This window comes from Microbacterium sp. ER1 (assembly GCF_023383675.1).
In the GTDB taxonomy this organism is placed as follows: Bacteria; Actinomycetota; Actinomycetes; order Actinomycetales; family Microbacteriaceae; genus Microbacterium.
Window position 1 is genome coordinate 54080 of record NZ_QCXO01000133.1, and the last position, 57671, is coordinate 111750.

Below are 57671 nucleotides of genomic sequence, written 5' to 3' on the forward strand. Positions count from 1 at the left end.
CCGGGAGATGCGCGCGGTGCCGGTGTCGATGACGTACTTGATGCCGGGCACCGTGAGGCTCGTCTCGGCCACGTTCGTCGCGAGCACGACCCGGCGACGGACGCCGGCCACGGTGCTGCGCTCGAACACCCGGTGCTGCTCCGCGGCGGAGAGCCGGCCGAACAGGGGGAGGACCTCGGTGGGCGAACGGTCCTTGGCGTAGGCCGCGCGCACGGCGTCGGCCGCGTCCCGGATCTCCGCCTCGCCCGGCAGGAACACGAGCACATCGCCGGGCGCCTCCCGGTCGAGCTCGCGGAGCGCCGCGACGATCGCGCTCACCTCGTCCTCCGGCTCGCCGGCGGCGTCCTGCTCCGCGTCCTCGTCGACGAGCGGGCGATAGCGGATCTCGACGGGATACGTGCGCCCCGACACCTCGATGACCGGCGCGGGGGTGCCGTCGGCGGCGGCGAAGTGCCGCGCGAAGCTCTCCGGGTCGATGGTGGCGGAGGTGATGATCACCTTCAGGTCCGGGCGCTCCGGGAGGATGCGGGCGAGGTAGCCCAGCAGGAAGTCGACGTTGAGGGAGCGCTCGTGCGCCTCGTCGATGATGATCGTGTCGTAGCGCGTCAACAGCCGGTCGCGGTGGATCTCGTTGAGGAGGATCCCGTCGGTCATCAGCGCGATCCGGGTCTCGTCGGAGACCTTGTCGGTGAAGCGCACCTTGTAGCCGACGAGCGTGCCGAGCTCGACCCGCAGCTCCTCGGCCACGCGCTCCGCGATCGTGCGGGCGGCCAGCCGTCGGGGCTGGGTGTGGGCGATGCGCTCGCGGCCCAGCTCCAGCGCGATCTTGGGGAGCTGCGTGGTCTTCCCCGATCCGGTCGCGCCGGCGACGATGACGACCTGGTGGTCGCGGACGGCGTCGGCGATCTCGTCCCTGGCCGCGCTGACGGGCAGCTCCGGAGGGTAGGAGATCACGGGGGAGGACATAGCCCTCCATCGTATGCCGGGATGCACACCGGGGTCGCCGCGATCGCCGCATACGATCATCGGGTGATGACTGCTCTTCGCCCCGTGCGCTGGTTCCGTGATTTCGGGCGGCCGCCGCGCATCCTCGGTCTCGACGTCGCGCGGGGTCTGGCGATCCTCGGCATGGCCGGTGCCCACGTCGGCGTGACGGAGGCGTTCGAGTGGGGCGACCCGACCACGTGGACCGACCTCGTGCACGGCCGCTCGTCGATCCTCTTCGCGCTGCTCGCCGGCGTCTCCATCGCCCTCATGACCGGGCGCGACGTGCTGCCGGAGCGGGAGCGCCTCCCGGGCATCCGCCTCAACCTCGTGGGCCGCGGCGCGGTGATCTTCGTGATCGGCCTCGCCCTGGAGCTCCTCAACACGCCGATCGCCGTGATCCTCACCCTCTACGGCCTGCTCTACGTCGCGGTCATCCCCGTGCTGCGGTGGCGGCCCCGGCAGCTGCTCCTCGGCGCCGCCGTCCTCGCCCTCGCCGGTCCGGCGCTGCTCGCTCTGCTCAGCGCGGTGGCGCTGCAGCCGTTCGGTGCGGGCATCGGGTTCGTGCTCTACGGCACCTATCCGATCACCGTGTGGCTGGCTCTCGTGCTGGGCGGCATGGCTCTGGGCCGGCTCCGGGTGCAGGAGCTGCGCACGGCCGTCGTCGCCCTCGTCGTCGGCGTGGTCCTCGCCGCGATCGGCTACGGTCTGGGTGCCCTCGGAGCGGGCGCGGGGCTGGGCGGGACGGAATCGATCGTCTCCTCGACGAGCGCGTCCTCCGGGAGCGAGAGCATCGAGATCCTTCCCGGCGAGAGCCTGTCGTCGTCTTTCATCCCCGACGATGTGATGCCGCCGTCCGGCTGGGAGAGCTACCCCGAGGCGCTCGCCGCGACGGATCCGCTCGGCTCCATGGTCCGCGCGGTCTTCGCCGTCGACCCGCACAGCGGCGGCACCGCCGAGATCCTGGGCTCCGGTGGGTTCGCCCTCGCGGTGATCGCCCTGTGCCTGCTCCTGAGCCGTCCGCTGCGCTGGCCGCTGCTGCCCCTCGGCGCGCTGGGGTCCATGCCGCTCACGGCATACAGCGTGCACGTCGTCTCCGTCGTCCTCGTCGCCGGCCCCGGAGGCTTCATCGCGGACAACGCCTTCTGGGCGCTCACCGCCGTAGGGCTCCTGCTGGTCACGACGCTGTGGGCGATGTTCGTCGGACGTGGTCCCCTGGAACGCCTCGTCGGAAAGGGCGCCGCCGCGATGGCCGCCGTCCCTCGCCGCTGACGCTTTTCGTCATCCGCACGGGCGCACCTGTCATCACAGGTCTTAGGCTGGGGGGATGACCATTCCTGCACTCGAACTGAACGACGGCAACTCCATCCCCCAGCTGGGCTACGGCGTCTTCAAGGTGCCGCCGGCAGAGACCGAGAAGGCGGTGAGCGAGGCTCTCGAGATCGGGTACCGCCACATCGACACCGCCGCGATCTACGGCAACGAGGAGGGCGTCGGCGCGGCCATCGCGTCCTCCGGCATCCCCCGTGAGGAGCTCTTCGTCACCACGAAGCTGTGGAACGACCGCCACCACGACGACGAGCCCCGCGCCGCCATCGGCGAGAGCCTCGAGAAGCTCGGCCTGGAGCAGGTCGACCTCTACCTCGTGCACTGGCCCACCCCGGCGAAGGACGACTACGTCCACGCGTTCGCGAAGCTCATCGAGCTGCGCAACGCGGGCCTGACCCGCAGCATCGGCGTCTCGAACTTCCTCGTGCCGCACCTGGAGCGCACGGTGAAGGAGACCGGCGTCGTCCCGGCGGTGAACCAGATCGAGCTGCACCCGGCGTACCAGCGCCGCGAGGAGGTCGCCTGGGCCGAGGCCAACGGCGTCCGCATCGAGGCCTGGGGTCCGCTCGGCCAGGGCAAGTACGACCTCTTCGGCACCCCGGCGATCGCGGAGGCGGCCGCCGCCCACGGCGTGACCCCCGCACAGGCCGTCCTGCGCTGGCACCTGCAGAAGGGCATCATCGTCTTCCCGAAGTCGGTGCGTCCGGAGCGCCTGCGCGAGAACCTCGACGTGTTCGGCTTCGAGCTGACCGACGCCGAGATCGCCGCGATCGACGCGCTCGACCCGCTCGACGGCTCCGGCCGCGTGGGCTCGCACCCGGACGAGGTCAACTGATCCCGCCCTCATACCGGCCGCGGGCTCGGCACTGACGCCGTCACCGGGCCAGCACTGACCGGAGCCTTGCTCCCGAGCCCGCGGCCCGCGGCTCGTCTCCGTTCCATGACGCCCCGTGTCGCTTCGCGCGACACGGGGCGTCCGCGTGGGTACCGTCGAGCCCATGACAGCTCCGCTCCGCGTCGTCGCCGTCTCGGGCTCCCTCCACGAGCCGAGCAAGACCACCGCCCTCCTCCGTGCGATCACCGCCGCGGTCGCCGAGCGCGCCCCGGTCGAGGCGCAGCTGATCGAGCTCACGCAGGTCGGGCCCTCGCTCGCGGGTGCTCTCACCCGTGACCAGCTCCCGCCGGAGGTGGAGGCACAGCTGCAGGCGATCGAGACCGCCGACCTGCTCATCGTGGGCAGCCCGGTGTACCGCGCCTCGTTCACGGGGCTGTTCAAGCACCTGTTCGACTTCGTGGACCAGTACGCCCTCGTCGGCACGCCGGTGCTCCTCGCGGCGACCGGTGGCGGCGAGCGACACGCGCTCATGATCGAGCACCAGCTGCGCCCGCTGTTCGCGTTCTTCCAGGCGCTCACCCTCCCGCTTGGCGTGTACGCGAGCACGACCGACTTCGACGGCTACGAGGTGGCGACGGACGTGCTGCGTGCGCGGATCGCGCTCGCGGCCGAGCGGGCCCTCCCGCTCGTCGGCTACACCCTGTCCCGTCCCGTGGAGCTGCTCGTCGGCTGATCCTGGTCCGGAGCCGGTGAGCCCGGCGTAGCGTGGGAGCATGACGAACCGTCTCGCCGACACCCTCAGCCCCTATCTGCGGGCCCACGCCGACAACCCCGTCGACTGGTACCCCTGGGGAGAGGAGGCCTTCGCCGAGGCGCGCCGCCGGGACGTGCCGATGCTGATCTCGATCGGCTACTCCACCTGCCACTGGTGCCATGTGATGGCGCGCGAGTCGTTCGCCGACCCGGAGACCGCCGCCCGCATCAACGAGGGGTTCGTCGCGGTGAAGGTCGACCGCGAGGAGCATCCGCACGTCGACGGGGCGTACATGGCCGCCGCGTCGGCGTTCACGCAGAACCTCGGCTGGCCGCTCACGGTGTTCACCACGCCTGCCGGACGCGCCTTCTACGCGGGGACGTACTGGCCGCCGGAGGCGCGACCGCCGATGCCCGCGTTCCGCGATGTGCTGGCCGCGGTGCGCGAGGCGTGGACGACGCGACGGGCGCAGGCCGAGGAGTCCGCCGACGCGGTGACCGCGGCGCTCGCCGAGGCGGCGGAGACCACGGCATCGAGCCTCCCGGACGCCACGGCCCTCGCGGAGGCCGCCCGCGGTCTCGTCGCCAGGGAGGACGCGGAGTTCGGCGGCTTCGGCGGAGCTCCGAAGTTCCCGGTGGCCACGACTCTGCGGTTCCTCCAGGAGCCCCTCATCCGCGCGGCCGCACCGGAGGCGGCGGCTGCGGCCGAGCGCGCCCTCGCGGCGATGGCGGCCTCAGATCTGCGTGACGCCGACGGCGGGTTCTTCCGCTACGCGACCCGGCGTGACTGGACGGTGCCGCACTACGAGCGCATGCTGACCGACAACGCCCAGCTGCTCGAGGTCGCGCTCGACGCCGGCGACGAGGAGACCGCCCGCGGGATCGCCCGCTTCCTGCTCGGCACGCTGCGGCAGGAGGGCGGCGGCTTCGGCGCTGCGCAGGATTCCGAATCGTGGATCGACGGGGCCCGCAGCGAGGGGGGCTACTACCTCCGTCCCGTCGCGGAGCGCGCGGCGCTGGAGCCGCCCGCCGTGGACGGCAAGGTCATCACGGGATGGAACGGGCTCGCGATCGCGGCACTCGCCCGGGCGGGGGCGGCGCTCGGCGACGACGCGTGGATCGCCGCCGCTGCGGAGGCCGCCGCTGCCGTGCTCGACACCAACAGCGGGGCCGACGGCGCGCTCGTGCGGGCATCGCTGGACGGCCGCGCTTCCGCCGCGGTCGCCACGGCCGCCGACCTCGCGCTGCTCGCCGAGGGCCTGTTCGCCCTCGCGGCGGCCACGGGCGACGTCGCTCCGGCCGCCACGGCCCTGAGCCTCCTCGACGGAGCGCTGGACGGCGCCGCGGGGGACGACCCGATGCTCCGCGCGCAGGGCATCGCCGCCTCGCCCGACCACACCGACGGCGACCTCCCCTCCGACACGGCGGCGGTCGCGCAGGCCGCGCTCACCGCCTGGCGGCTGGGAGCGGGGGACCGTTATCGCGCGGCAGCGGCGGAGCGGGTGGAGGCCCTCGCCTCCCGGGCGCTCGCCCAGCCCTTCGCCCACGGCAGTCTGCTCCGGGTCGCCGCCGGACTCGCCACCGCGCCGCGGCAGCTCGTCGTGGTGACGGAGGATCCGGGTGGGGCGCTCGCCGCCGCGGCCCGCGGAGCCGATGCCGATGTCGTCGCCGTCGTCACGCCGGCGCAGGCCGCGGCGTTCGGCGCCGCGGGGTTCGAGCTGTTCGAGGGCAAGGAGGCGACCGCCGAGCGCGCCTACGACTGCCGCGCCTTCGTGTGCCGCCTGCCGGTGAGCGATCCGGCCGCGGTCTCGCGCGCACGGTGAGCGCCCCTCCCCGGCGCAGCGCTGTGCATTCTGCCTACCGCGCGGCGTCCGTCTGCCCGTCGAGTGCGCGCGATGCGCAGCTTCGAGTGCACGGTTTGCCCAGCGCCCGCGATCCGTTCTAGGGTGACGCGACCCCTCTCGGATCACAGCAAGGATGCTCTGACGATGACTCTCTCCGCCCGCGCCGGTCTCGACGCCGTGCCCGCCTACCGACAGGGGCGCTCCGCCCCGGCCGGTGCCTCCAAGCTCTCCTCGAACGAGTCCCCGCATCCGCCGCTGCCCTCCGTCGTGCGCGCCGTGCAGGACCGGGTGGCCGGCATCCACCGCTACCCGGACATGAGCGCCTCCGCGGTCCGGGAGGCGCTCGCCGCCCGGTACGCCGTTGACCCGGCGCAGGTGACCGTCGGCGCGGGCTCGGTGGAGATCGCCGCCCAGCTCATCCACGCGGTCGCCGGCGAGGGGGACGAGGTCGTCTTCGCATGGCGGTCCTTCGAGGCCTACCCCTCGCTCGTCCGGATCGCGGGCGCGACGCCCGTCGCCGTGCCGCTGGATGCCGATCACGGACACGATCTCGACGCGATGCGCGCCGCGATCACCCCGCGCACACGTCTCGTGTTCGTGTGCAACCCCAACAACCCGACCGGCACGGTCGTCGACGCCGAGGCTCTGGAGCGCTTCGTCGCCGCGGTGCCGCACGACGTCCTCGTCGTCATCGACGAGGCTTACGTGCACTTCGACCGCACGGACAGCCGCGGCGCCGGGATCGAGCTGTTCCGCCGTCACCCGCACGTCGCGGTGTTGCACACGTTCTCCAAGGCGTACGGCCTGGCCGGGCTCCGCATCGGCTACGCGATCGCCCCCACCGCGATCGCCGAGGCGCAGCGCAAGGTGGCCGTGCCGTTCGGGGTCACCGACCTCGCCCAGGCCGCGGCCCTCGCCTCGCTCGCCGCGGAGGACGAGCTCGCCGTCCGCATCGACGAGGTCGTGGCGCAGCGCGATCGGCTGTACACCGTGCTCACCGCCGCCGGCTGGCCCGCCGTCCGCTCGCAGGCCAACTTCGTCTGGGTCCCCGCGGGGGAGCGCACCGCCGAACTCGACGCCCTCCTGCATGCCGGCGGCGTGGTCGCCCGCGCCTTCCCCGGCGAGGGCATCCGCATCTCGTCCGGCTCCGCCGCCGACATCGCCAGGGTGGAAGCCGCCCTCGCGGTCTCCGGCGACGCCGCGCACGAGTCCGACCACGATTCCGACCTGATGGAGGTGGGCGCGTGACCACCGAGGTCCCCGTCACCACGACGACCACGAAGGGCCTGCACCCGGGCCTCACCCGCCGCCAGATCTCCATGATGGGGCTCGGCGGCGCGATCGGCGCGGGGCTGTTCGTCGGCTCCGGGCAGGCGATCAGCATCGCCGGACCCGCCGTGCTCATCTCCTACCTCGTCGCGGGCGGCATCGTCGTGCTCGTGATGGCGATGCTCGCCGAGATGGTGGCGGCCCGCCCCAGCTCCGGCGCCTTCAGCTCCTACGCCCAGAAGGCCATGGGGCGCAGCGCCGGCAGCGCGGTGGGCTGGCTGTACTGGATCCAGCTCGTCGTCGTGATCGCCGCCGAGGCGACCGGCGCGGCCGGGATCGTGGCGAACTGGGTACCCGGGATCCCCGCGTGGGTGTGGGTGCTCGTGTTCGTCGTGGCGCTCACCGCGGTGAACCTCTTCGGCGTGCGCAACTACGGCCGTTTCGAGTTCTGGTTCGCGGCGATCAAGGTCGCCGCGATCATCGCCTTCCTCGTCGTCGGCGTGTGCGCCATCGTCGGACTCATCCCCGGTGTGCCGGCGACCGGCATCTCGAACCTGGTGGATGAGGGCGGCTTCGCCCCGCACGGCATCACGGGCATCGCCGCGGCGCTCCTCATCGTCGTCTTCGCGTTCGGCGGCACCGAGGTCGTCGCGATCGCGGCCGCCGAGTCGGACGACCCCTCCCGCAACATCCGCCGGATCGTGCGCGAGGTGCTGGTGCGCATCCTGGTCTTCTACGTCGGCTCGATCTTCGTCATCGTCGCGGTGCTCCCGTGGGACGACCCCGCCGTGCAGGCCGGTCCGTTCTCGGCGGTCCTGGACACCCTGAACGTGCCGGGCGTCGGCCTCGTGATGGACCTCATCGTGGTGATCGCGCTGCTCTCGGCCATGAACGCCAACATCTACGGCGCCTCCCGGATGGCGTACTCGCTGGGGGAACGCGGGCTGGCGCCGCTGTCCGTCACCCGGACGAGCCTCAAGGGCGTGCCGTTCGTCGCCGTCCTCGCCTCGGTGGCCTTCGGCTTCGTGACCGTGGGACTCAACTGGGCCTTCCCGGACGTGGTGCTCCCGGCGCTGCTGAACGTCGTGGGGTCGACCCTGCTGGTGATCTGGACGGCGACGGCGATCTCCCAGATCGTGCTGCGCCGGCGGGCCGACCGTGCCGGCGAGGCGATGCCCATGCGGCTCTGGGGCTTCCCCTGGGTGTCGTGGCTGTGCCTCGTGCTGCTCGCCGCCGTGATCGCGCTCGCGATGATCGACCCGGCTGCGCGCATCCAGCTGCTGCTCACGCTCGGGCTCACCGCGGTGCTGCTCGTCGTCGCCCGCCTGACGCGGGGTGTCTCCCGCCCCGGCATCGTCAAGGAGTGACGTGCGGATCGATCGCCTGGACGCCGCGCTGATCCGGCTGCTGACGGAGTCGCCGCAGCTGCCCCTCCTGGAGTGCGCGCGCCGGCTGGGCATCGCGCGGGGGACGGCCACGAGCCGCCTCGCGCGCCTGCACGAGGGTGGCGTGATCGAGGCGATCGTGCCGCGCATCGACCCCGCCGGCTTCGGGTACGGCGTCGTGGCGTTCTGTCTCGTCGAGATCGATCAGAAGGTGGGGCATGATGACGTCGCGACCGCCCTCGCGGACGCGGTGCCGGAGATCGTCGACATGCACACGGTGACCGGCGCGAGCGACATGCAGCTTCGGCTCGTCGCCCGCGATGCGACCCGCCTCCAGGAGGTGCTGGACCGGGTCGCCCTCGTGCCGGGGGTCGCGCGGACCGCGTCCTCCATCGCCATGCGCACGCATCTCTCGGGTCGCGTGCTCCCGCTCGTGGAGCACGTGGCCGACGAGGTCTCCTGACCCGGGCTCCGCTGTGGCCGGCCAGCCCGGCGGTCAGACCCAGCCGGGCAGCCAGTTGTGCAGGCGCCAGAAGTCGTACGGCACGCTCATCCCCGTCCACAGCGGCAGGAAGAACGCCGAGACGAGGACGACGACGCCGAGGAAGATCAGGACGGTCCGCTGTCCCGACTGGCGGCGCGGGAGCGGGTCCTCCCGGCGCCCGGCGATGATCCGCAGTGTGGCGGTGAGTGCGAGCACGAGGAACGGCATCATCACGACCGTGTAGAACTGGAAGATCGTCCGGTCGGGGAACATCAGCCAGGGCAGATAGGTCACCGCGAGCCCCACGAGCGGGAGGCTGAGCGCCGGGCCGACCGGCTGCCGCGTGATCCACCCGCGGATGAGGCGGTAGAGCAGGTACACGCTGGCCGCGACGCCGCCGTACCAGATGAGCGGGTTGGGGATCGCCGAGATCACGCCGATGCAGTGGTCGACGCCGCAGCCGGTGGGGTCGCTGTCGACCCACACCGCGGTGGGGCGGAGCAGGAAGGGCCACTCCCACGCCGGGCTCGCGTACGGGTGCCCGCGGGTGAGGCCCACGTGGAACCCGAGCATGGCCTCGTGGTAGTTCCATAGGGCGATGAGCGGGTTCGGGTCGCTGCCGCGGTCGTAGCCGTTCGCCGTCACCAGCCATCCGGTCCAGCTCGCGAGGTAGACCGCGAGGGCGGGCACGACGAGGAGGACGAACGACACCGGCCCCTGCCGGAAGACCGCGGACGCCGGCCACACGACGACCCCGCCGCGGCGCCGGGCGAGGGCGTCGGTGATGACGACGAAGAGTCCGAAGCCCGCGAGCACGTACAGCCCCGACCACTTCACCGCCGAGGCGGCGCCGAGTGCGAGCCCCGCGGCGACGAGCCAGGGACGGCGCCAGAGGATCGGTCCCCACAGCGGGTGCTCGTCGTCGGGGTCCCGGCGTTCGAGCAGGGGGATCGTGCGCTGGCGGTCGATGAGCACGAACAGCACGCCCAGCAGCACGAAGAAGGTGAGGATGCCGTCGAGGAGCGCGATGCGGCTCATCACGATGCTGAGGCCGTCGATCGCGAGGAGCGTCCCCGCCACCGTCGCCGCCACGACGGAGCCGGTCAGGCGTCGCGCGATGAGGAAGACCAGCAGCACCGATCCCGCACCGAGGACGGCGGTCGCCAGACGCCAGCCGGCGCTGTTGTCCGGGCCGCCGATGGCCATGCCCAGCGCGATGAGCCACTTCCCGAGCGGGGGGTGCACGATGAAGGCGCCCTTGTTCGTCAGCGGGAGCTCCTGCAGGGTGATGAAGGCGTCGTTCGCGTTCTCGCCCCACACCCCCTCGTACCCGAGGCTCCACAGCGACCAGGCGTCCTTGACGTAGTAGGTCTCGTCGAAGGCGAGCTGGTGCGGATGGCCGACGTTCGCCAGGCGCAGCACCGCCGCGAGGGCCGTGACCAGCAGCGGGGCCAGCCAGCCGATCGCCCGGCCCCAGTCCGGAGCCTGCAGCACGCGGTCGCGGAGTCGCTCGTAGCGCGTGAGCCGTTCCTCGGGGAGGGGCAGGAGGGGCTCGGGCGCGGTCACCGGTCCAGCCTAGACACACTCCACCCTGTGCTCCCGGTATGCCGGCTCCGGTCCCGCTGCGGGTCCACGCCTAAGCTGGGCGGGTGATCATCCTCGCCGCGACCCCGATCGGAAACCTGGGCGATGCGTCGCGGCGACTCGTGGAGGTGCTGGAGAACGCGGAGATCGTCGTGGCGGAGGACACCCGCACGACGCAGCGCCTCCTGCAGGCCCTCGCGATCGACAACCGGCCCCGCTTGATCGCGCTGCACGACCACAACGAGAAGCAGAAGGCCGCGGAATTGGCCGCGCTCGCCGCGGAGACCGACCTCGTGGTGCTGAGCGATGCGGGCATGCCGACCGTGAGTGACCCGGGATACGGCCTCGTCGCCGAGGCGGTGGCGCAGGGGGTCACGGTGACCGCGATCCCGGGGCCCAGCGCGGTGCTCATGGCCCTGGCGATCTCGGGGCTGCCGACGGACCGCTTCACCTTCGAGGGGTTCCTGCCGCGGAAGCCGGGGGAGCGCCGGGCGACCCTTTCCGCCCTCGCCGCCGAGCCGCGCACGATGGTGTTCTTCGAGTCGCCCTCGCGCCTGGCGACGACCCTGACCGACATGGGGGCCGCTTTCGGCGCGGACCGCCGGATCGCCGTGTGCCGGGAGCTGACCAAGCTGTACGAGGAGGTCCGTCGTGGCACCGCGTCCGAGCTCGCCGCCTGGGCCGCCGACGGGGTGAAGGGAGAGATCGTGGTGGTCGTCGAGGGGGCGCCGCGGCGGGAGGCCTCCCCGGAGGACGCCCTCGCCCAGGTGCAGGCCCTGGTCGCGGACGGCACCCGCCTGAAGGATGCGGCCTCCGAGGTCGCGGCCCTGACGGGCTTGTCCTCCCGGGATCTGTATCAGGCGGCCCTGGCGGCGCGGTCGCGGTGACCCCCGTCGCAGATTCGCACCCCGGTTGCGGGGATGCGGGGGGCGGCTGCGGCATGAGCCCGGATCTGCGGCCTCCCGCGGGACAGGACCCGGTCGCGCGCGCCTACGACGCGAGGGCCGCGGAGTACCGGGAGGTCGCGGGAGACCTGGGACTGATGGATCCGCGCGACCGCGAGCTCATCCGGCGGTGGCGTGACGAGACCCCGGGGCGGCTGCTCGACGCGGGCTGCGGCCCCGGGCACTGGACGGCCTTCCTGCACGGGGGCGAGGGGCAGGACGTCGAGGGGATCGACCTCTCCTCGGCTTTCATCCACGGGGCGCGGGCGCAGTATCCGCACCTCTCGTTCCATCACGGGTCGTTCCGGACGCTGCCGCAGGCATCGGGCACCGTCGGCGGCGTCCTCGCGTGGTACTCCGTGATCCACACGCCTCCGGCCGAGCTCCCGGACGTGTTCGCGGAGTTCGCCCGGGTGCTCGCCCCTGGCGGGAGCCTGCTCCTCGGGTACTTCGTCGGCGAACCCCGGGTGATCTTCCCTCATGCCGTCGCCCCCGCCTTCTTCTGGACCGCGGAGGTCCTGTCCCCGCTGCTCGCCGCGGCCGGTCTCGAGGTGCAGTGGTCCGAGACCCGCGAGCGCGAACCCGGCGAGATCAGCTCCCGCCCGCACGGAGCCCTCCGCGCCCTCCGCTCCTGACCCGCCCGTCCAGGCACGCCCTCGCAGGTCTGCACCGTGTCGGACATATGCACCGTGTCGCAGAGCCTGACTCCATCCCTGCGACACCGACGCGAATCTGCGCCCGCGCGCGGGAGCGGGAGGGGGGCACCGGGGGAGACTGTCCTACGCTGACAGGACCAGGACCAGGACCAGAAACCAGAACCAGAACCCGCGAGCGAGAGGAGTCCGCGTGAGCAAGGCCGCGACGGTGTACGACGTCGCCGACCGCGCCGGAGTGTCGATCGCGACCGTGTCGCGGGTGCTGCGCTCCCCGGAGGCCGTCCGTCCGGCGACCCGGGAGCGGGTGCTCGACGCGGTCTCCGCGCTGGGGTACGTCCCCAGTGGGAGCGCGCGGGGTCTCGCCGAACGCCGGACCGGGGTGCTGGGGCTGTACTTCCCGGGATTCGACGCCGCCGAGGACGCTCCGCCCCTCGACGTGCTGTCCGCCGCCGCCCGACCGCCGTTCACGGTCGTGTCGGACGAGCAGGACGCGCCGCACTCCTCCATGCTGTTCCTCGACGAAGTCCTCCGCGGCGCCGAGCTGGAGGCGTGGAAGCAGGGGTTCGTGCTCATGGTGGGCGTCGGCCGCGACGATCCCGACCGCTCCACCGTCCGCGACATGGCCGGCCGCGTGGACGGGCTCATGGTGCTCGCCCGCAGCGTGCCGGACGCCGTGCTCGCCCGGCTGGCCCGCCGTATCCCGGTGGTGGTGCTGTCCGGACCGCCACGGGGCGATGCCTACGACCACGTCACGGTGAGCAACGTCGAGGCGATGGGGGAGCTGACCCGTCACGTGCTGTCCCAGGTCGGGGAGGGGGAGATCGCGTTCCTCGCCGGCCCGGCCGACTCGCCCGACGCCGAGCAGCGGTGGGAGGGCGTGTCGACCGCGCTCGCCGCCGCGGGGCGCGACCCGGCAGCGGTACGCTTCCTCCGGGGCGACTTCACCCGCGCCTCCGGACGTCGGGCGGGGGAGCGGCTCGCGCACGAGGGCGTGCCCGCCGCGCTCATCGCCGCCAACGACCAGATGGCCCTCGGGGCGATGGACGTGTTCCGCGGGGCGGGCGTGCGGGTGCCGGACGACGTCCTCGTCACGGGGTTCGACGGCATCGAGGCGGCGACCCTGGTGTCGCCGCCGCTGACCACGATCCGGCAGCCGATGATCGAGCTCGGACGCGCGGCGGTGCAGGTGCTCGCGCGACGGCTGGAGCAGCCGGACGCCCCGCCGCTCACCACGCGTCTGCCCCTCCAGATCCTCCTCCGCGAGAGCTCCACGCGCCCCTCCTGAACCGACGCGACCGCGCCACCCCGGAGGGTCTCCTGGCTCGCCACAGGGTTGCCGATTCAAAATGTATGCGCTTACAATCTCGTGTACGGCTTCGGCCGGCAGGACTCCCCACCCCCCGGGGCGCCCTTCATGACAGAGACGACATGAGGTCATCCAGTGGCAGAGACGCACACCTTCCGACGCTGGCGCCGCGCCGCCGTCGTGGGGCTCGCGGCCGCAGCGGTCGCGCTCAGCGGCTGCAGCATCCAGATCAGCTCGCAGCCCGACCCCTCGATCGGCGACGACACGATGCTCATCAACGCCGACAAGGGCAACCCGTTCTTCACGCAGAACTTCAACCCCTACCTCACGAACACCCGGACGGCCTCGCGGTGGATCTACGAGCCGCTCATCCTGGTGAACCCGCTCGACGGTGAGCTCACCCCGTGGCTCGCGTCCGAGTGGACCCAGCCCGACGCCCGCACGATCGTGATGACGGTCCGCGACGGCGTGGAGTGGAGCGACGGCGAGCCTTTCACCCCGGAGGACGTGGCCTTCACGTTCCAGCTCATCAAGGACGAGCCTTCGCTCGACATCAAGGGCGCGTGGCAGCACATCGACCGCATCGAGGTCGACGGCGACGACGTGGTGTTCCACCTCCAGGGCGAGGACGCGCCGTCGCTCTCGATCCTCGGGCAGACCATGATCGTCCCCGAGCACCTGTGGGCCGACGTGGAGGACCCGGCCACCTGGCGCAACGAGGAGCCGGTCGGCACCGGCCCGTTCGTGCTCGGGAACTACAACGACCAGCAGTACTCGATGGACCGCAACCCCGACTACTGGCAGGCGGACAAGATCGAGATCGAGCACATCATCCTGCCGGCCACGAACACCCAGCTCGACACCGTGACCCGCGGTTACGACTGGGCCTACTCCTTCATCTCCGACGTCGAGGGGACCTGGGGGGCGGCGAGTCCCGACAACACCTGGTGGTTCCCGCCGGGCGGCGTCATCTCGCTCGTGCCCAACCTCGAGGTCGCCCCGTTCGACGACGTGAACGTCCGTCGCGGCATCGCGCTCGCGCTCGACCGGGAGGAGATCGCCGAGACCGCCTCCGAGGGCTACATGCAGCCCGCCGGGCAGACCGGCCTCATCCTGCCCAACCAGGAGAAGTACCTCGACCCGGAGATCCCGGACCAGGGCATGCTCGCGCAGGACCGCGACGCCGCGCTCGCGGCGTTCGCCGAGTCCGGGTACACCCTGCAGGGTGACCAGCTCGTCGGCGAGGACGGCGAGCAGCTCGCGTTCTCGCTGACCACCGCCAACGGATACTCCGACTGGACGCGCGCCGCCCAGACCGTGCAGCGCCAGCTCGCGGACGTCGGCGTCAAGGTGTCGCTCAAGCTCCCGCAGCCCGCCGGCTACCAGAGCGCGATCGGCACCGGCGACTTCGAGATGGCGATCGGCGGCATGGGCAACGGCGACGTGTACCAGGCCTACAACAGCCTGCTCTCCAGCGACTTCTACGTGCCGGCCGGCGAGGTCACGACCAACAACTTCGAGCGCTACCGCTCCCCGGAGGCCGACGCCCTGCTGGAGGAGTACCGCGCCACGATCGACCCCGACCGCCAGACTGAGATCGTGCACGAGCTGCAGAGCATCGTGTACGAGCAGGTCCCCGTGATCGGCCTGTACTACGGCGGGATCTGGGGCCTGTTCAACGACGCGAAGTTCACCGGCTGGCCCTCCGCGGACGATCCGTACATGATCCCGCAGAACTACGATTCGGCGCCGCTGGGCATCTTCACCCACCTGAAGCGCACGGACGGGGGAGACCAGTGAAGTACGTCCTCCAGAAGATCGGCCTGTTCCTGCTCACCCTGTGGGCCGCGATCACCCTGAACTTCTTCCTCCCGCGACTCATGCCCGGCTCTCCCGCCGACGCCGCGATCGCGAAGCTCTCCCAGAACGGTCCGGTCTCGGACGCCACGCGCGCCGCGATCGAGGCGCAGCTCGGAGTGCCGACCGGATCGATGTGGGACCAGTACGTGGCCTACCTCGGCCAGGTCGTCCGGCTCGACTTCGGCGTCTCGTACACGTTCTACCCGCAGACCGTGTCGAGCATGGTCTCCACCGCGCTGCCGTACACACTCGGCCTCGTCGGCATCGTCACGATCCTCGCCTTCGTGATCGGCACCCTCATCGGCGTGATGGCCGCCTGGCGGCGCGGCACGTGGCTGGACTCCCTGCCGACGCTGACCGGGTCGTTCCTCAGCACGTTCCCGTACTTCTGGACGGCGCTGCTGCTGCTGTTCTTCCTCGGCTACGTGCTGCACTGGTTCCCGACGACCGGCGCCTACTCGGCGACGACCACCCCGGGCTTCACCTGGGACTTCATCGTCGACCTCGTCCGGCACGCGTTCCTGCCGGCGCTGACGATCCTGCTCACCTCCCTCGGCGGCTGGATCATCGGCATGCGTAACGCGATGATCAACACGCTCGGCGAGGACTACATCACCTTCGGCGAGGCGAACGGCCTCCGCGGCCGCACGATCGCCCTCCGCTACGCGGCCCGCAACGCGATCCTGCCGAACCTCACCGGCTTCGGGCTCACGCTCGGCGGCGTGGTGGGCGGCTCGATCCTCGTCGAGCAGGTGTTCGGTTATCCGGGCATCGGCTACCTGCTGTTCAACGCCGTGATCGGGCAGGACTACCCGCTCATGCAGGCGCTCTTCCTGATGATCACCGTGAGCGTGCTCATCGCCAACTTCCTCGTGGACATCCTCTACGGGGTTCTCGACCCGAGGACTCGCCGATGACGACCCCGAACCCCACCCCCAGCACCGTGACCGTCAAGGTCCCCACCGCCCGCATCGCGGCGCCCAGCCCGTGGCGCGCCTTCGGCCGCATGGTCGGCACCCTGTGGTCCAACGGCAAGGCCCGCATCGGCCTCTGCCTCCTCGCGTTCTTCGTGCTCGTCGCCGTGTTCGCCCCGCTCCTGGCTCCGTACGGCCCGAAGGAGAACGGGTTCCCGCGCAACGCCGACGCCTCGTGGGAGCACTGGCTCGGCACGACCGCGGCCGGGGAGGACGTGCTCAGCCAGCTCATCTACGGTGCCCAGGTCAGCCTCCTCGTGGGCTTCGCGGCCGGGCTCCTCTCCACGATCGTGGCCGTGCTGATCGGTCTGAGCTGGGGCTACATGCGCGGCTTCGCGGGCGAGGTCGTCGGGTTCATCGTGAACCTCTTCCTCGTGATCCCGGGCCTGCCGCTGATGATCGTGATCGCGGCCTACCTGCAGAACGGCGGCATCCTCATGATCATCGCCGTGATCGTCGTGACCGGCTGGGCCTGGGGCGCCCGCGTGCTGCGCAGCCAGACCCAGTCCCTCCGCGGCAACGACTTCGTCACCTCGGCGCAGTTCTCCGGCGACAGCAGGGCGCGGATCGTCTTCCGCGAGATCCTGCCGAACATGACGTCGATCATCGCCGGCACCCTCTTCGGAGCGGCGACGGCGGCGATCCTCGCCGAGGCGGGGCTGGAGTTCCTCGGCCTCGGCGACTCCAGCATCGTCAGCTGGGGCACGATGCTCTACTGGGCGCAGAACTCGAACTCCCTGCTCACCGGCCAGTGGCTGCTGCTGTTCGCGCCCGGTCTGTGCATCGCGCTGCTCGCCCTCAGCCTCACACTCATCAACTTCGGCGTGGACGGCATCTCCAATCCGCGCCTGCGCGAAGGGAAGGGCCGATGAGCGCCATGGAGCACGACGACATCCTCCTCGACGTCCAGTCGCTGTCCGTGGAGTACGCCTCCCCGGGGCAGGAGCCGGTGCCGGCCGTGCGCGACGTGTCGTTCGCGCTCCGGCGCGGCGAGTTCGTCGGGCTCGTCGGCGAGTCCGGGTCGGGCAAGTCCACGCTCGGCTTCGCGCTCACGCGGCTGCAGAAGCCGCCGGCGCGCATCAGCGGCGGACGCATCCTGTTCGACGGCCGCGACATCCGCGAGCTCGACGCCGAAGAACTGCGGCGTCAGCGGCAGGGCGGCTTCGCGATGGTGCTGCAGTCCGGCATGAACGCGCTGAACCCCGTGCGGACCGTGGGCAACCACTTCCGCGACATCTTCGCCGCGCACGGTCATGTGCCCGCCGAGCAGCGCCAGGCCAGGGCGCGGGAGCTCGTCGGCAAGGTGGGGCTCAAGCCGGAGGTGCTCGACCGATACCCCGGTGAGCTCTCCGGCGGCATGCGGCAGCGCGCCTCGATCGCCCTCGCCCTCTCGCTCGAACCCCAGCTGATGGTGTTCGACGAGCCCACCACCGCGCTCGACGTGCTCGTCCAGCACGCGGTCATGGACACGATCCAGGAGCTGCAGCGGTCCGAGCGCTTCACGGCGATCCTCATCAGCCACGACCTCGGGATCGTCCTCGAGGCGACCGACCGGGTGATGGTCATGCACGAGGGCCGCATCGTGGAGGACGCCCGCAGCCAGGACATCCTGCACCGCCCGCAGGACGAGTACACCCGGATGCTGCTGAGCCACTACGCCGACCCGCGCGCCGAGAAGATCGAGATCCCCGGGTTCGTCGATCTCGGCACCCGCCGCCGGGAGGGACGCAGCCGTACGGACGTCACCGAGACCCTGCCGACCGTGTCGCCGCGGGACGCCCGGCGCGCGGATGCCGCGATCGTCGTGGAGGGCGTGACCAAGCGCTATCCGGCACCGCGCCGCGGCCAGGATCCGGTCGTCGCGGTCGACGACGTGTCCTTCCGCCTGGAGCCGGGGGAGGCGCTGGCGCTGGTCGGTGCCTCCGGCTCGGGCAAGTCGACGATCGCGAAGATGCTCACCGGGGTCGAGAAGCCGACCTCGGGCCGCATCCGCTTCGGCGAAGTCGATGTCGCGGCCCTGAAGCGCCGAGGACTCCGCGACCTCCGCAAGGACGTGCAGATGGTGTTCCAGGATCCGTACGCGGCCCTGAACCCGCTGCACACCGTCGAGTACGCCCTGACCCGTCCCGTCGTGAACTACACGAGGCTGCGCGGGGCGGAGGCCAGGGCCCGTGTGCTCGAACTGCTGGAGACGGTGGGCCTGACGCCCGTCGAGCAGTTCGCCGCCAAGCTGCCGCACCAGCTCTCCGGCGGGCAGCGGCAGCGCGTGGTGATCGCCAGGGCGCTCGCGAGCGACCCGCAGGTGCTCATCGCGGACGAGCCGGTGTCGATGCTCGACGTGTCGCTCCGCGCCGGCGTGCTCGCGCTGCTGGAGGACCTCCGCGAACGGTGGGGCATCAGCATGCTCTACATCACCCACGATCTGCTGAGCGCGCGGCTCGTCACCGAGAACATCCTCGTGCTCAACAGCGGCCGCGTCGTCGAGCGGGGCGAGACCTCGCAGGTGCTGCAGCATCCGGAGGACCCGTACACGGTCGAACTGCTCGACGCCGTGCCGAACCCCGCCCGCGCCCGCTGACGCGCGACGAACGACTGCAAGAAAGAGAGAGGAGCGCATCCGTGCTCGCATTCCCCGACGGCTTCCTCTGGGGCGCCGCGACCGCCGCCCACCAGGTGGAGGGCAACAACACCACGAGCAACTGGTGGGCGATGGAACACGCCCCCGACTCGCCCATGGTCGAGCCCTCCGGTGACGCCGCCGACCACTTCCACCGCTACCCGGAGGACATGCGGCTGCTCGCCGAGGCCGGGCTGAACTCCTACCGGTTCTCAGTCGAGTGGGCGCGGATCGAGCCGGAGCGCGGGTTCGTCTCGCGGGCGATGCTCGACCACTACCGCCGCATGATCGACACCGCCAGGGAGAACGGGCTGGACCCGACGGTCACCCTCATGCACTTCACGGTGCCGCAGTGGTTCCAGAAGGACGGCTTCTGGCGTGCCGACGACGCGGTGGACCTGTTCTCCCGCTATGTGGAGACCGTGCTGCCGATCCTCGACGGCGTGCGCTACGTGTGCACGATCAACGAGCCGAACATCGCCGCGATGCTGGCCGGGGGCGAGGACGCGGCGAACCTCGTCGCCTACGGCCTGCCGAATCCGGACCTCGGCGTCGCGGACACCCTGCTGACGGCCCACCGGCGCGCGTCCGAGATCCTGCACACGGTGCCCGGGGTGCAGGCGGGCTGGACGATCGCCACCCAGGCCTTCCACTCCACCGGCGAGCCCGGCGCCGACGAGATGCTCGCGACGTACGGCGACCCGCGCGACCACTGGTACCTGGAGCAGTCCGCCGGAGACGACTTCGTGGGCGTGCAGGCCTACACCCGCACGTTCATCGGTCCGGAGGGGCCACTGCCGGTGTCGCCGGACGTGGAGACGACGCTCACGGGCTGGGAGTTCTTCCCCGAGGCCCTCGAGCTGGGCGTGCGGAGCGCGTGGGAGCGCAGCGGCCGCGTCCCCGTGCTCGTCACGGAGAACGGCATCGCCACGGCCGACGACACCCGGCGCATCGCCTACACGCAGGGCGCGCTGGAGGGGCTGCACCGCGCCATCAGCGACGGCGTCGAGGTCCGCGCCTACCAGCACTGGAGCGCGCTGGACAACTACGAGTGGGCGAGTGGATTCCGGCCGACGTTCGGTCTCATCGGCTTCGACCACGAGACCTTCGAGCGGTTCCCGAAGCCCTCGCTGGCCTGGCTCGGCGAGGTCGCCCGCCGCAATGGGCTCTGACCAGCCGCACGGCGTAACCACGGGCATGGGGGCACCTAGAATTGTCCCCATGCCCGCTGGCGACTCCTTCTACATCACCACGCCCATCTACTACCCCTCCGATGTGCCGCACATCGGTCACGGGTACACGACGGTGGCCGTCGACACGCTCGCACGGTGGCACCGCCAGGCGGGCGACGACACCTGGATGCTGACGGGCACCGACGAGCACGGTCAGAAGATGCTGCGGGCCGCGGCCGCCAACGGCGTCACCCCGCAGGAGTGGGTCGACAAGCTCGTCAGCGAGAGCTGGTTCCCGCTGCTGAAGACCCTTGACGTCGCGAACGACGACTTCATCCGCACCACGCAGGAGCGGCACGAGACCAACGTGCAGACGTTCTTCCAGCGGCTCTACGACCGCGGGTACATCTACGCGGGCGAGTACGAGGCGCTCTACTGTGTGGGCTGCGAGGAGTTCAAGCCGGAGTCCGAGATCGTCGACGGCACCGGTCCCTTCGAGGGGCTGAAGGTCTGCGCCATCCACTCCAAGCCGCTCGAGCTGCTGCAGGAGAAGAACTACTTCTTCAAGCTCAGCGAGTTCCAGGACCGCCTGCTCGAGCTCTACAAGACCGAGCCCGACTTCGTGCGGCCCGATTCGGCGCGCAACGAGGTCGTCTCCTTCGTGAGCCAGGGCCTCAAGGACCTGTCGATCTCCCGCTCGACCTTCGACTGGGGCATCCCGCTGCCGTGGGACGAGTCGCACGTCATCTACGTGTGGGTCGACGCGCTGCTCAACTACGCCACGGCCGTCGGCTACGGCTCCGACGAGGAGACCTTCGCGCGCCGCTGGCCCGCGTACCACGTGGTCGGCAAGGACATCCTGCGCTTCCACGCCGTGATCTGGCCGGCGCTGCTGATGGCGGCCGGGCTCGATGTGCCGAAGGGCGTCTTCGCGCACGGCTGGCTGCTCGTGGGCGGTGAGAAGATGTCGAAGTCGAAGCTCACCGGCATCGCGCCGACCGAGATCACCGACGTCTTCGGCTCCGACGCGTACCGCTTCTACTTCCTGTCGGCGATCGCGTTCGGCCAGGACGGCTCGTTCTCCTGGGAGGACCTGTCCGCGCGGTACCAGGCCGAGCTCGCGAACGGCTTCGGCAACCTCGCCTCGCGCACGACCGCGATGATCGAGAAGTACTTCGAGGGCATCGTGCCGCCGGCGGCCGAGTACACCGAGGCCGACCTCGCGATCCAGCGGATCGTCGCGGACGCCGCGACGAAGGCGGACGCCGCGATCGGCCAGTTCCGCATCGACGAGGCGATCTCCGCGATCTGGACCATCGTCGACGCGCTCAACGGGTACATCACCGAGAACGAGCCGTGGGCGCTCGCCCGCGACGAGGACCAGCGCGAGCGTCTGGGCACCGTGCTCTACACGTGCGCCGAGGGGCTGCGGGCGCTGGCCGTGCTGCTGTCGCCGGTGATGCCGCAGTCGACCGAAAAGCTGTGGATCGCGCTCGGCGCCGCGGAGACCCTGGGGCGGCTGCAGGACCAGCCGATCCGCGAGGCGGGGGCCTGGGGCGTGCTGAAGCCGGGCACGAGCGTCAACGGCCTCGCGCCGCTGTTCCCGCGCGTGGAGTCCACGGCCTGACATCCGGGCAGGACACCATGGCGGAGACCTACGTGCGCGAGCGCTCGGGCGACGGGCGCAAGGACCGGACCTATCCGGCGGCCCCGGAGCCCCTCGCGGTGCCCGTGTACGACAACCACGCGCACCTCGAGATCGCCGATGGTGACCAGCCCATGTCTCTCAAGACCCAGCTCGACCGGGCGGAGGCCGTCGGTGTCATCGGCGTCGTGCAGGCGTCCGGAGACATCGAGTCGTCCCGCTGGGCGGTCGAGGCCGCCGCGTCCGACCCCCGGGTCCTCGCCGCGGTCGCCATCCACCCGAACGATGCCCCGACGTACGCGGAGGAGGGGCGCCTCGACGAGGCGCTCGCGGTCATCGACGAGCTCGCCGCCCATCCGCGCACGCGCGCGATCGGCGAGACCGGGCTCGACTTCTTCCGCACCGAACCGGAGCGCCGTGCGCCGCAGTTCGCCTCCTTCGAGGCGCACATCGCGCTCGCGAAGAAGCACGGCATCGCGATGCAGATCCACGACCGGGATGCGCACGAGGCCGTGCTGGAGACGCTGACGCGGGTCGGGGCCCCCGAGCGCACCGTGTTCCACTGCTTCTCCGGCGACGAGGCGATGGCTCGGGTGTGCGCCGACGCGGGCTACTACCTGTCGTTCGCCGGGAACGTGACGTTCAAGAACGCGCAGAACCTGCGCGACGCGCTGAAGGTCACCCCGCTCGATCGCCTCCTCGTCGAGACGGACGCTCCGTTCCTCACGCCGGTCCCGCTGCGGGGCCGCCCGAACGCGCCGTACCTCGTGCCTCTCACGGTGCGCTTCCTGGCCGCGGAGCTCGACCTGGACGTGGAAGAGCTCTCCGCGCAGCTCGCCGAGAACACGCTGCGGGTCTACGGCTCGTTCGCCGGCTGACCCTCCCGATCGACGTCCTCGGGCCCGGTCTCGGCGACGGGCTTGGCACTGACGATGTGCGAGATGGGCTTCCACACCAGCACCAGGGTGATCGCCGCCCCGCCGAAGGCGAACCACCACGGTGCCGTCAGGCCCCAGGTCTGCGCGATGACGCCGCCGAGGGCCTGACCGACGATCATGCCGCCGAAGACGCCGACCATGTTGACCGAGGCCACGCGCCCCTGGAGGGAAGCGGGGACGAGGCGCTGCCGGACGGTCGTGGAGATCGTGCCCCACACGAAGGCGTACGCCCCGAAGAAGAACATGATGACGAGGGCCACCGTGCCCGTGGTGGTCAGCGCGAACGCGAGATGCATGAGCACCTCGAGCGAGAGGACGATGCGCATCAGGCTCGCGAACGACACGTGCCGTTCCAGCCAGCCGAAGCTCAGAGTCGCGAGGATGCCGCCCGCCGCGGACGCCGTGGTGAGCGCGCCGTAACCCACGGGCCCCATCTGCAGGTGCTCGGTGGCGTAGAGCACGAGCACGCCCCACGGCGCGGCCCAGGTCACGTTGAAGACGAGGATGATGAGCACGAGCATGCGCACCGGCGGATTGCGCCACAGCCAGCGCAGACCCTCCGCGATGTCGGTGTGCACCGGCGGGTGGCTCTCGGTCTCCCGCGGCGGGACGGGCGTGCGGGCCATGCGGGAGATGAGGACGATCGCGAGCGTCACGCACAGCACCTCGACGAGGAACGGCCATGCGCTCCCGGCGGCGAAGAGGAACGCGCCCAGCGGCGGCCCGGCGAACTGGTTGGCGACGAGATACCCGGCCTGCAGGCGCGCGTTCCCGATACCGAGGTCTGCCGGCTTCACGAGCATCGGCAGCAATGTGCTCCCCGCGGTGTCGACGAAGACCTCGGCGGTGCCGTAGAGGAACGCGACGGCGAGGACGATCCCGATGTTCGCGGTTCCCGTCACGAGGAACACGCAGAGGGCCGCGAGCACGACGGCGCGCACGGCGTTGGCGGTCATCACCAGGCGCCGCCGATCGAAGCGGTCGGCGATGGCCCCTGCGTGCAGTCCGAAGAGCAGCCACGGTAGGAACTGCAGGATGGCGCCGGAGGCCACGAGGATCGGCGACGACGTCATCGACGCGATGAGCAGGGGAGCGGCGGCCAGCGCCACACCGTCTCCGATGTTGCTCGTCCACGACGACGCGAGCAGCCAGCGGAAATCCCTGCCCAGGCGCCGCGGAGCGATCAGTTCACCGAGGGAGGGCACCTCCGAAGGATAGCGATGATCACGGACATCACCCAGGAACCGGGCACGGCCCGTCATCCGGGAGAATGGGACCATGACCGTCACCTTGCTCGGGGCCACCGAGATCCGCCGTCTGGCCGCCGAGCTCGATGTCACCCCCACCAAGAAGCTCGGACAGAACTTCGTCGTCGACGCGAACACCGTCCGCAAGATCGTCCAGGCCGCCCGTGTACAGCCGGGGGAGCGGGTGGTCGAGGTCGGACCGGGACTCGGGTCGCTGACCCTCGCGATCCTCGAGGCGGGGGCCGCCGTCACCGCCGTGGAGATCGACCACCGCCTGGCCGCCCGCCTGCCGCAGACCGCGGCCGAGCACGGCGTCCCGGAGGGGATGCTCACGGTGGTCGACGCGGACGCCCTCCGCGTGACGGAGCTGCCCGGCGAGCCGACCGTCCTCGTCGCGAATCTGCCGTACAACGTGTCGGTGCCGGTCCTGCTGCACTTCCTGGAGACGTTCCCGTACCTGCAGCGGGGCGTCGTGATGGTGCAGGCGGAGGTGGCCGAGCGGCTCGCCGCGAAGCCGGGGTCGAAGATCTACGGCTCGCCGAGCGTCAAGGCCGCCTGGTACGGCGAGTGGAAGCTCACCGGGAACGTCTCCCGCCAGGTGTTCTGGCCGGTGCCGAACGTCGACAGCCTCCTCGTCGGCTTCGACCGCTCCGAGGGCGAGCGCGGCCCGGTGGAGGAGCGCCGGCGCACCTTCGCCATCGTCGACGCGGCCTTCAACCAGCGGCGCAAGATGCTCCGGCAGGCCCTCTCCGGCCTCTTCGGCAGCTCCGCCGCGGCAACCGAGGTGCTCACCGCCGCCGGCGTCGCGCCGACCGCCCGCGGGGAGGACCTCACGGTCGACGACTACCAGCGGATCGCCCAGCACGCAACGGCGATCGAGGGTTCCGGCGTCAGCGGCTAATCTGGCACGGTGACCGACTCCCCCCGCTTCCGCCCCGACGTCCCCGAACTGCACCGTCCGTACGCCGCCGACGAGGGCCGCTACGGACGGTTCGCCTACCGTCAGGTGGGCGCCTCCGGCCTCTACCTGCCCCCGATCTCGCTCGGGCTCTGGTGGAACTTCGGCGACAACATCCCGCTCGACAACCAGCGGGCTCTCCTGCGTCACGCGTTCGACAACGGGATCACGCACTTCGACCTGGCGAACAACTACGGCCCGCCGTACGGCTCGGCCGAGAAGAACTTCGGCCGCATCTTCGCGGAGGACCTGCGTCCGTACCGCGATGAGCTGATCATCTCGTCGAAGGCCGGCTGGGACATGTGGCCCGGACCGTACGGCGACTATGCGAGCCGGAAGTACATCCTCGCGAGCGCCGAGCAGTCGCTCACCCGCATGGGGCTGGACTACGTCGACATCTTCTACTCGCACCGCGTCGACCCGGTCACCCCGATCGCCGAGACGGTCGGCGCGCTCGACACCCTGGTGCGCCAGGGCAAGGCGCTGTACGTCGGCATCTCCTCGTACAGCGCGGAGCGCACGGCCGAGGCCGTCGCCGTGGCGAAGGAGCTGGGGACGCCCCTGGTCATCCACCAGCCCGCGTACTCGATCCTCAACCGCTGGATCGAGGACGGCCTCACGCAGACCCTGGAGGAGTCGGGCCTCGGCGCCATCGCCTTCACCCCGCTCGCCCAGGGGCTGCTCACCGACAAGTACCTCGGCGACGGCACGGCCGAGCGCGCACAGCAGCGCGGTTCGCTGCCGAACGGCAAGCTGTCCGAGGACGCGGTCCAGACCCTCCGGGCGCTGAACGAGGTCGCGCAGGGCCGGGGGCAGTCGCTCGCGCAGCTCGCGCTGCAGTGGACGCTGCGCACCCCGGTCGTCGCCTCGGCGCTCATCGGCGCCTCCCGGACGGAGCAGCTCGACGAGAACCTCGCCGCGCTCGACGGTCCCGCGTTCACCGACGAGGAGCTCCGCCGCATCGACGAGCTCGCGGGCGCCATCGACGTGAACCTGTGGGCGACCTCCTCGGACCTGTGACCCGCTCATGAGCCTCGCCGCATCCTCCGGGTCCGTGCACGTGCGCGCGCCGGGGAAGATCAACGTCTACCTCGGTGTCGGCGGGCGCCATGACGACGGCTATCACGCACTCGCGACGGTCTTCCAGGCGGTGTCGCTGTACGAGGACGTGATCGCCAGGAACGCCGACGACTTCTCGATCACGGTGACCGGGGTGGAGGACGACGGCTCGGTGCCGCTCGACGACCGGAACCTCGCGATGCGGGCCGCCAAGCTGCTGGCGACGGCGACGGATCACCCCGGAGGGGTCGCGCTGCAGATCCGGAAGAGCGTCCCGGTCGCCGGCGGTATGGGCGGGGGCTCCGCGGACGCCGCGGCCGCCCTGATCGCCTGCGACGCGCTGTGGGGCACGGGACTCTCCGCGGCCCGCTTGCACGATCTCGCGGCCCGGCTCGGTGCGGATGTCCCCTTCGCGCTGCACGGCGGCACCGCCGTGGGCACCGGCCGCGGCGATCAGCTGAACCCGGCGCTCGCCCGCGGGCGCTTCGACTGGCTGCTGGTGACCAGCGACGAGGGGCTGTCCACGCCAGCCGTGTACACCCGGCTCGACGAGCTGCGCGAGCAGGAGGGGGCGCTCGCCGACGATCCGCCGCTCTCGCTCGACGTGCCGATCCCGGTGCTGCAGGCGCTGCGGACCGGAGACGCCTGGCAGCTCGCCGACGCGCTCCACAACGACCTCCAGGCGGCCGCGCTCGACCTGCGACCGGATCTGGCGCAGACCATCGAACGCGGGGTCGCGGCCGGTGCGCTGCACGGTCTCGTGTCCGGCTCGGGGCCGACCGTGGCCCTCCTCTGCGCGGATCCCGAGTCCGCGCAGGCGGTGCAGACGGCCCTCCGCGAGGACGGTCTCGATCCGCTGCACGTGCACGGCGCCGTCCCCGGGGCCCGCATCATCGGCTGAGCCTGCCCGATTCCCTCGCGTCCGAGCGGCGAGGAGCGTACGCACGGTCGAGGTGCACCCGGCGGGTCATCGCAGACATAATGAAGTAGTCATGTGACCGTGCACACGCGAGGAGGCTGGATGTCCACCTCCTCCGAGCGTGCCCGTATGCCGAGCATCCGCGACGTCGCCCGTCTCGCCGGCGTCTCGCATCAGACCGTCTCCCGGGTGCTCAACGATCACCCCAGCATCCGCCCGGAGACCAAGGCGAAGGTGCTCGACGCGATCGCCGTGCTCGACTACCGTCCCAATCTGGCGGCGCGCGCGCTCGTGACGAGCAAGTCGAACATGCTCGGCATCCTGTCCGCGACGATCGGCGAGTTCGGACCGACGTCGTCCATCGCCGGCATCGAGGACGCGGCGCGCGAGGAGGGGTACTCCGTCTCCACGCTCAACCTCCCCGCGACCACGCCGGAGGCGATCGGCAACGCCGTGCGCCAGCTCGAGCGCGAGCAGGTGGACGGCATCGTCGTGCTCGCCCCGCAGGTGCGGGTCTTCCATGTCCTGCGCGGCATGAACGTCACCATGCCCTTCGTGACCCTGCAGACCGCCTCGGGATCGGACGGCGTCAGCCTCTCCGCCGACCAGGTGGCGGGGGCGAAGGCGGCGACCGAGCACCTGATCGCGCTGGGGCACAGCGACATCCTCCACCTCGCCGGGCCGCAGGACTGGATCGAGGCGGAGTCCCGGATGCGCGGGTATCTGGATGCGCTCCGCGACGCCGACCTGCCGACGTTCCCGCCGATCCGCGGGGACTGGACGGCCGACTTCGGCTATTTCGCCGGCAAGGAGCTCTCGCTGCGGCGCGACTTCACGGCGGTGTTCGCGGCGAACGACCTCATGGCCATCGGACTGCTGCACGGCTTCCGCGACGCCGGGCTGCGCGTGCCGCATGACGTGAGCGTGATCGGCTTCGACGACATCCCGGTCGCGGCGCACGTGGCGCCGACGCTGAGCACGGTGCACCAGGACTTCCCCGAGCTCGGGCGGCGCGCCGTGCGCATCCTCCTCGCCGAGATCCGGGGCGAGAAGACCCCCGCGTTCGGCCCGCTGCAGACCCTCCTGCGGGCGCGCGAATCCGCTGCATCACGGTAGCGACACGAAAACACGCCGCGGACTTGACACCGCTCCCGCGGAAGACGACGATATACCGATGTGAACGGTCACATCGAAGGTGACCGCACGTCGCGAGGAAGATCCGTGAGCACCACAGCAACGTTGCCGACCGTGTCAGGCCCGATCCTGGAGATGCGCCGCATCACCAAGGAGTTCCCGGGAGTCAAGGCGCTCGCCGACGTCTCGATCACCGTCCGCGCCGGCGAGATCCACGCGATCTGCGGCGAGAACGGCGCCGGGAAGTCGACGCTGATGAAGGTCCTCTCGGGGGTGTACCCGTACGGCACGTACGACGGCGAGATCCTCCTGTACGGCCAGGAGCAGCGCTTCAAGGACATCGCGGCCAGCGAGCAGGCCGGCATCGTCATCATCCACCAGGAGCTCGCGCTCATCCCGGAGCTCTCGGTCACCGAGAACATCTTCCTCGGCAACGAGATCCGTCGCTTCGGCCGCATCGACTGGCAGGCGCAGAAGGAGCGCACCATCGAGCTCCTCGCCCGCGTCGGCCTGGACGAGGACCCGGACGTGCCGATCAAGACCCTCGGCGTCGGCAAGCAGCAGCTCATCGAGATCGCCAAGGCGCTGAACAAGGACGTCAAGCTGCTCATCCTCGACGAGCCCACCGCCGCGCTCAACGAGAACGACTCGCAGCACCTCCTCGACCTGATCCTCGGGCTCAAGGCCAAGGGCATCGCGTCGATCATGATCAGCCACAAGCTCAACGAGATCGAGCAGATCGCCGACGAGATCACGATCATCCGCGACGGCCGCACGGTGGAGACGCTGGACATCTCCCGCGGCGAGATCAACGAGGACCGCATCATCCGCGGCATGGTCGGCCGGTCGCTGGAGAGCCGCTACCCGGACCGCACGCCGGAGATCGGCGAGGTGTTCTTCGAGGTCAAGGACTGGTGGGTGCAGCACCCGACCGTCCCGGAGCGCATGGTCGTGAAGGGCTCGAGCATCAACGTCCGCCGCGGCGAGGTGGTGGGCATCGCCGGCCTCATGGGCGCCGGCCGCACCGAGCTGGCGATGAGCATCTTCGGCCGCTCCTACGGCACGTTCCTCTCCGGCACGCTCGTCAAGGACGGCCAGGAGATCGAGCTCCCCGACGTCGCCGCCGCGATCAAGCACGGCCTCGCGTACGTGAGCGAGGACCGCAAGGTGCTCGGGCTCAACCTGCTCGACACCATAAAGCGGTCCATCGTCGCGGCGAAGCTCTCCAAGATCGCGCACAACGGCGTCGTCGACTCCCGCGAGGAGTTCTCGGTGGCGGAGCGCTACCGCAAGACCCTGCGCATCAAGACCCCGTCGGTGGAGGAGGGCGTCGGCAAGCTCTCCGGAGGCAACCAGCAGAAGGTCGTCCTGGCGAAGTGGATGTTCACCGACCCCGACCTGCTGATCCTCGACGAGCCCACCCGCGGCATCGACGTCGGCGCCAAGTACGAGATCTACGCGATCATCAACGAGCTCGCCGCCCAGGGCAAAGGCGTGATCGTGATCTCCAGCGAGCTGCCCGAGCTGCTCGGCATCTCCGACCGCATCTACACCGTGTTCGAAGGCCGGGTCACCGACTGCATCCCGGCCGACCAGGCGACCCCCGAAGACCTCATGCGCAGCATGACCTCCGCGACCCAGAAAGCATCCGCATGACCACCGACTCGACCACCGCGAAGCGCGGCTTCCACTTCAAGGACATCACGAAGATGTTCGGGGGAGGGCAGTCGACCCTCCGTCAGTTCGGCATCCTCGGCAGCCTCGTCGTCATCCTCGTCGTCTTCCAGGTGCTGACGTGGATCTTCAAGGGCACCGGCCTCACGCTGTCCTCCGGCAACCTCATCAACGTCGTCAACCAGTACTCGTACATCCTGATCCTGGCGATCGGCATGGTGATGGTCATCATCATGGGGCACATCGACCTCTCGGTCGGATCCGTCGCCGCGTTCACGGGCATCGTCGTGGCGAAGGCCATGCAGGACTGGAACCTCCCCTGGCCGCTGGGCATCCTCCTCGGTCTCGGTGTCGGCGTGCTCGTCGGCGCCTGGCAGGGATTCTGGGTCGCCTACGTCGGGGTGCCGGCGTTCATCGTGACGCTGGCCGGCATGCTGTTCTTCCGCGGTGCGAACCAGGCGGTGGGCGACTCGCAGTCGGTGCCCGTGCCGGAGGGCTTCAAGATCATCGGCGCCGGCTACCTGCCGGAGATCGCCCTGCCGCTTCCGTTCAACATCCCGACCATGCTGCTGGCGCTCGCCGGCGTCGCATGGATCGTCTTCTGGGAGATCCGCACCCGCCGCATCCAGCGCAAGATGGGCTCCGACATGGCGCCGCTGTGGGTGAGCGTGACGAAGGTCGTCCTCATCTCGGCCGTCATCCTCGTCGCCGGCTGGCTGTTCGCCACCGGACGGGAGGGCACGAGCTTCCCGATCTCTGGCGTCATCCTCCTCGCTCTCGTCATCCTCTACTCGTTCATCACGAACAACACCGTCTTCGGCCGTCACATCTACGCGGTCGGCGGCAACCGCCAGGCGGCGCGCCTCTCGGGCGTGAAGGACCGCTGGGTCGACTTCTTCGTGATGATGAACATGTCGGTCCTCGCCTCGCTCGCCGGCATGATCTACGTCGCCAGGGCGACCGCGTCCGGCCCGCAGGACGGCAACGGGTGGGAGCTCGACGCGATCGCCTCCGTCTTCATCGGCGGCGCGGCCGTCTCCGGCGGCATCGGCACGGTGATCGGCTCGATCATCGGTGGTCTCGTGATGGCGTTCCTGAACAACGGCCTCGCGCTGCTCGGCGCCGGTGCCGACGTCGTCTCGATGATCAAGGGCCTCGTGCTCCTCTTCGCCGTCGGCGTCGACGTGTGGAACAAGCAGCAGGGCCGTCCGTCGATCATCGGGTTCCTCACGCGCCGTCTCGGCCGCAAGCAGGATCCGGCCACCGACACGTTCGATCCCACGAAGACGAACTACCCCACCAGTCAGAAGTACGAAGCCCCCGCCGTCGAGAAGACGCGCGGAAAGTAAGGGCCGCGTCGCGCAACGCAGGCGCGACGGGACCTGCACACACCAGAGAAAGAGATCACATGAAGAAGATCCTTCTGTCGGCGACAGCGCTTGTCGTCGCGGGCGCGTTCGCCCTCACCGGCTGCTCCTCGGAGCGCGGCGGTGACTCGGGTTCGGGGTCGGGCGATGAGGCCGCCTCGGGCTTCGACGCCGGCTCCACGATCGGTGTCGCTCTGCCCGACAAGACCTCGGAGAACTGGGTCCTGGCCGGTCAGCTGTTCACCGACGGTCTCGAAGAGGCCGGCTTCAAGGCGGACGTGCAGTACGCGCCCGCCAGCAACACGGTCGCCGAGCAGCAGAACCAGATCCAGGCGATGGTCACCGGTGGCGCCAAGGTCATCATCATCGGCGCCAAGGACGGCAAGCAGCTCACCACGCAGGTGGAGGCCGCCCGTGACGCGGGTGTCGCGGTCATCGCCTACGACCGTCTCATCGAGAACACCGACGCCGTGGACTACTACGTCGCCTTCGACAACTTCGAGGTCGGCAAGCTCCAGGGTCAGGCGCTGCTCGACGGTCTCGCCGAGCGCGCGGGCCACGAGGCGCCGTACAACATCGAGCTGTTCTCGGGCTCGCCGGACGACGCCAACTCGGCCGTGTTCTTCAACGGGGCGATGGAGGTGCTGCAGCCGAAGATCGACGACGGCACGCTGAACGTCGTCTCCGGGCAGACCGAGATCTCCCAGACGGCGACCGAGGGCTGGAAGCCGGAGAACGCGCAGCGTCGCATGGACTCGATCCTCACGTCGAGCTACGGCTCGGAGACGCTCGACGGCGTCCTGTCCCCGAACGACACCCTCGCCCGCGCCATCATCACCTCGGCGCAGCAGGCCGGCAAGCCCGTCCCGGTGGTCACCGGTCAGGACTCCGAGGTCGAGTCGGTGAAGTCGATCATGGAGGGCGTGCAGTACTCCACGATCAACAAGGACACCACGCTGCTCGTGGAGCAGGCCATCAAGATGGTCGGTCAGCTCCAGAAGGGTGACGAGGTCGACGTCAACGACACCGACCAGTACGACAACGGCAAGAAGGTCGTCCCGGCCTACCTGCTCCCGCCGGTCATCGTGACCAAGGAGAACGCGGCCGAGGCCTACGCCAACGTCCCGAGCCTCCTCGAGATCGTGAAGTCGTACGAGTAAGCCGTAGCGCGAACATCCGGGTTCCCAGAGAACATCGGACACGACGAGCCGTCCGGACCCTCGGGTCCGGGCGGCTCGTCGCCGTTGCGGCGCGTCACCGTCCTGCCTTCAGCCGACGGGCCGCCATCGCCGCGTCGCCAGGGCGAGGAGGAGCGCCGCCATCGTCAGCGTGGCCGCGAGAGCGACGGGGGAGAGCGGACCCGCCCCGCTCGCGAGGGGCCACGCTCCCGACGCCGGTCCGATCGCAGCGCCGATGTTCAAGGCCGCGGTCGCGTAGGACCCTCCCATGGTCGGGGCGCCGGAGGCGGCATACAGCACCCGGGTGATCAGTGTGCTTCCGACGCCGAACGAGGCCATGCCCTGCGCGAAGACGAGGAACAGCAGGGGTATCGGCTGCGTCGCGACCGCCGCCAGGACGATCCAGCCGCCGAGGAGCACCGGGCCGCCGACCGCGAGGAGGACACCGGCATGCCGATCGGCGAACCGACCCGCGATGGTCACGCCGAGGAACGAGCCGATGCCGAACAGGACCAGCGCGAGCGGGACCGCAGCGTCGGGCATGCCCGCGACCTCGGTGACGATCGGCGCGAGGAACGTGAAGACCGCGAAGGTCCCCGCGTTCACCAGGGCCGCCAGGGTCATCGCGAGGGCCAGGCGCGGTGTCCCCAGGAGCGCGAGCTCCGTGCGGAGGGCCGGTTCCTTCCGGGGGAGTGGTGCCGGGGCGGGGCCGGGCTCCGTGGCCGGGATCGTCGTCGGCACGCCGCGGAGGATTCCGAGCAGCGCAGGGAGGCAGAGGAGCGCGACAGCGGCGAAGGTCGCCCGCCAGCTCAGCGCGGTGCCGAGGATGGCGCCCACAGGGACGCCGACGATGGTGGCGACGGTCGTCCCGGAGAGCAGCACCGCGAGCGCTCGTCCGGTGCGCTCGCGGGGGACGAGGAGGGTCGCCGTGCGCAGGGCGACGGCGAGGAAGCCGGCGTTCGCGAGGGCGCTGAGTACGCGCGTGACGAGCAGAAGCTCGAACAGGGACGTCACCGCGCCGACGGCATGGCACGCGGCGAAGAGCGCGAGGCAGGCGACGAGTGTGCGGCGTGGGGGCCAGCTGCGCGCGAACGCGGCCATGGCGGGTGCGCCGATGACCATGCCGACCGCGAAGGCGGAGGTGAGGAGGCCCGCCGTGCCGACCGGGACGTCGAGCTCGTGCGCGATCGCGGGGAGGAGTCCCGCGAGCATGAATTCGGAGGTGCCCATGACGAAGACCGCCAGGGCAAGGGCATAGAGGGGGAAAGGCATCGAGTGCTCCGAGGTGAGAGGGAAGAGGAATGCTTCTCGTCACCACGGTCAGCGCCCGGGTCACCGGCGCGCGCCCGCCGGCAGGGCGGACGAAGGGATCAGCGGTTCGCGGGGCTGACGGTGTGACCGGCAGCCCCCGACCTGTCTGATTCGGGGCTCGACATGCCCTCCACTCTAGGGCTGACGGCGGGAGACCACGGAGGTTCCTCGGCGAAGGTGACGGTGTGCGGAGGCGGCGGTCGGTCGATGTAGGTCCGGCCGGTGGGGCTCGTCCACTCCAGAACGCCGCCCGGCCCCTGCTCGACGTGCCACGGGGAGTGGTGTTTGAGCATGTGATGTCGTCGGCAGAAGGTCGCCAGGTTGTCGTGCGCGGTCTCTCCGCCGAGCGCCGCATCGTGATTGTGATCGAGGTCACACTTCCGCGGTGCGAGGCCGCAGCCCGGGAAGCGGCAGCGTTGATCGCGGGCCCGCAGGTGTCGGCGGAGGTCTTCGCTCGGGCGATACCGGTCGACGGCCAGCAGCGCCCCGCTGATCGGGTGGGTGAGCACCCGGTCCCAGCCGCTCGCCGCGCCGGCCAGACGGCGGGCCGTGGCCGGATCGATCGGGAAGATCCCGTCCAGCTCGGCGGCGAGGATCCGAGTGCCCTCTGTCGTCCGTTCCTGCTCCCCGTGCATCAGCGTCAGCACCGGCACGGTGACCTCGACGCGCGCCCGAAGCTCCGAGAGCAGCCCCTCTTCCGAGTCATGGCCCGCCGGAGCGCCGGTCAGGACGAGGTCGGCGAGCAGATCCGCGCGCAGCTGATCCACGGTCCTGTCGTCGAGGATGCTCTCCTCCGCCTCCCGACGCCGTGCCTGCGCGTTCTCCTCCCGCACGGCATGCGCCATCTGGGAGAGCCGGTCGTACATCCCGTGCACGAGCGCCGCGGGGCCACGCGCGCCGAGCTCGGCCATGCCGTCCTCGAGATCGGTCACCCAGACGCGGCGCAGCTCCCTGGCGTCACGATGTCGCTCGACGAGGGTCCGCTCCCGGAACCGGTCGGCCAGTCGGCGCACGAGTCGGCGTATCCGGTTCGGAGATTCCGCAGCGGCCACCTCGATCGCCTCCGCCGCGAAACGCGAACGGTCGTCCGGGTCATGGAGGTGAGCCCCCGCCTCCACGATCACGCGTGCATGCGCGGCGCTGATCCGCCCGGCGCCCTGAGCCTCCCAGACGGCGGGGAACCGTTCGACCAACCAGGACGCATCGGACATCCGCCGCTCGATCGTGCGGTCGCTGACGCGCTGTGCGGCCCCGATCTCCGCGGCGACCGTGCGGATCGCCATGTCGCCGCCGTCCGGATGCCGAGCCTGCCGGGCGATGTCGACCGCCAGTCGCCCCGCCATCGCGAGCAGTCCGTCGCGGGCCGCCTGCATGCTGCTCAGCGTCTTCTCCGCCGCTTCCAGCCCCTCCACCAGATCGGCGAGCATCGCCATCTGGGAGTCGGTCGCGTCGAGCAGTGCGGGCATGACGGCAGTCCATCACCGACCACCGACATTCGAACGAAGATTCGAAGGATTCTGGCCGAAAGTCGTATCACGAAAGGATAACGACCGTGGTTGACTGGCTCCGTGCTCCTGAACGTCATCGAAGCCGGGGAGGGCGACCGCGTCGCCGTGCTGCTGCACGGCATGATGGGGTCCGCCGAGAGCTGGCACCGCGTGGTCCCGCTGCTCGTGGAACGCGGCTTCCGCGTGCTCGCGCTCGATCTGCCCGGCCACGGCCTCTCTCCGCGTGACCCGGAGCTCACGATCGAGACGGCGGCCGATGCCGTCGTCGCCACGCTCGCGCAGACGGCGCTCCCTCCGGGGGCAGGTTCCGCAGCGGGGGACGGGGCGGCCTCGCCGCTCGCCGTCGCCGTCGGGCACTCCTTCGGCGCCACCGTGCTCGCCGCCGCCGCGCCCCGCCTCGATCCGAGTCTCGCGGTCTACGTCGACGCGCCGCTCGCCCTCCAGGGCGGCCAGGACCGCGCCTCTCTCATCTCGCAGTACGAGCATGATCGCCGCGCGCGCATGTCGCCCGCAGAACTCCGCAAGCTCCGGCCCTTCTACTCCGTCGACGATGCCACGGTCGAGGCGCGGGCGGCCGAGCGCTTCGATCCGCCGACCGCGGCCTCCGTCTCCTGCGGGGAGGACGGTCATTGGACCGCCGCCCCCGGCTCCATCGTTGTCCGCGCGGAACCCAGTGCCTGGGTCACCGACGAGGACGCGCGGCGGTTCGAGCACGGTGGGGTGACGGTACGCAGCATCCCCGGGGCCGCTCACACCGTCTGGTACAGCCACTTCGAGGTCTTCACCGCCGCGCTGCCGGAGCTCTTCGCCCCGTCGCTGGTCTGACCGGGAGACCGTCCGACGCGGCGCGACTACCCTGGAGAGGACATGGCACATCTTCTCGGGGCCGAAGCCCTGCACCTCGAATACCCGACCCGCGTCGTCTTCGACGCCGTGACCCTCGGCATCGAGGAGGGCGACCGCATCGGCATCGTCGGCCGGAACGGCGACGGCAAGTCGAGCCTCCTCGGCATGCTCGCCGGCACGAAGGAGCCGGACTCCGGCCGGGTGACCGTCCGCGGCGGCACCCGCATCGGCGTGCTGGACCAGGCCGACACCCTCCCCGACGACATCACGATCGGCGCCGCCGTGGTCGGCGACATGGCAGAGCACGAATGGGCCGGAGACGCCCGCGTCCGCGACGTGATCGAGGGGCTGCTGACCGATCTTCCCTGGGACGCGCAGATCGGCTCCCTCTCCGGCGGTCAGCGCCGCCGCGTGTCGCTCGCGAAGCTGCTCACCGGAGACTGGGACGTCATCGCTCTCGACGAGCCGACGAACCACCTCGACGTCGAGGCGATCACCTGGCTCGCCGGGCACCTCAAGAAGCGCTGGCCCGCGAACGCCGGAGCCCTCCTCGTCGTGACCCACGACCGGTGGTTCCTCGACGAGGTCTGCACCGAGACGTGGGAGGTGCACGACCGCATCGTCGAGCCCTTCGAGGGCGGCTATGCGGCCTACATCCTGCAGCGCGTGGAGCGCGACCGCATGGCGGCGGCGACCGAGGCGAAGCGGCAGAACCTCGCCCGCAAGGAGCTCGCCTGGCTGCGCCGCGGTGCCCCGGCCCGCACCAGCAAGCCCAAGTTCCGCATCGATGCGGCCAACGAGCTCATCGCCGACGTGCCCGAGATCCGCGACAAGGTCTCGCTGCAGTCGCTCGCCGTCTCGCGGCTGGGCAAGGACGTCGTCGACCTGCTCGATGTGGGGGTGACGTACCCTTCGACAGGCTCAGGGACCCAGGCGGGATCCGGAACCGGCGGGAAGACCGTGCTGAAGGACGTGGAGTGGCGGATCGCCCCGGGCGAGCGCACGGGCATCCTCGGCGTGAACGGCGCCGGGAAGTCCACACTCCTGGGGCTCATCTCGGGCACGGTCGAGCCCACAGAGGGGCGGATCAAGCGCGGGAAGACCGTGCAGGTGCGCACGCTCACGCAGCGCCTCGACGAACTCCTCCCGCACTGGAACGACCCCGTGCGCGTGGTCATCTCGGGCCTGCGCACCTCGTACACGCTCGGCGCCGGGTCGAAGGCGCAGGACCTCACACCAGGACAGCTCCTGGAGCGGCTCGGGTTCTCCTCGGCTCAGCTCTCGACGCCGGTGAAGGATCTCTCCGGCGGCCAGCAGCGCCGGTTGCAGCTGCTGCTCGTGCTGCTCGACCAGCCGAACGTGCTCATCCTCGACGAGCCCACGAACGACATGGACACCGACATGCTCGCCGCGATCGAGGACCTCCTCGACTCCTGGTCGGGCACCCTCCTCGTCGTGAGCCACGACCGGTACTTCCTGGAGCGGGTGACGGATCAGCAGTACGCGATCCTTCCCGGTCCGGACGGCGCGGGGCGCCTGCGGCATCTCCCGGGCGGCGTCGACGAGTACCTGCGGCTGCGGCAGCGCGTCGAGAGCGCCCCGGCGACCTCGACGGCGGCCTCTGCCCCCGCAGCGAGCGGTCTCGACGGCGCGGCTCTCCGGGCGGCGCAGAAGGAAGCCGCCGCCCTCGAGCGTCGCATCCAGAAGCTCACGCAGCAGGTCGACGCGGCCAAGCACGCCCTCGCCGACCACGACCAGTCCGACTATGCGGGCCTCGGCGAGCGGATGAAGGCGATCACGGCGCAGGAGGCCGAGATCGAGGAGCTGGAGCTGCGCTGGTTCGAACTCACGGAGCAGATCGGCTGACGGAGGAATATCCTTCTCCCACGACTGTTGGGAGTAGCGATGGAAGGCCTCGAAGTAACCGTCCTGCTCGGACTCACGATTCTCGTCGGAACCCTGATCGCCCCGCGCGTGCGTCTCGCGCTGCCCCTCGTCCTCGTCATCCTCGGACTGTTGCTGGGATTCATCCCGCCGCTGCGCGAGGTCCAGCTGCCGCCGGAGACCGTCCTGCTGCTGTTCCTGCCGGTGATGCTGTTCTGGGAGAGCCTCACGACATCGCTGCGGTCTATCCGCCGCGACTTCCGCTACATCGTGCCGATGAGCACGCTCCTCGTCGTCGCCTCCGCGTTCGCGGTGGCCGGCATCGGCGTGCTGTTCGGCATGCCCTGGGAGATCGCCCTCATCCTCGGGGCCGCGGTCGCGCCGCCCGATGCCACGGCCGTCGCCGCCCTCGGCCGGCTGCTGCCTCGTCGGATGTTCATGAAGCTCAAGGCCGAGAGCCTGACCAACGACGGCACCGCGCTCGTGCTCTACGCCATCGCGGTGTCCCTCGCACTGGGCGGCCAGGTCACGCCGCTCTCGGTCACCTGGGACGTGCTGGTGTCGTACGTGGGCGGGATCGCCGCGGGCATCGCGGTCGCGGCCCTGGCCACGCTGCTGCTGCGCCGCATCTCCTCCACCATCGTGATCAACGTCACGCTGCTGCTCGTGCCGTTCTCCGCGTTCCTGCTCGCCGAGCTCGTCCACGCGTCCGGCGTGCTCGCCGTGGTCGTGGCCGGACTCATCGTCGCCTGGGTGTCGCCGCGCGTGACGACGGCGGCCTCGCGCCGACAGGCCGACGCGGCCTGGCCGTTCGGCGTCTTCCTGTTGAACGGGGCGCTGTTCGTGCTCATCGGCCTCGAGGTGCAGTTCGTCGCCCACGAGATCTCCGCCGCCGCCATCGGCCGCCTGGTGCTCGTGACGCTCGCCGTGTGGGCGACGCTCTTCGCCGTGCGGTACGTGTTCCAGCTCCTCAACGTGCTGTTCCAGCGCCGCCCGGCCGAACGCCCGCCGCGCGGCGCCCGCTCCCGCGCCCGACTCGTGTCCACGGTCGCCGGCATGCGCGGCGCGGTGTCGCTGGCGATCGCGCTGTCGGTGCCGACCGGTGTCTCCGCAGGGAGCATGGTGGGCGGGCGTGACGAGATCGTCTTCGTGACCGCCGGGGTGATCCTGCTCAGCCTCCTCGTGCAGGCGCCTCTCCTTCCGGCGCTCGTGCGCTGGGCGCGATTCCCGGTCGACCATGCCGAGGACGAGGAGTACGAGCTCGCCGAGCGGGCGATCTCGGGTGCGGCCCTGGCCGCGCTCGACGACCTCGCCGCGGAGCACGGCATCGGCCAGGAGGTGCGCGATCGGGTGCGCGCCGAGGGGTACCAGGCGCTGGAGTTCGCGAACGCCCGGACGCTCGCGCGGGAGCAGGCGCTCATCGACGCCGAGGCCGACGCCCTGGACGAGATGCTCGGCGCCCCCGATCCCTACGGCACCGGGGGAGAGGCGCGCAGCCGCGAGGACGATGACGAGGACGCGGGTAACGTGGCGGTGTCGGCAGGGACCGCCCCCGACCCCGAGGCGACGGACGGCACGACGCTGCAGATGATCGCGACCTCCGCCGACGTGGACCTCGCCCAGCGCTCGCCGCTCGTGCGGCACGAGGAGCACACCCGGCTCAAGCTCGCGCTGCTCGACCGCAAGCGCGAGGTGCTGCTCGGGCTCCGCGGCGCCGGCACCGTGGACGACATGGTGGTCCGCCGGATCTCCGCCCGTCTCGACCTGGAGCAGGTGCGTCTGCAGGGCATCGAAGAGTTCGACTGATCCGATCCCGCACGGCTGTGACGCCGTGTGACATCCCGATTCCGCGACAGCGCGCCCTCCTGCCTAACGTTGTCGAGTCCCGCCAGGAAGGAACCCTCATCATGTCCCGCCGCACCACCTCCGCCCTCGCCGCGCTCGCCGTGGTCCCGCTGTTCGTCGCCCTCGCCGGGTGCGCCACCTCGTCCTACGCGGGTTCCGGCGACGGCGGCTCCGAGAACGAGACCGTCAAGATCGGTGTCGTCGGGAAGGGCGACGCGCAGTGGGCGCCCTTCGTCGAGGCCGCCGCCGACGAGGGCATCACGGTCGAGCTCGTCGACTTCGGGTCCTACGAGCAGCCGAACCCGGCGCTGACCGAGGGCGAGATCGACCTCAACCAGTTCCAGCACATCGTGTACCTCGCGGAGTACAACAACGCCTCGGGTTCCGACCTCACGCCCATCGGCTCGACCGCCATCTACCCGCTCGGCCTGTACTCGACGAAGTACGACGACGTCGACGACATCAAGAAGGGCGACACGGTCGCGGTTCCCGACGACGCCTCGAACCAGGCACGCGCGCTCAACGTGCTGCAGCAGGCGGGCCTGCTCGAGCTCAAGAGCGGCGGCACGCCGTACTCCGACCTCGCCGACATCGATGCCGACAAGTCGAAGGTGAAGGTGACGGCCCTCGAAGGTGCGCTCATCCCGACCTCGCTCCCGGACGTCGCGGCCGCGATCATCAACAACGACTTCGTCGAGGACGCCGGACTGACGTTCGACGACGCGATCGCGCAGGACGACCCGGAGGACCCGAACGCCCTCCCGTACGTCAACATCTTCGCCGCGCGCGCGGAGGACGCGGACAACGAGACGTACCAGAAGCTCGTCGAGATCTTCCAGACGAACGAGGATGTGCAGGCGGGGCTGCTCGAGTCCTCCGGCGACACCGCGGTGGCGCTGCGCACGCCGGTGGAGGACCTCGTGGCCTCGCTGGAGAAGGTCCAGAAGGACGCCGCAGAGAAGTAGTCGGCCGCGGGGCGTCATCTGCCCCCTGTTCGATGAGGGAGAATCGGGTGGCGCTTCGTGCGCCGCCCGATTCTCCGTTTCCCGAGAACCAGACCGGAGCACCACATGCCGATCGTCACCCTGACGAACGTCTCCAAGACCTACCCCTCCCGCAGCCAGGGCGATCGCGAGATCGTCGCCGTCGACGACGTCACCCTCTCCATCGACAAGGGCGACGTCTTCGGCATCATCGGATACTCCGGTGCGGGGAAGTCGACGCTCGTGCGTCTCATCAACGCGCTCGAGCCGGCCACCCGCGGCACCATCACGGTGGACGGAGTCGACATCACGGCGCTCAAGGAGAGCGAGCTGCGCGCCGTGCGCGGCGGCATCGGGATGATCTTCCAGCAGTTCAACCTGTTCTCCTCGCGCAGCGTCAAGGCCAACATCGCGTACCCGCTCAAGCTCGCCGGCTGGTCGAAGCCGGACATCGAGGCGCGCGTCGCCGAGCTGCTGTCGTTCGTGGGGCTCGCCGACAAGGCGAAGGCATACCCGGAGCAGCTCTCCGGTGGACAGAAGCAGCGCGTCGGGATCGCCCGCGCGCTCGCCACCAAGCCCGCCATCCTCCTCGCGGATGAAGCGACGAGCGCGCTCGATCCGCAGACCACGCACGAGGTCCTCGACCTGCTCAAGCGCGTCAACGAGGAGCAGGGCGTCACGATCGTCGTCATCACCCACGAGATGGATGTGATCCAGACCATCGCCACCCGCGTCGCCGTCATGGAGAACGGGCGGGTCATCGAGCAGGGCGACGTCTTCGATGTCTTCTCCGCCCCGCGGAATCCGGCGTCTCAGCGGTTCGTCGGCACGGTGGTGAAGGGGGTGCCCTCGCCGTCGGAACTCGCGGTGCTGCGGGACCGGCATACCGGACGCCTGGTGACCCTGTCGTTCCGCGACGGCGACTCGTCGCAGGCCCAGGTGTTCCTCGACCTCGCCTCGGCGGGTCTCGACTTCGAGCTCGTCTACGGCGGGATCAACGACATCCGGGGTCGTGCGTTCGGCCACCTCACGCTCGCCATCCGGGGTGACCGCGCGGCGATCGACAGGGCCCTGGCGCGTATCGCGGAGCGTGTCGAAGTCACCGTCATCGCTGGAGAGGAGGGTCGCTGATGGATCGTCTGAACGAACTGTGGCCGGAGTTCTGGCAGGCCGCGCTCGAGACCCTGTACATGACGTCGTTCGCGCTCGTGCTCGGGGGGATCCTCGGGCTGGCGGTGGGCGTCCTGCTGTACGTGACGCGCCCCGGCGGACTGATGCCGAACCGCGTCGTCTCCGGGCTCATCAACTTCGTGGTGAACTTCTTCCGACCGATCCCGTTCGTCATCTTCATGGCGGTGGCGCAGCCGTTCGCGCGCCTGGTCGTCGGCAGCGGCATCGGCACCACCGCCGGAGCCTTCATCATCGGTCTCGCGGCGGCGTTCGCGATCGGCCGCATCGTCGAGCAGCATCTCGTCTCCGTGTCGCCGGGCGTGATCGAGGCGGCGCGGGCGATGGGCGCCGGGCCGTGGCGGATCCTCTTCACCGTCGCGATCCCCGAGTCGCTCGGCCCCCTCATCCTCGGTTACACCTTCATCGTCGTCGCGCTCATCGACATGACCGCGATGGCCGGGCTCATCGGCGGCGGCGGGCTCGGGGCCTTCGCGCAGATCTACGGTTTCCGGCAGTTCGAGCCGCTCGTGATGTGGGCGGCGATCATCCTCATCGTGGTGTTCGTGCACCTCGTGCAGCTCCTCGGCACCCGGCTCGCGCGGAAGGTCATGCGCCGCTGAGGCCGATCAGCGTGCCGGGGCCTCCTGCAGGCTCCGGCGCGTGGTGAACGTGCGCTCCTGCCCGGTCAGCGGATCGGTGAACCGGAGCTCGCGTGCGAGGAGCTGGAGCGGGCGGGTGAAGTCGTCCGGACGCTCCGGCTGCAGCACGGGGTAGAAGCCGTCGTGGAGGATGCCGAGGCCGAGCGCGGCGAGGTGTACGCGGAGCTGGTGCATCTTCCCGCTGTGCGGACGGAGAAGCGTGTGCACGAAGCGATCGTCGGCGGCGATGACCTCGATGAGCGTCTCGGAGTTCGGCTCGCCGTCCTCATCCACCTGCACGCACACCTGACCGCGGAGCTTCTCGATCCGGTTGCGGTAGACGAGGGGGAACCGCGACGGATCCCAGTCCGCCGGGCGCGCGGAGACCGCCTCGTACACCTTCTCCACACGACGGTCCTCGAACAGCAGCTGGTAGGCGCCGCGGGTGGCCGGACGGGCGGAGAACATCAGCAGCCCCGCCGTGGCCCGGTCGAGGCGGTGGATGGGCGTGAGATCCGGGTTGCCGAGGCGGTTGCGCAGCCGGACGAGGGCGGAGTTCTGCAGGTACTTGCCGCCCGGCGTGGTGGGGAGGAAGTGCGGCTTGTCCACCACCACCAGATGCTCGTCCTGGTGCAGGATCTCCTCGGTGAACGGGATCTCCTTCTCGACCGGAGGCTCCCGGTAGTACCAGACGAACTCCTCGGCGCCGAGAGGCGTGTCCCGGGAGAGCGGCCGGCCGTCGCGCGCGACGATCTCCCCGCGGTCGAAGCGCACGAGCAGCCGCTCCGGATCGAGGTGGAAGAACTGCTCGACCATGTAGGCGGCGATGGTCGGCCACGCACCCGTCAGCGGCACGTGCAGCCGGGTCGCGCCGACCCCGTCGCGCACGGGAAGCGGGGAGGGCATGCCCATGTCTCGGCCTTCGGAGCAGGGGTCGCGGGGCTGCGACCGGGTGCTCCCAGCCTAGGCGACCGCTCGGGCAGGGTCCGTGGGCCGCGGCCACTCCTGCCTCGGTTGCACGATCCCGTTGCGCCTGTACGACCGTTCCGGGGTTCTCGTCCCACGTCCGAACCCTGGTCGTGCATTCGGAGCGAGGGGGCCGGACAGGAGGCCCCGGAACAGGCGGGGTGTCAGCGGGTTTCGGCGGCGAGCCAGTCGTCGAAGGTCGTCGCCGCCGTGCGCGCGTCGTCGCCGGGAAGCAGCACCTCACCCGCGAACTCGACGCCGAGTGCGGCACCCTCCCACGCGGCGCGCAGCGGAAGGTCGCGACCCCACGCCGCGAGAGTGCGGCGCGCCATGTCGACGGCGTCCTCCGTGCGGGGTCCGGCGATGTCGAACGAGCCGCCGAGCGCCGGCGACTCCGCCGCGTCGACGAGGGTGACGGCCACGTCCGCAGGCGCGATGGGCTGCAGCAGCAGCGGGGGCACGACGCCCTCGCCGTCCTCGATGCTCCACTCGGCGATCATCGCGGGGAAGTCGTGGAACTGCGTCGCCCGCACGACGGTGAACGGAACGGGACCACGAGTGACCTCTCGCTCCTGGGCGCGTTTGCCTGCGTAGTGGGGGTTCCCGCGCACGCGATCGAGCGCCGCGATCGAGAGGGCCACGTGGTGGTCAACCCCGGCTTCGTCCTCGGCGGCGAGCAGCGTGCGGCTGAGCGTGGTGAACACCCGCTCGGCCTCGGCCACATCGGATACCGGGGGATTCGTCGCGTCGACGACCGCGTCCACTCCGCGCAGCAGCGTCGCGAGACCTTCGCCCGCGGTCAGGTCGACCCCCTCGCTGCGGCTGAGCGACAGCGGATCGTGGCCCCGACGCCGGGCCTCCTCGACGACCAGTCGCCCGATCCGGCCCGTTCCTCCTGCGACCGCGATGCGCATGCCCACTCCTTCAATCATGGATATTGTGTGTCCACAATAGGGCGCCCGGATACGATGGGCAAGTGAAACTCCCGGAGACCTCGGAATGGGTGCTGCACACCGTGGCCGTGATCGCTCAGCTCCCCGCGGGGTCGACGGTGTCCGGGGCACAGCTCGCCGAGCACTTCGGCGTGCCGGGGCCGTACCTTTCGAAGCAGCTCGCGAAGCTCGTTCGCGCAGGCATCCTCACCGGGAGCACGGGGCCCCGCGGCGGCTTCCGCCTGGCCAGGGAGCCCGAGAGCATCACCATCCTCGACCTCGTCACCGCGGTCGACGGCGCCGCCGACCCCTACATCTGCCGCGAACTCCGTCAGCAGGGGAGAGGCGCCGCCCGTCCGGAGGACTGCACCGCGCCGTGCGGACTCGCCGTCGTCATGCGCCGTGCCCACGAGGCCTGGAGGGCCTCTCTCGAGGCGGTGTCGATCGCGGAGGTCGTCGGCACGCTCCCCGACACCGTCCCGGCCAAGAACCGGCGCCTCCTCCTCGGACCCTGACCTGCCCGTTCGCACGATCCGTGCCGGGTCGGTCCTGCGACGCCTGCACGACCCGGGTCCGGATGCACGACCAGGTGACCACTTCTCCCGGGCAGCCGTGCGCGGATCGTGCGGGCGGAACAGGCCGGACGGAACAGACGGAACGGACCGATCCGGACCGAACCACACAGGGTGCGGGTCAGGTGTCGAAGCTGAGACTCAGCTTCCGCAGCAGGGCGGCCAGTCGGTCCCGGTCGGCGCGGGAGAGGGCGCGCAGCAGGTCGGCCTCGGCGTCCACGAGCCGGGTGATCGCGGCGTCCACCCGGACCCGGCCGTCGTCGGTCAGGGTCACGAGCACGCTGCGACCATCGGCCGGGTCGGCTTCACGGCGCACGAAGCGACGGCCGACCAGACGGTCGATGCGGTTGGTCATGGTGCCGCTCGACACGAGGGTCTGCTGCAGGAGCTGCTTGGGGGAGAGCTGGAACGGCGACCCGGCGCGGCGCAGCGCCGACAGCACGTCCCACTCCCACGGTTCGAGGTCGCTTCGGCGGAACACCTCGCGGCGCGCGCGGTCGAGGTGTCGGGAGAGGCGGTCCATGCGGGACAGCACCTCGAGGGGGGAGAAGTCGAGGTCGGGGCGCTGCGTGTTCCACGCGCCGACGATCCGATCGACCTCATCCGCCTCGCTCATCCGTTCATTATCGCGTGCGGCGGGGTCGTGGCCGCGGAGGACGCGGGGAGGAGCATCGTGAGGAACGCGCTGTGCGGGTCGGGGAGGTAGGAGCCGAACGGGGCGCCCTCGCGGAACCCGGCGGCGGCGTACATCGCGCGCGCGGGTGCGAAGAAGGGGTCGCGGCCGGTCTCGAGTGAGAGCCGCCGGACGCCCCGCGCGCCGGCGTCGTCGAGGAGATGACCGAGCATCGTCCGCCCGAACCCGCGTCCGCGGAAGGCGGGATCGGTGCGCATCGACTTCAGCTCCTCATGTCCGTCCTCCACGACCGCGAGGGCGCCCGTCGCAGCGATCCGTCCGTCGACCCGTCCCGTGAAAAACCGGACGCGCGGAGTCAGCAGCCGGTCGAGCGGGAGCGCATGCTGGCTCTCGGGTGGAGCGGTGCCGTCCATCTCCGCGTGGTGGGCGGCGACGAAGGCCGCGATCTCGGGGGTGGCGACGGTGACACGGTCGATCACGAGGCTCATCGTCCCAGCATCGCAGAGCGGTGTTTCGGGCGGATGACGGGCCGGCGCGACGCGAGTCGCACACACAGGAACGGAGACCGGGACGTGGCAGACTTATCGGGCGGCGCCCCGGGCGCCGCGGTCCGCCGTGGTGTAATGGCAGCACGACAGCCTTTGGAGCTGTGAGGTCTAGGTTCGAGTCCTGGCGGCGGAGCATGACTGGGAACAACCTCGCCATCGTCGTCCTCGCCGCGGGCCAAGGCACGCGCATGAAGTCGCGCCTGCCGAAGGTGCTGCACCGGATCAGCGGGCGGCCTCTGGTCGGACACGTGCTGACGACGGCCACCCGTCTGCAGCCGGCGCACATCGAGGTGGTCGTGCGCCATGAGCGCGATCAGGTCGTGGCGGCGCTGCGCGAGGACTACCCGGACGCGGTCTTCGTCGACCAGGACGACGTGCCGGGCACGGGCCGCGCCGTCCAGGTCGCGGTCGACGCGCTGCCCGCGGACTTCGACGGCGATGTGCTCGTGCTCTCCGGCGACTGCCCGCTGGCCGATGCCGAGACGCTCTCCACGTTCCTCGACGAGCACCGCGCCTCCGGAGCCCCGGCCACCCTCATGACCGCCCTCGTCGACGACCCCACCGGCTACGGACGGGTCATCCGCGACGCCGACGGCACGGTCGACCGGATCGTCGAGCAGAAGGACGCCACGGCGGAGGAGGCGGCGGTCAGCGAGATCAACGCCGGCATGTACGTGTTCCGCGCCGCCACGCTGCGCACCTACCTGCCGCGGATCGGCGTGGACAACGCCCAGGGCGAGATGTACCTGACCGACGTGCCCGGCCTCGTGCGTCGGGACGGCGACCGGGTCGCGGCGTCGATCGTGTCGGACGTCGAGGTCACGTTCGGGGTCAACGACCGCGCCCAGCTCGCCGAGGTCGGCCGTCGTCTGAACGCCCGCATCGTCCGTCGCTGGCAGCTCGAGGGCGTCACGATCGTCGACCCGGCGACCACCTGGATCGACGACGACGCCACGCTCGCCCCCGACGTCACGATCCTGCCGAACACGCAGATCCTGCGCGCGACGACGATCGCCGCGGGGGCGACGATCGGTCCGGACACCACTCTCGTCGACTGCGAGGTCGGGGAGGACGCGGTCGTCCGCCGGACCGACGCGACCCTGGCCGTGATCGGCGCCGAGGCGACCGTCGGCCCGTTCTCCTACCTCCGCGCCGGCACCGTGCTGGGGCCGAAGGGCAAGATCGGCGCCTACGTCGAGACGAAGAACGCGGAGATCGGCGAGGGCAGCAAGGTCCCGCACCTGTCGTACGTCGGTGATGCGACCATCGGCCGCGGGGTGAACCTCGGGGCGAGCACCATCACCGCCAACTACGACGACGTCAACAAGCACCGCACGGAGATCGGCGACGAGGTGCACACCGGCTCGCACACGGTGCTGGTCGCGCCCGTTAGGCTTGGTCCTGGTGCGAAGACCGGCGCCGGCGCCGTCGTCCGCAAGGACGTCCCGGCCGGTGCCCTGGCCATGAGCGTGGCCCCCCAGCGCAACATCGAGGGGTGGGTCGAGAAGAACAGAGCAGGGACGGGCGCGGCGGATGCCGCGGCCCGGGAGAATTCGGCGGAATAGGCGGAGCATGGCCCGGAAGAAGAAGACGGTCGACCTGGATCGCGACAACGGCGTGGCCCCCGGCCTCGTCGCCAAGACGAAGAAGCGTCTGGTCATCGCGGGTGGTCGATCGCATCCCGAGCTGACGGCGGCCGTCGCCGCGTCGCTCGGCACCGAGATCGCTCCGGTCGAGCACCGTACCTTCGCCTCCGGCGAGATCTACGCCCGCTTCGAGGTCTCGATCCGCGGCTGCGACCTCTTCCTCGTGCAGACCTTCGGCGAGCCGGTCAACGAGTGGCTCATGGAGACGCTCATCATGATCGACGCTGCCAAGCGCGCCTCGGCGAAGCGCATCACCGTCGTCGCGCCGTACTATCCGTACTCGCGTCAGGACAAGAAGGGCCGCGGCCGCGAGCCCATCAGCGCCCGCCTCGTCGCCGACCTGCTGAAGACGGCGGGCGCCGACCGCGTCATGAGCGTCGACCTGCACGCCGCCCAGATCCAGGGCTTCTTCGACGGCCCCGTCGACCACCTGTTCGCCAAGCCGGTGCTCCTGGACCACTTCGAGCGCACGCTCACGCCGGAGGACCGCGAGATCCTCACGGTCGTCTCCCCGGACATGGGCCGCGTCCGCGTGGCCGACACCTGGTCGGACAGCCTCGGCGCGCCGCTCGCGATCATCCACAAGCGCCGCGACCCGAAGGTCGCCAACCAGGTCTCCGTGCACGAGATCGTCGGCACCGTCGAGGGGCGCACCTGCCTCCTCGTCGACGACATGATCGACACCGGCGGCACGATCGTCAAGGCCGCGCAGGCGCTGAAGGCGAACGGCGCGCACCGCGTGATCGTCGCGGCGACCCACGCGATCTTCAGCGACCCGGCCTCTGAGCGGCTCCAGGACGCGGCGATCGACGAGGTCGTCGTCACGGACACCATCCCGCTCTCCGCGTCGCGTCGTTGGGAGAACCTCACGGTGCTGCCGATCGCGCCGCTGCTCGCGCGGGCGATCCATGAGGTCTTCGAAGACGGCTCCGTCACGAGCATGTTCGGCGGGGACGCGTAACTCATCGGGACGGCACAGCCCGCGCATAGCCCTGGTGCTTACGGTCGAGTCATCGACGGAAGAGTCGACCGACGACGACCACGGAGGACCCCATGATCCGCACGACCGTTCCGACCTCTGTCCGCACGGGCTCCGCCCTTCTCGGGATCGCGGGGCTGTTCGTCCTCGCCGGATGCTCGTCGACCGGCGACGCCGCAGACACCTCGACCGGCACCGACGAGACCGCGGGGTCGAGCACCTCGTCCTCGTCGAGCGGGGGTGACGCCTCCGGCACCTACACCGACGGCACGTACACCGCCGACGGCTCGTACCAGACCCCGGAGACGGTGGAGGAGATCACCGTCACGCTCACCCTCGCCGACGGCGTCGTGACGGAGGTCGAGGTGACCGGAGACCCGAAGGCTCCGGAGACCGAGCGGTACCAGGGCGAGTTCATCGACGGGATCGCCGACGAGGTCGTGGGAAAGCCGATCGACGAGCTGAACGTCAGCCGGGTCGCCGGGTCGTCGCTCACGAGCGGCGGCTTCAACGACGCCGTGGCCTCCATCAAGGAGCAGGCCGCCGCCTAGGCGCGAGGCGTCCTCATGGGGGAGTGGCGATTCGAGGCGATCGGCACCGGGTGGGAGATCGAGACCGGTGCCGCGCTCACGGATGACGTCCGCGCGGCCGTGACCGCCGAGATCGAGCGCTTCGATCGCCTCTGGTCCCGCTTCCGAGACGACTCCGACGTGGTGCGTCTCGGACGCTCCGGCGGTCGCCTGTCCTCGCCGGACGCGGGGCCGATGCTTGACGCCTATCGCGATCTCGACGCGGCCACGGCCGGTGCGGTGAATCCGCTGGTCGCCGACAGCCTTGTCGCCCTCGGCTACGACGCCACCTACTCGCTGCAGGCCGGCGATCCCCGCCCGGCTCCCGCGTCCTGGACCTCGCGGCTCACGTGGTCCGCCGGGGCGATCGACGCCCCTGCGCCCGCCCTGCTCGATGTCGGCGCCCTCGGCAAGGGGCGTCTCGTCGACCGGGTCATGGCGGTGCTGGCGGTCGTCCCCGGGGACGTGGTCGTGGATGCCGGCGGAGACATCCGGGTGCGCGGCGCCGGCGTGCGCGTCGCTCTCGAGCACCCGTTCGATGCGCGGAAGGCGATCGGCGTCGTCGAGATCACCGACGGCGCGCTGTGCGCCTCGGCCGTCAATCGACGGGCCTGGGGCGAGGGCCTCCACCACGTGCTCGATGCGCGGACGGGACAGCCCGTCCGCACCTGGGCGGCGACGTGGGCACTCGCCCCGGAGGCGATGACGGCGGATGCCGTGGCCACCGCGCTGTTCTTCGACGGCGGCCCGGAGCTGGCCGCCCGCTGGGGCGTCGAATGGGTGCGCATGACCACCGACGGCCGTGTGCAGCGCTCGCCCGGCTGCCGGGCCGAGCTCTTCACCGCAGCTCCTGCGCGAGCCGCCGGAACCGTGGGAGACAGGACACCATGACCACCGCCTTCGCCGCCGCACGCCAGCGCGTCCTCGCCGTGCTCGGCTCACTGTCGATGTACCGTCTCGTGCTGTTCGCGCTGACGGCCCTCGCGCTCATCGCGCTCGTGCTGTCCCTGCTCGGGGTGATCGTCTCTCCGACGCCGGTGGAGCTGGTGGCATCCTTCCTCGTGCTCGCGGTCGTGATTTCGGCCGTGGACGCGGTCGCGCAGCGCCTGCTCCGCCTGCCCTGGCGCGTGGAGTCCTCACTCGTCACAGCCCTCATCCTGCTGTTCGTGCTGCGTCCCGGCATCGAGCCGTCGGCACTGCTCGGCCTCGCCATCGCGGGCGCGGTGGCCAGCGTGTCCAAGTACCTCATCGCCTGGCGAGGACGCCACATCTTCAACCCGGCGGCGTTCGGTGCCGCGGTCGTGTCGATCCTGGGGGCGTTCGGGGCGTTCAGCTGGCTCGGCACCTCGTCCTCCTGGTGGGTCGGCACGCCGGTGCTCGTTATCCCCGTCGTCCTCCTCGGGCTCGCCGTGCTCTGGCGTACGGAGAAGGTCGGGGTCGTCCTGCTCTTCCTCGTCGTCGCCGTCGCCACCTCGATCGTGCGGCAGGCGGTGCAGGCCGTACAGTTCGACGTGGCCTTCGACGCCGTGACGGCGCTGTCGTTCGCGGTGCTCCAGTCGCCGTTCCTCTTCCTCGGCGCGTTCATGCTGTCGGAGCCCTTGACGCTCCCGCCGCGTCGTCGGCAGCAGCTCGTCGTCGCCGTCGTGGTGGGCGTGCTCGCGGGCTGGCCGATCTCGGTGGCCGGTCTGTTCACGCTCGGGCAGGAGCGCGCACTGCTCATCGGGAACCTCGTGGCCTTCGCGTTCGCGCTCCGCGGGTCCGTGCGTCTCGTCCTGGAGAGCCGCACCTCCGTGACGCCGACCGCCCAGGAGCTCACCTTCCGGGCGAAGGGCCGCGTGCGGTTCCTCCCCGGGCAGTATCTCGAGCTCGACGTGCCGCACCGACGGCCGGACGCGCGCGGGACGCGCCGCGAGTTCAGCATCGTGTCCGCTCCGGCCGACCTTCCGACCCTTCGCATCGCGTACAAGAACGGCGACCAGCAGCACCCGTCGAGCTACAAGCGGGCTCTTGCGGCGGCCGAGCCCGGTGCGACGTTCGCCGTGACCGGAACCTGGGGCGACTTCATCCTCCCGCGCGGCGAGCAGCCGGTGCTCATGGTCGCGGCCGGCATCGGTGTGACTCCGTTCGTGTCGCAGCTCCGGCAGCTCCAGGCGACGGGGGAGCGGCGTGACATCGTCCTCGTCTACGTGGCGTCCTCGGCGGAGGAGCTCGCCTTCCGCGACGAGCTCGCCGCGACGGGTGTGCGCGCGGTCGTGTTCACCCGCGACGAGCCGGCCGGCCTCCCCGCGCACTGGACCTGGGCGCAGGGGGCCCGCCTGGACGCGGAGACCCTGGAGCACGCGGTGGGGGACCTCTCGGCGCGGCACGCCTTCATCTCCGGGCCGCCGCGGCTCATCGCCGACCTCGCGCCCGCGCTGCAGAAGGCCCGTTCCCTCACCACGGACGCCTTCGCCGGCTACTGACCCGGATCGTCTTTCGTCCCCTCGGCCCGGGGACGCTGCGACACCTGCACGACCCCGCGACACCCGCACGACGGAATCCCCGGCCTCGTCGTGCATCCGCCCCCGGATCGTGCCGATGGGATGGGTGCACGGCCGGGGGACGGGTGCACGACCGGGGGACACCTGCGCGACCGGGGAACGGGTGCACGAGGGTGTGAACGGATCGGTCGTGCGGGCGGGTTCCGGTCGTGCAGCTGAGCGGGGTAGAAGGAACCCCTGGGTCAGGCGTCGGGGGTCTCGCCGGGAGGAGTCATCGGGATCCGGACCGTGAAGGTCGTGTCGCCGGGCTCGCTGTCGACCGAGATGCGGCCGTGGTGGCCCTCCACGATGGCCTTGACGATCGCGAGACCGAGCCCGGTCCCTCCGGTCTGCCGGGCGCGGGAGCTGTCCCCGCGGGCGAAACGGGCGAAGAGCTCATCGCGGAGGGCGGGATCGATCCCCGGGCCGTCGTCGTGCACGCGGAGCACGGCCTCGTCGCCCTCCCGGGCCACGCTCAGCGTCACCGTGGTCCCCGCGGGGGTGTGGGTCCTGGCATTGGCCAGCAGGTTCGCGACGACCTGATGCAGCCGCCCGGCATCCCCGACGACGGTGACCGGCTCGTCCGGCACCTCGATGTTCCAGTGATGATCGACCGCCGTCGGCCGCGCATCCGAGAGGCCCTCGAGGGCGAGCTGGGCGAGGTCGACCGTTCCGTACACGAGTTCGCGTCCCTCGTCGAGACGGGCGAGGAGCAGCAGGTCCTCCACGAGCCGTGTCATGCGCAGCGACTGCGCCTGGATGCGCTCCAAGGAGGAGGTCGTGCCCTCGATGACCGCGTCTTCCTTCGTCGTCTCCGGTGCCTGACGCAGCGCCCGCAACGAGAGCTCCGAGTAGCCGCGGATGGAAGCCAGGGGCGTACGCAGCTCATGGCTCGCGTCGGCGACGAACCGGCGCATCTGCTCCTCGTTCTTCTGCCGCGCCGAGAGGGACGTGTCCACGTGGTCGAGGAGCTTGTTGAGTGCGGCGCCGACGAGCCCGGTCTCCGTCCGCGGATCGGCCTCGCTCGCCGGCACGCGCTCGGTGATGCTGACCTCGCCGCGGTCGAGCTGCTGATTGGCGACTCTCGTCGCGGTCGCCGCAACCGCCCGCAGCGGCCGCAGCCCGACACGGATCGTGACCGCCGTCGTCAGGGCGAGGAGGATCAGGCCGCCCGCCGTCGCGAGCAGGATCACGGTGAGGAGCTGCGTGAGCTGATGCTGGATGTCGTCGCGCGGGAGCCCGGTGACGACGACGACGCCGTTGCTCGCGGTGGTCGCGACGACCCGATACGAGCCGAGGCCGTCGAAGGAGACCGTGGCGGGGGTGCCGAGTGCGACCGTTCCGTAGAGCTGCTGCAGCTGACCGGGGGTGAGCGGCTGCGGCGTGCTGTTCAGCGCCCCGCGGCTGTCCTCGAAGGCGACGCCGCTCGGCCCCGCGATGGGGCTGCCGAGCGACAGCAGAAGTCCGGGCATGGGGTCCAGGCGATACAGGATGTTGTCGACGGTGGCCTCGGACGGCGCGACGCCCTCCACGATCCGATCCCGGATCGTCGCGGCGTAGCTCTTCACCTTGTTGTCGAGCTGGTCCTCGAGCGTGCTGCCGAGGGTGGCGCTGGTGATGACGGCGACGATGACGAGGATCAGCGACACGAACCCGATCACCGCGGTCATCAGCCGCGTCTGCAGGCTCATGGGCCGTCGCGTCACCGTCGCTCCGCTCACTGCGGGGCCTTGATCATGTAGCCGACGCCGCGCACGGTGTGCAGGAGGGGCGTGCGCCCGGCGTCGATCTTCTTCCGGAGGTAGGAGATGTAGAGCTCCACGACCGACGACTTGCCGCCGAAGTCGTAGCTCCAGACGCGGTCCAGGATCTGCGCCTTGGACAGCACCCGGCGCTCGTTGCGCATGAGGTAGCGCAGCAGTTCGAACTCGGTCGCGGTCAGCTCGATCTCCACGCCGTCCCGGACGACCTCGTGGCTGTCCTCGTTGAGCGTGAGATCGGCGACCCGGAGGATCGACTGCCCGTCGTCGGCGCTGGCGTGTCCGGTGCGCCGGATGATCGCGCGGAGCCGGGCGATCACCTCCTCCAGGCTGAAGGGCTTGGTCACGTAGTCGTCGCCCCCGGCGGTGAGCCCGGCGACGCGGTCGCCCACGGCATCCTTCGCCGTCAAGAACAGGACGGGGACGAGATTGCCCGCTTCGCGGAGGCGCTTGAGCACGGCCATCCCGTCGAGGTCGGGCATCATGATGTCGAGCACGAGGGCGTCCGGCTCGAACTCTTTCGCGACCTGGATCGCCTCGAGACCGGAGGAGGCGGTGCGCACCTCCCAGCCCTCCATGCGCAGGGCCATGGCGAGCAGATCGGTGAGCATCTGCTCGTCGTCCACGGCGAGGATGCGCAGAGGGGAGCCGTCGGGGCGGCGCAGTTCGGGCAGGTCGCTGGTCATGCCTCTATTCTGCGGAAGTTCCTATGTGATTTCTATGGAGCGGGCTATGGGTTCTCTGGGAGATGTCCGCCTCATAGAACCCTCATCATCCGTCCCTCGAATCCGCATAACGGCCGTCCCTAGCGTCGGTTCCGCGCCGCGATCGTCGCGGCGGGAGGAGAGACATGTACGGACGATATCTGCGGCGCGAACTCGCGGGCCGCAAGAAGCAGACGGCGATCGTGGCCATCGGTCTCGCGATCGCGATCGGACTCGTGATCGTGGTGAACGCCCTGACGACCGGTGTGCGCGACGCCCAGGCGCAGTCGCTCGCGGCGGTGTACGGGGTCGGGACGGATCTCACCGTCACGGGTGCGGCCGCGGAACCGGGCGACGGGACGGGGCCGCGGTTCGAGTTCGACGAGGACGCGGGAGAGAGCGACGGCGAGACCACGACCCTGGAGCAGTCGACCCTGCGCACGGACTTCGGCCGGACGACGCTCGATGCCGCGGTGCTGGACACGGTGGCCGGTACCGACGGCGTCGCCGCCGCGACCGGTGCGCTGAGCCTGACGAACTCGACCTTCTCCGGTGAGCTGCCGAGCGGCGGCTTCGGCGGGCAGGACGGTGCGGAGGGTGGCGAGGCGCCCGCGGAGGGCCAGGCCCCTCCGCAGGGTGGTGGCGGGGGTGGAGGCGGTGCGTTCGGCATCGATTCGTTCACCGTCCTCGGCATCGACCCGTCCGCGTCGGAGGTCGGCCCGCTGGCCTCCGCCGAGATCGGCGAGGGGCGTGGGCTGGACGCCGACGACAGCGGAGCCCTCGTCGCGCTGGTGGACAGCACGTACGCCGCGAGCGAGGACATCGCCGTCGGCGACACCCTGGACGTCGCGGGCTCCGACGTCGAGGTCGTCGGCCTCCTCGCCTCGGCGTCGGATGCCGCAGACACCGCGGCGGACGTCTACCTCCCGCTCGACACCGCGCAGGAGCTGGCCGGGGTGGAGGACGTGATCTCCACGGTGTACGTGCAGGCGGATTCGGCGGCGTCCATCGACGAGGTGCAGACGACCCTGGCGGAGGAGCTTCCCGACGCCACCGTCTCCTCGCAGTCCGAGCTCGCCGCGACCGTGTCCGGCTCGCTCTCGAACGCGACGGCGCTCGTCACGAACCTCGGCACCTGGCTGTCGATCATCGTCCTCGCCGTCGCCGTGCTGCTCTCGGTGCTCCTCACGCTCTCCGGCGTCGGCCGCCGCACCCGCGAGTTCGGCACCCTGAAGGCGATGGGGTGGTCGAACGGCCGCGTCGTGCGTCAGGTCGCCGGGGAGTCGATGGTGCAGGGACTCCTCGGAGGAGCGGCAGGTCTCGTGCTCGGCCTCGCCGGGATCCTGATCATCACCGTCGCGCAGCCGACCGTGGCCGCCGGCTCCGCGGCCGTCGGCGGAGGCCCGGAGGGAGGAGGCGGCTTCGGTGGCCCCGGCGGCATGGCCCCGGGCGCGGAGATCGCCACCGACATCGTGCTGCAGGCACCGCTGACCCCCTGGGTGCTCGTCGCCGCCGTGGGCCTCGCGGTGCTGGGCGGGCTCGTCGCCGGCGCCTTCGGAGGCTGGCGGGCGGCGCGACTGAGCCCCGCCGAGGCCCTGCGGTCCGTCGCATGAGCGGCGTCGCGAACCACATAGGAGAGAAGGAGACCGAGATGACCACGATGACGGATTCGGAGGCCCGCGTTCCGGCCTCGTCGGCGGCGACCCCGCTGTACCGGGCGACGGGCGTCACCCGCACCTATACGCGGAGGGGACGGACGGTGACGGCACTCACCGGCGTCGACCTGGAGATCATGCCCGGCGCCTTCGTCACGATCCAGGGGCCGACCGGAGGGGGCAAGTCGACGCTGCTGCAGCTGCTGGGGGCGCTCGACACCCCGACCTCCGGGACGCTGCAGCTGGACGGCCGTGAACTGTCGTCGGCCTCGCCGTCGGAGCTGGGGCGGATCCGCGCGCAGGAGATCGGCTTCGTCTTCCAGGGGTTCAACCTGATCCCCACGCTGACGGCGGCGGAGAACGTCGACATGGCCCTGGAGCCGCTCGGCATCGACCCGGCGGAACGACGCACCCGGGTCGCCGCCGCTCTCGCCCACGTCGGCCTGGCGGACCGCGGAGACCATCGTCCCGCGGAGCTGTCCGGCGGACAGCAGCAGCGTGTCGCGATCGCGCGGGCGATCGTGAAGCGCCCCCGGGTGCTGCTCGCGGACGAGCCGACGGGCAACCTCGACGAGAGGATGCGCGACGAGATCCTCGACCTGCTGGAACGCCTCTGCGCGGAGGGCATCACGATGGTCGTCGTCACGCACGACTCCGCGGTGGCGCGGCGGGCGACGAAAAGGCTGCGTCTGACGCAGGGGACGGTGAGGGACATCACCCGATAGCGGGCGGCGCGGGGGAGGGGCGGACGGTGGGCCGCCCCTCTTCCGCGATGTCCGACCCCGGGTCTACCGTGTGCTCATGGTCGACCACGTCGAATCCGCACAGCCCACCGTCCACCGTCCCTCCACCGTCTCCGAGGTCGCCGCGCTCGTCCGCGCCGCCGCGCAGGAGGCGGTCCCCCTGACCGTCGTCTCCGGCGGCCACGGGCCCTGGTCCCACGCCTCCGCTCCCGGTCTGCGGCTCGAACTCGGGGAGCTCTCCTCGATCGAGGTCGACGGCACCGCCGTGCGCATCGGTGGCGGTGCGGTCTGGGGCGATGTCGCGACAGCCCTCGCCGGCCACGGCCTCGCCCTGAGCTCCGGCGACACGGCCAGCGTCGGTGTCGGCGGTCTCACGCTCGGCGGCGGCATCGGCTGGATGGTGCGCGCCTGGGGCCTCGCCGTCGATCAGCTCGTCGGCGCCCAGGTCGTCACCGCGAGCGGAGAAGTGGTGGAGGTCTCGGCCACGCAGCATCCCGACCTGTTCTGGGCGCTGCGCGGCGGTGGCGGCAACTTCGGCATCGTCACCCGTTTCGACTTCGACGCGCATCGCCTGCCGGGGATCGCGCTGGCCGAGTCCGTCGTCGACGGCGACGCGACCGCCGTGCTCCGGGCCGCGCGCGAACTCCTCCGCGACGCCCCGCGCGAGCTCACCGTCACGTACATGGACGTGCCGCCCATGGACCCGAGTGCTCCGGCCGGTGCCCGGCTGACCTCCGTATGGGCGGCGCCCGACCCGGAAGCGCTGCGCGTGGAACTGGCGCCGATCACCGCGCTCGACGGTGTCACGACGGAGATCACCGAGCCCGCCTACCGGGACATCCTGATGGAGATGCCGCAGCCCGAGGGCGGCGAGGCCCCCGCCCCTCCCGGGTTCCTCGGCGGGAACGGTCTCGTCGCCGATCTCGACGACGAGACGATCGATCGGCTGGTGGCCTATCGGCGGGAGTACCCCGCCTCGGTCGTCTTCCTCCGGTCCCTCGGCGGGGCGTTCGGCGACGTGCCGCAGGAGGAGACGGCCTTCCCGGCGCGCAGCGCCACGTGGTTCGTCATGGCCGGTGCCTTCGACGTCCCCGGGATGCTCGACGAGCAGCAGCGTGAGAAGGCCGCCGCCGACGCGCAGCGG

At 70.8% G+C, this 57671-nt stretch carries 50 protein-coding genes and 1 tRNA gene (2 of these 51 running past the window's edge); 40 read left to right on the top strand and 11 right to left on the bottom strand.

Annotated elements, in window-relative coordinates; genetic code table 11:
• Positions 1-966: the 5' portion of an ATP-dependent RNA helicase HrpA gene (gene hrpA, locus BV453_RS08065; protein ID WP_249521328.1), read on the bottom strand. It extends 3063 nt beyond the left edge of the window; 966 of the gene's 4029 nt are visible here — the first part of the coding sequence; its start codon is at positions 964-966; its stop codon lies off the left edge, out of view.
• Positions 967-1032: 66 nt separating this feature from the next.
• Between hrpA and BV453_RS08070 the strand changes: the two genes are divergently transcribed.
• The 7 genes from BV453_RS08070 (at position 1033) to BV453_RS08100 (ending at position 8862) form a co-directional block, all read left to right on the top strand.
• Positions 1033-2256: a heparan-alpha-glucosaminide N-acetyltransferase domain-containing protein gene (locus BV453_RS08070; RefSeq protein WP_238695687.1), complete on the top strand. Its 1224-nt coding sequence runs from the start codon at positions 1033-1035 to the stop codon at positions 2254-2256.
• A gap of 55 nt (positions 2257-2311) precedes the next feature.
• Positions 2312-3148, top strand: a complete 837-nt coding sequence (locus BV453_RS08075) for an aldo/keto reductase (protein ID WP_249521329.1) — start codon at positions 2312-2314, stop codon at positions 3146-3148.
• 163 nt (positions 3149-3311) lie between these two features.
• Positions 3312-3881, top strand: a complete 570-nt coding sequence (gene msuE / locus BV453_RS08080; protein ID WP_249521330.1) for an FMN reductase — start codon at positions 3312-3314, stop codon at positions 3879-3881.
• Between the two features lie 40 nt (positions 3882-3921).
• Positions 3922-5724, top strand: coding sequence for a thioredoxin domain-containing protein (locus BV453_RS08085; protein WP_249521331.1), 1803 nt, complete (start codon positions 3922-3924; stop codon positions 5722-5724).
• A gap of 165 nt (positions 5725-5889) precedes the next feature.
• Positions 5890-6993, top strand: a complete 1104-nt coding sequence (gene hisC, locus BV453_RS08090; protein WP_249521332.1) for a histidinol-phosphate transaminase — start codon at positions 5890-5892, stop codon at positions 6991-6993.
• Positions 6990-8381, top strand: a complete 1392-nt coding sequence (locus BV453_RS08095; protein ID WP_102209043.1) for an amino acid permease — start codon at positions 6990-6992, stop codon at positions 8379-8381. Before hisC ends, BV453_RS08095 begins: the two co-directional genes overlap by 4 nt.
• A gap of 1 nt (position 8382) precedes the next feature.
• Positions 8383-8862, top strand: a complete 480-nt coding sequence (locus BV453_RS08100) for an Lrp/AsnC family transcriptional regulator (RefSeq protein WP_025105602.1) — start codon at positions 8383-8385, stop codon at positions 8860-8862.
• Positions 8863-8895: 33 nt separating this feature from the next.
• On the opposite strand, the gene BV453_RS08105 is transcribed toward BV453_RS08100, so the two are convergent.
• On the bottom strand, positions 8896-10449 hold the full coding sequence (locus BV453_RS08105) for a phospholipid carrier-dependent glycosyltransferase (RefSeq protein ID WP_249521333.1): 1554 nt from the start codon (positions 10447-10449) through the stop codon (positions 8896-8898).
• Between the two features lie 83 nt (positions 10450-10532).
• On the opposite strand from BV453_RS08105, the gene rsmI reads away from it, so the two are divergent.
• The 10 genes from rsmI to BV453_RS08155 all read left to right on the top strand — a co-directional run bounded on the left by rsmI (position 10533) and on the right by BV453_RS08155 (position 22519).
• The gene (gene rsmI / locus BV453_RS08110) at positions 10533-11354 is read left to right on the top strand and encodes a 16S rRNA (cytidine(1402)-2'-O)-methyltransferase (protein ID WP_025105604.1); all 822 of its coding nucleotides are present in this window, start codon (positions 10533-10535) and stop codon (positions 11352-11354) included.
• Positions 11355-11407: 53 nt separating this feature from the next.
• Complete coding sequence (locus tag BV453_RS08115; protein WP_249521334.1) at positions 11408-12046, top strand: class I SAM-dependent methyltransferase; 639 nt, start codon at positions 11408-11410, stop codon at positions 12044-12046.
• Positions 12047-12257: 211 nt separating this feature from the next.
• A complete protein-coding gene (locus BV453_RS08120) occupies positions 12258-13352 on the top strand; it encodes a LacI family DNA-binding transcriptional regulator (protein WP_249521335.1) in 1095 nt (364 codons plus the stop codon).
• A 156-nt stretch (positions 13353-13508) separates the two neighbouring features.
• A complete protein-coding gene (locus BV453_RS08125; RefSeq protein ID WP_249521336.1) occupies positions 13509-15173 on the top strand; it encodes an ABC transporter substrate-binding protein in 1665 nt (554 codons plus the stop codon).
• Positions 15170-16150 carry an ABC transporter permease gene (locus BV453_RS08130; protein ID WP_025105608.1) on the top strand — a complete coding sequence of 327 codons (981 nt, stop codon included), beginning with the start codon at positions 15170-15172 and terminating at the stop codon, positions 16148-16150. The genes BV453_RS08125 and BV453_RS08130 overlap by 4 nt, the downstream gene beginning before the upstream one ends.
• Positions 16147-17079 carry an ABC transporter permease gene (locus BV453_RS08135; protein WP_025105609.1) on the top strand — a complete coding sequence of 311 codons (933 nt, stop codon included), beginning with the start codon at positions 16147-16149 and terminating at the stop codon, positions 17077-17079. Before BV453_RS08130 ends, BV453_RS08135 begins: the two co-directional genes overlap by 4 nt.
• Positions 17080-17084: 5 nt before the next feature.
• Entirely contained in the window at positions 17085-18785 is a 1701-nt protein-coding gene (locus BV453_RS08140) for an ABC transporter ATP-binding protein (RefSeq protein ID WP_374209027.1), read from the top strand.
• A gap of 41 nt (positions 18786-18826) precedes the next feature.
• A complete protein-coding gene (locus BV453_RS08145; RefSeq protein WP_249521338.1) occupies positions 18827-19996 on the top strand; it encodes a family 1 glycosylhydrolase in 1170 nt (389 codons plus the stop codon).
• Between the two features lie 49 nt (positions 19997-20045).
• Entirely contained in the window at positions 20046-21623 is a 1578-nt protein-coding gene (gene metG / locus BV453_RS08150; RefSeq protein WP_025105612.1) for a methionine--tRNA ligase, read from the top strand.
• A gap of 17 nt (positions 21624-21640) precedes the next feature.
• Positions 21641-22519 carry a TatD family hydrolase gene (locus BV453_RS08155; protein WP_126893582.1) on the top strand — a complete coding sequence of 293 codons (879 nt, stop codon included), beginning with the start codon at positions 21641-21643 and terminating at the stop codon, positions 22517-22519.
• Here BV453_RS08155 and BV453_RS08160 read toward each other — a convergent pair.
• Positions 22498-23784, bottom strand: a complete 1287-nt coding sequence (locus tag BV453_RS08160; RefSeq protein WP_126893583.1) for an MFS transporter — start codon at positions 23782-23784, stop codon at positions 22498-22500. The two genes, BV453_RS08155 and BV453_RS08160, sit on opposite strands and share 22 nt — an antisense overlap.
• 73 nt (positions 23785-23857) lie before the next feature.
• Between BV453_RS08160 and rsmA the strand changes: the two genes are divergently transcribed.
• From rsmA to BV453_RS08195, 7 genes are all read left to right on the top strand, one after another.
• A complete protein-coding gene (gene rsmA, locus BV453_RS08165; protein ID WP_249521339.1) occupies positions 23858-24727 on the top strand; it encodes a 16S rRNA (adenine(1518)-N(6)/adenine(1519)-N(6))-dimethyltransferase RsmA in 870 nt (289 codons plus the stop codon).
• A 9-nt stretch (positions 24728-24736) separates the two neighbouring features.
• Positions 24737-25804 carry an L-glyceraldehyde 3-phosphate reductase gene (gene mgrA / locus BV453_RS08170; protein WP_085606093.1) on the top strand — a complete coding sequence of 356 codons (1068 nt, stop codon included), beginning with the start codon at positions 24737-24739 and terminating at the stop codon, positions 25802-25804.
• Between the two features lie 7 nt (positions 25805-25811).
• Positions 25812-26744 (top strand): 4-(cytidine 5'-diphospho)-2-C-methyl-D-erythritol kinase, encoded by a 933-nt coding sequence (locus BV453_RS08175; protein WP_085606090.1) that lies wholly within the window; start codon positions 25812-25814, stop codon positions 26742-26744.
• A gap of 120 nt (positions 26745-26864) precedes the next feature.
• A complete protein-coding gene (locus tag BV453_RS08180; protein WP_249521340.1) occupies positions 26865-27878 on the top strand; it encodes a LacI family DNA-binding transcriptional regulator in 1014 nt (337 codons plus the stop codon).
• Between the two features lie 153 nt (positions 27879-28031).
• Positions 28032-29552 (top strand): multiple monosaccharide ABC transporter ATP-binding protein, encoded by a 1521-nt coding sequence (gene mmsA, locus BV453_RS08185; RefSeq protein WP_274543256.1) that lies wholly within the window; start codon positions 28032-28034, stop codon positions 29550-29552.
• A complete protein-coding gene (gene mmsB / locus BV453_RS08190) occupies positions 29549-30919 on the top strand; it encodes a multiple monosaccharide ABC transporter permease (protein ID WP_249521341.1) in 1371 nt (456 codons plus the stop codon). Before mmsA ends, mmsB begins: the two co-directional genes overlap by 4 nt.
• Positions 30920-30978: 59 nt before the next feature.
• Positions 30979-32097, top strand: coding sequence for a sugar-binding protein (locus BV453_RS08195; RefSeq protein ID WP_249521342.1), 1119 nt, complete (start codon positions 30979-30981; stop codon positions 32095-32097).
• Positions 32098-32205: 108 nt separating this feature from the next.
• On the opposite strand, the gene BV453_RS08200 is transcribed toward BV453_RS08195, so the two are convergent.
• Both BV453_RS08200 and BV453_RS08205 read right to left on the bottom strand, forming a co-directional pair.
• Positions 32206-33387, bottom strand: coding sequence for a Cmx/CmrA family chloramphenicol efflux MFS transporter (locus BV453_RS08200; RefSeq protein ID WP_249521343.1), 1182 nt, complete (start codon positions 33385-33387; stop codon positions 32206-32208).
• A gap of 98 nt (positions 33388-33485) precedes the next feature.
• Positions 33486-34892, bottom strand: a complete 1407-nt coding sequence (locus tag BV453_RS08205) for an HNH endonuclease signature motif containing protein (RefSeq protein WP_249521344.1) — start codon at positions 34890-34892, stop codon at positions 33486-33488.
• A 102-nt stretch (positions 34893-34994) separates the two neighbouring features.
• Between BV453_RS08205 and BV453_RS08210 the strand changes: the two genes are divergently transcribed.
• The 6 genes from BV453_RS08210 (at position 34995) to BV453_RS08235 (ending at position 42282) form a co-directional block, all read left to right on the top strand.
• On the top strand, positions 34995-35759 hold the full coding sequence (locus BV453_RS08210; protein WP_249521345.1) for an alpha/beta fold hydrolase: 765 nt from the start codon (positions 34995-34997) through the stop codon (positions 35757-35759).
• Between the two features lie 42 nt (positions 35760-35801).
• Positions 35802-37646, top strand: coding sequence for an ABC-F family ATP-binding cassette domain-containing protein (locus BV453_RS08215; protein WP_249521346.1), 1845 nt, complete (start codon positions 35802-35804; stop codon positions 37644-37646).
• Positions 37647-37685: 39 nt separating this feature from the next.
• Positions 37686-39470 carry a Na+/H+ antiporter gene (locus BV453_RS08220; RefSeq protein ID WP_025105626.1) on the top strand — a complete coding sequence of 595 codons (1785 nt, stop codon included), beginning with the start codon at positions 37686-37688 and terminating at the stop codon, positions 39468-39470.
• Between the two features lie 101 nt (positions 39471-39571).
• Positions 39572-40474 carry a MetQ/NlpA family ABC transporter substrate-binding protein gene (locus tag BV453_RS08225; protein WP_249521347.1) on the top strand — a complete coding sequence of 301 codons (903 nt, stop codon included), beginning with the start codon at positions 39572-39574 and terminating at the stop codon, positions 40472-40474.
• A gap of 105 nt (positions 40475-40579) precedes the next feature.
• A complete protein-coding gene (locus tag BV453_RS08230; RefSeq protein ID WP_025105628.1) occupies positions 40580-41623 on the top strand; it encodes a methionine ABC transporter ATP-binding protein in 1044 nt (347 codons plus the stop codon).
• Positions 41623-42282: a methionine ABC transporter permease gene (locus tag BV453_RS08235; protein ID WP_025105629.1), complete on the top strand. Its 660-nt coding sequence runs from the start codon at positions 41623-41625 to the stop codon at positions 42280-42282. The genes BV453_RS08230 and BV453_RS08235 overlap by 1 nt, the downstream gene beginning before the upstream one ends.
• A gap of 6 nt (positions 42283-42288) precedes the next feature.
• Here the strand turns inward: BV453_RS08235 and BV453_RS08240 are convergent, their stop codons facing one another.
• Both BV453_RS08240 and BV453_RS08245 read right to left on the bottom strand, forming a co-directional pair.
• A complete protein-coding gene (locus tag BV453_RS08240) occupies positions 42289-43212 on the bottom strand; it encodes a pseudouridine synthase (RefSeq protein ID WP_249521348.1) in 924 nt (307 codons plus the stop codon).
• 218 nt (positions 43213-43430) lie between these two features.
• Positions 43431-44180 carry an SDR family oxidoreductase gene (locus tag BV453_RS08245; RefSeq protein WP_249521349.1) on the bottom strand — a complete coding sequence of 250 codons (750 nt, stop codon included), beginning with the start codon at positions 44178-44180 and terminating at the stop codon, positions 43431-43433.
• Between the two features lie 62 nt (positions 44181-44242).
• Between BV453_RS08245 and BV453_RS08250 the strand changes: the two genes are divergently transcribed.
• Positions 44243-44713, top strand: a complete 471-nt coding sequence (locus tag BV453_RS08250) for an Rrf2 family transcriptional regulator (protein ID WP_085606068.1) — start codon at positions 44243-44245, stop codon at positions 44711-44713.
• 178 nt (positions 44714-44891) lie between these two features.
• On the opposite strand, the gene BV453_RS08255 is transcribed toward BV453_RS08250, so the two are convergent.
• Positions 44892-45386, bottom strand: coding sequence for a MarR family winged helix-turn-helix transcriptional regulator (locus BV453_RS08255; protein ID WP_025105633.1), 495 nt, complete (start codon positions 45384-45386; stop codon positions 44892-44894).
• On the bottom strand, positions 45383-45892 hold the full coding sequence (locus tag BV453_RS08260; protein ID WP_249521350.1) for a GNAT family N-acetyltransferase: 510 nt from the start codon (positions 45890-45892) through the stop codon (positions 45383-45385). The genes BV453_RS08255 and BV453_RS08260 overlap by 4 nt, the downstream gene beginning before the upstream one ends.
• A gap of 121 nt (positions 45893-46013) precedes the next feature.
• Between BV453_RS08260 and BV453_RS08265 the strand changes: the two genes are divergently transcribed.
• From BV453_RS08265 to BV453_RS08290, 6 genes are all read left to right on the top strand, one after another.
• A tRNA-Gln gene (locus tag BV453_RS08265) sits at positions 46014-46085 on the top strand.
• A gap of 1 nt (position 46086) precedes the next feature.
• The gene (glmU, locus tag BV453_RS08270) at positions 46087-47517 is read left to right on the top strand and encodes a bifunctional UDP-N-acetylglucosamine diphosphorylase/glucosamine-1-phosphate N-acetyltransferase GlmU (protein ID WP_025105635.1); all 1431 of its coding nucleotides are present in this window, start codon (positions 46087-46089) and stop codon (positions 47515-47517) included.
• A gap of 7 nt (positions 47518-47524) precedes the next feature.
• Complete coding sequence (locus tag BV453_RS08275) at positions 47525-48559, top strand: ribose-phosphate diphosphokinase (RefSeq protein ID WP_025105636.1); 1035 nt, start codon at positions 47525-47527, stop codon at positions 48557-48559.
• Positions 48560-48651: 92 nt separating this feature from the next.
• Entirely contained in the window at positions 48652-49128 is a 477-nt protein-coding gene (locus BV453_RS08280) for an FMN-binding protein (RefSeq protein WP_062636521.1), read from the top strand.
• A 15-nt stretch (positions 49129-49143) separates the two neighbouring features.
• Positions 49144-50037, top strand: a complete 894-nt coding sequence (locus BV453_RS08285; protein ID WP_249521351.1) for an FAD:protein FMN transferase — start codon at positions 49144-49146, stop codon at positions 50035-50037.
• Positions 50034-51608, top strand: coding sequence for an FAD-dependent oxidoreductase (locus tag BV453_RS08290; RefSeq protein ID WP_249521352.1), 1575 nt, complete (start codon positions 50034-50036; stop codon positions 51606-51608). Before BV453_RS08285 ends, BV453_RS08290 begins: the two co-directional genes overlap by 4 nt.
• A 260-nt stretch (positions 51609-51868) precedes the next feature.
• Here BV453_RS08290 and BV453_RS08295 read toward each other — a convergent pair whose 3' ends face one another.
• Together BV453_RS08295 and BV453_RS08300 are read right to left on the bottom strand one after the other, a co-directional pair.
• The gene (locus BV453_RS08295) at positions 51869-53356 is read right to left on the bottom strand and encodes a cell wall metabolism sensor histidine kinase WalK (RefSeq protein ID WP_249521353.1); all 1488 of its coding nucleotides are present in this window, start codon (positions 53354-53356) and stop codon (positions 51869-51871) included.
• 26 nt (positions 53357-53382) lie between these two features.
• Entirely contained in the window at positions 53383-54111 is a 729-nt protein-coding gene (locus tag BV453_RS08300; RefSeq protein ID WP_025105641.1) for a response regulator transcription factor, read from the bottom strand.
• A gap of 164 nt (positions 54112-54275) precedes the next feature.
• Between BV453_RS08300 and BV453_RS08305 the strand changes: the two genes are divergently transcribed.
• The 3 genes from BV453_RS08305 to BV453_RS08315 all read left to right on the top strand — a co-directional run.
• A complete protein-coding gene (locus BV453_RS08305; protein WP_249521354.1) occupies positions 54276-55742 on the top strand; it encodes an ABC transporter permease in 1467 nt (488 codons plus the stop codon).
• A gap of 47 nt (positions 55743-55789) precedes the next feature.
• A complete protein-coding gene (locus tag BV453_RS08310) occupies positions 55790-56509 on the top strand; it encodes an ABC transporter ATP-binding protein (RefSeq protein ID WP_174235374.1) in 720 nt (239 codons plus the stop codon).
• Positions 56510-56585: 76 nt separating this feature from the next.
• Positions 56586-57671, top strand: the 5' portion of a protein-coding gene (locus BV453_RS08315; RefSeq protein WP_249521355.1) for an FAD-binding oxidoreductase. The gene runs 165 nt beyond the window's last position; only the first 1086 of its 1251 coding nucleotides appear in the window; it begins with the start codon at positions 56586-56588; its stop codon lies off the right edge, out of view.

What these genes read in the sequence shown, in the direction of transcription:
- BV453_RS08195 (WP_249521342.1), top strand. Translation starts at nt 30,979, where the DNA reads ATGAAGAAGATCCTTCTGTCGGCGACAGCGCTTGTCGTCGCGGGCGCG.
- BV453_RS08240 (WP_249521348.1), bottom strand. Translation starts at nt 43,212, where the DNA reads ATGGGCATGCCCTCCCCGCTTCCCGTGCGCGACGGGGTCGGCGCGACC.
- mmsB (WP_249521341.1), top strand. Translation starts at nt 29,549, where the DNA reads ATGACCACCGACTCGACCACCGCGAAGCGCGGCTTCCACTTCAAGGAC.
- BV453_RS08295 (WP_249521353.1), bottom strand. Translation starts at nt 53,356, where the DNA reads ATGAGCCTGCAGACGCGGCTGATGACCGCGGTGATCGGGTTCGTGTCG.
- BV453_RS08215 (WP_249521346.1), top strand. Translation starts at nt 35,802, where the DNA reads ATGGCACATCTTCTCGGGGCCGAAGCCCTGCACCTCGAATACCCGACC.
- msuE (WP_249521330.1), top strand. Translation starts at nt 3,312, where the DNA reads ATGACAGCTCCGCTCCGCGTCGTCGCCGTCTCGGGCTCCCTCCACGAG.
- BV453_RS08135 (WP_025105609.1), top strand. Translation starts at nt 16,147, where the DNA reads ATGACGACCCCGAACCCCACCCCCAGCACCGTGACCGTCAAGGTCCCC.
- BV453_RS08085 (WP_249521331.1), top strand. Translation starts at nt 3,922, where the DNA reads ATGACGAACCGTCTCGCCGACACCCTCAGCCCCTATCTGCGGGCCCAC.
- BV453_RS08285 (WP_249521351.1), top strand. Translation starts at nt 49,144, where the DNA reads ATGGGGGAGTGGCGATTCGAGGCGATCGGCACCGGGTGGGAGATCGAG.
- BV453_RS08260 (WP_249521350.1), bottom strand. Translation starts at nt 45,892, where the DNA reads ATGAGCCTCGTGATCGACCGTGTCACCGTCGCCACCCCCGAGATCGCG.
- BV453_RS08115 (WP_249521334.1), top strand. Translation starts at nt 11,408, where the DNA reads ATGAGCCCGGATCTGCGGCCTCCCGCGGGACAGGACCCGGTCGCGCGC.
- BV453_RS08310 (WP_174235374.1), top strand. Translation starts at nt 55,790, where the DNA reads ATGACGGATTCGGAGGCCCGCGTTCCGGCCTCGTCGGCGGCGACCCCG.
- BV453_RS08175 (WP_085606090.1), top strand. Translation starts at nt 25,812, where the DNA reads ATGAGCCTCGCCGCATCCTCCGGGTCCGTGCACGTGCGCGCGCCGGGG.
- glmU (WP_025105635.1), top strand. Translation starts at nt 46,087, where the DNA reads ATGACTGGGAACAACCTCGCCATCGTCGTCCTCGCCGCGGGCCAAGGC.
- BV453_RS08305 (WP_249521354.1), top strand. Translation starts at nt 54,276, where the DNA reads ATGTACGGACGATATCTGCGGCGCGAACTCGCGGGCCGCAAGAAGCAG.
- BV453_RS08205 (WP_249521344.1), bottom strand. Translation starts at nt 34,892, where the DNA reads ATGCCCGCACTGCTCGACGCGACCGACTCCCAGATGGCGATGCTCGCC.
- BV453_RS08070 (WP_238695687.1), top strand. Translation starts at nt 1,033, where the DNA reads ATGACTGCTCTTCGCCCCGTGCGCTGGTTCCGTGATTTCGGGCGGCCG.
- hisC (WP_249521332.1), top strand. Translation starts at nt 5,890, where the DNA reads ATGACTCTCTCCGCCCGCGCCGGTCTCGACGCCGTGCCCGCCTACCGA.
- mmsA (WP_274543256.1), top strand. Translation starts at nt 28,032, where the DNA reads ATGCGCCGCATCACCAAGGAGTTCCCGGGAGTCAAGGCGCTCGCCGAC.
- BV453_RS08180 (WP_249521340.1), top strand. Translation starts at nt 26,865, where the DNA reads ATGTCCACCTCCTCCGAGCGTGCCCGTATGCCGAGCATCCGCGACGTC.
- metG (WP_025105612.1), top strand. Translation starts at nt 20,046, where the DNA reads ATGCCCGCTGGCGACTCCTTCTACATCACCACGCCCATCTACTACCCC.
- BV453_RS08300 (WP_025105641.1), bottom strand. Translation starts at nt 54,111, where the DNA reads ATGACCAGCGACCTGCCCGAACTGCGCCGCCCCGACGGCTCCCCTCTG.
- BV453_RS08225 (WP_249521347.1), top strand. Translation starts at nt 39,572, where the DNA reads ATGTCCCGCCGCACCACCTCCGCCCTCGCCGCGCTCGCCGTGGTCCCG.
- BV453_RS08155 (WP_126893582.1), top strand. Translation starts at nt 21,641, where the DNA reads ATGGCGGAGACCTACGTGCGCGAGCGCTCGGGCGACGGGCGCAAGGAC.
- BV453_RS08230 (WP_025105628.1), top strand. Translation starts at nt 40,580, where the DNA reads ATGCCGATCGTCACCCTGACGAACGTCTCCAAGACCTACCCCTCCCGC.
- BV453_RS08255 (WP_025105633.1), bottom strand. Translation starts at nt 45,386, where the DNA reads ATGAGCGAGGCGGATGAGGTCGATCGGATCGTCGGCGCGTGGAACACG.
- BV453_RS08220 (WP_025105626.1), top strand. Translation starts at nt 37,686, where the DNA reads ATGGAAGGCCTCGAAGTAACCGTCCTGCTCGGACTCACGATTCTCGTC.
- BV453_RS08075 (WP_249521329.1), top strand. Translation starts at nt 2,312, where the DNA reads ATGACCATTCCTGCACTCGAACTGAACGACGGCAACTCCATCCCCCAG.
- BV453_RS08275 (WP_025105636.1), top strand. Translation starts at nt 47,525, where the DNA reads ATGGCCCGGAAGAAGAAGACGGTCGACCTGGATCGCGACAACGGCGTG.
- BV453_RS08245 (WP_249521349.1), bottom strand. Translation starts at nt 44,180, where the DNA reads ATGCGCATCGCGGTCGCAGGAGGAACGGGCCGGATCGGGCGACTGGTC.
- BV453_RS08280 (WP_062636521.1), top strand. Translation starts at nt 48,652, where the DNA reads ATGATCCGCACGACCGTTCCGACCTCTGTCCGCACGGGCTCCGCCCTT.
- BV453_RS08290 (WP_249521352.1), top strand. Translation starts at nt 50,034, where the DNA reads ATGACCACCGCCTTCGCCGCCGCACGCCAGCGCGTCCTCGCCGTGCTC.
- rsmA (WP_249521339.1), top strand. Translation starts at nt 23,858, where the DNA reads ATGACCGTCACCTTGCTCGGGGCCACCGAGATCCGCCGTCTGGCCGCC.
- BV453_RS08140 (WP_374209027.1), top strand. Translation starts at nt 17,085, where the DNA reads ATGGAGCACGACGACATCCTCCTCGACGTCCAGTCGCTGTCCGTGGAG.
- BV453_RS08235 (WP_025105629.1), top strand. Translation starts at nt 41,623, where the DNA reads ATGGATCGTCTGAACGAACTGTGGCCGGAGTTCTGGCAGGCCGCGCTC.
- BV453_RS08200 (WP_249521343.1), bottom strand. Translation starts at nt 33,387, where the DNA reads ATGCCTTTCCCCCTCTATGCCCTTGCCCTGGCGGTCTTCGTCATGGGC.